General features: G+C 71.0%; 51 protein-coding genes, 2 tRNA genes and 2 pseudogenes (2 of these 55 only partly in view). 44 read left to right on the plus strand and 11 right to left on the minus strand.

All coding sequences use genetic code 11. From position 1 onward, the window contains the following. A protein-coding gene (locus tag CP968_RS21885) for a DUF4232 domain-containing protein (RefSeq protein ID WP_167536829.1) crosses the window boundary here: on the minus strand, positions 1 to 252 show its 5' portion. It extends 189 nt beyond the left edge of the window; only the first 252 of its 441 coding nucleotides appear in the window; it begins with the start codon at positions 250 to 252; its stop codon lies beyond the left edge, outside the window. A gap of 682 nt (positions 253 to 934) precedes the next feature. Between CP968_RS21885 and CP968_RS21890 the strand changes: the two are divergent. From CP968_RS21890 to CP968_RS21900, 3 genes and pseudogenes are all read left to right on the plus strand, one after another. Further along, positions 935 to 2,332: pseudogene (locus CP968_RS21890) on the plus strand (pyridoxal phosphate-dependent decarboxylase family protein). Then, complete coding sequence (locus tag CP968_RS21895; protein WP_150519619.1) at positions 2,329 to 2,784, plus strand: HD domain-containing protein; 456 nt, start codon at positions 2,329 to 2,331, stop codon at positions 2,782 to 2,784. The pseudogene CP968_RS21890 and the gene CP968_RS21895 overlap by 4 nt, the downstream one beginning before the upstream one ends. A 175-nt stretch (positions 2,785 to 2,959) precedes the next feature. Further along, positions 2,960 to 3,154: a hypothetical protein gene (locus tag CP968_RS21900; protein WP_150519620.1), complete on the plus strand. Its 195-nt coding sequence runs from the start codon at positions 2,960 to 2,962 to the stop codon at positions 3,152 to 3,154. Between the two features lie 579 nt (positions 3,155 to 3,733). Here CP968_RS21900 and CP968_RS21905 read toward each other — a convergent pair. Together CP968_RS21905 and CP968_RS21910 are read right to left on the minus strand one after the other, a co-directional pair. Continuing rightward, entirely contained in the window at positions 3,734 to 4,102 is a 369-nt protein-coding gene (locus tag CP968_RS21905; RefSeq protein ID WP_150519621.1) for a hypothetical protein, read from the minus strand. A 139-nt stretch (positions 4,103 to 4,241) separates the two neighbouring features. Beyond that, positions 4,242 to 4,997 carry a GntR family transcriptional regulator gene (locus tag CP968_RS21910; protein ID WP_150519622.1) on the minus strand — a complete coding sequence of 252 codons (756 nt, stop codon included), beginning with the start codon at positions 4,995 to 4,997 and terminating at the stop codon, positions 4,242 to 4,244. Between the two features lie 78 nt (positions 4,998 to 5,075). Here CP968_RS21910 and CP968_RS34965 point away from each other — a divergent pair, with 78 nt between their 5' ends. The 4 genes from CP968_RS34965 (at position 5,076) to CP968_RS34970 (ending at position 6,896) form a co-directional block, all read left to right on the plus strand. Beyond that, positions 5,076 to 5,354 carry a hypothetical protein gene (locus CP968_RS34965; protein ID WP_150519623.1) on the plus strand — a complete coding sequence of 93 codons (279 nt, stop codon included), beginning with the start codon at positions 5,076 to 5,078 and terminating at the stop codon, positions 5,352 to 5,354. 251 nt (positions 5,355 to 5,605) lie between these two features. Beyond that, positions 5,606 to 5,830, plus strand: a complete 225-nt coding sequence (locus CP968_RS21925; protein WP_150519624.1) for a hypothetical protein — start codon at positions 5,606 to 5,608, stop codon at positions 5,828 to 5,830. Then, positions 5,827 to 6,552, plus strand: a complete 726-nt coding sequence (locus CP968_RS21930; RefSeq protein ID WP_150519625.1) for a GntR family transcriptional regulator — start codon at positions 5,827 to 5,829, stop codon at positions 6,550 to 6,552. Before CP968_RS21925 ends, CP968_RS21930 begins: the two co-directional genes overlap by 4 nt. Beyond that, complete coding sequence (locus tag CP968_RS34970) at positions 6,549 to 6,896, plus strand: hypothetical protein (protein ID WP_167536830.1); 348 nt, start codon at positions 6,549 to 6,551, stop codon at positions 6,894 to 6,896. The genes CP968_RS21930 and CP968_RS34970 overlap by 4 nt, the downstream gene beginning before the upstream one ends. A gap of 115 nt (positions 6,897 to 7,011) precedes the next feature. On the opposite strand, the gene CP968_RS35720 is transcribed toward CP968_RS34970, so the two are convergent. The 3 genes and pseudogenes from CP968_RS35720 to CP968_RS21945 form a co-directional block, all read right to left on the minus strand. Next, on the minus strand, positions 7,012 to 7,665 hold the full coding sequence (locus CP968_RS35720) for an MAE_28990/MAE_18760 family HEPN-like nuclease (RefSeq protein WP_167536831.1): 654 nt from the start codon (positions 7,663 to 7,665) through the stop codon (positions 7,012 to 7,014). Then, positions 7,666 to 8,835, minus strand: a complete 1,170-nt coding sequence (locus tag CP968_RS21940) for a DUF262 domain-containing protein (RefSeq protein ID WP_167536832.1) — start codon at positions 8,833 to 8,835, stop codon at positions 7,666 to 7,668. A 469-nt stretch (positions 8,836 to 9,304) separates the two neighbouring features. Continuing rightward, positions 9,305 to 10,039 (minus strand): annotated as a pseudogene (locus CP968_RS21945) (IS630 family transposase); the annotation flags it as partial. Here CP968_RS21945 and CP968_RS21950 point away from each other — a divergent pair. The 10 genes from CP968_RS21950 (at position 10,030) to CP968_RS21995 (ending at position 16,076) form a co-directional block, all read left to right on the plus strand. Continuing rightward, the gene (locus CP968_RS21950) at positions 10,030 to 11,385 is read left to right on the plus strand and encodes an FtsK/SpoIIIE domain-containing protein (protein ID WP_229886566.1); all 1,356 of its coding nucleotides are present in this window, start codon (positions 10,030 to 10,032) and stop codon (positions 11,383 to 11,385) included. The pseudogene CP968_RS21945 and the gene CP968_RS21950 sit on opposite strands and share 10 nt — an antisense overlap. Positions 11,386 to 11,462: 77 nt before the next feature. Next, positions 11,463 to 12,110: a DUF2637 domain-containing protein gene (locus tag CP968_RS21955; RefSeq protein ID WP_150519627.1), complete on the plus strand. Its 648-nt coding sequence runs from the start codon at positions 11,463 to 11,465 to the stop codon at positions 12,108 to 12,110. Positions 12,111 to 12,119: 9 nt separating this feature from the next. Beyond that, positions 12,120 to 12,311, plus strand: a complete 192-nt coding sequence (locus tag CP968_RS21960; RefSeq protein WP_150519628.1) for a mobile element transfer protein — start codon at positions 12,120 to 12,122, stop codon at positions 12,309 to 12,311. 16 nt (positions 12,312 to 12,327) lie between these two features. Then, a complete protein-coding gene (locus tag CP968_RS21965) occupies positions 12,328 to 12,486 on the plus strand; it encodes a hypothetical protein (RefSeq protein ID WP_150519629.1) in 159 nt (52 codons plus the stop codon). 23 nt (positions 12,487 to 12,509) lie between these two features. Continuing rightward, positions 12,510 to 12,830 carry a SpdD protein gene (locus tag CP968_RS21970; protein WP_150519630.1) on the plus strand — a complete coding sequence of 107 codons (321 nt, stop codon included), beginning with the start codon at positions 12,510 to 12,512 and terminating at the stop codon, positions 12,828 to 12,830. Positions 12,831 to 12,919: 89 nt separating this feature from the next. Then, entirely contained in the window at positions 12,920 to 13,102 is a 183-nt protein-coding gene (locus CP968_RS21975; RefSeq protein WP_150519631.1) for a hypothetical protein, read from the plus strand. Then, the gene (locus CP968_RS21980; RefSeq protein WP_150519632.1) at positions 13,102 to 13,329 is read left to right on the plus strand and encodes a hypothetical protein; all 228 of its coding nucleotides are present in this window, start codon (positions 13,102 to 13,104) and stop codon (positions 13,327 to 13,329) included. Before CP968_RS21975 ends, CP968_RS21980 begins: the two co-directional genes overlap by 1 nt. Beyond that, on the plus strand, positions 13,326 to 14,702 hold the full coding sequence (gene repSA, locus CP968_RS21985; RefSeq protein WP_280116696.1) for a replication initiator protein RepSA: 1,377 nt from the start codon (positions 13,326 to 13,328) through the stop codon (positions 14,700 to 14,702). The genes CP968_RS21980 and repSA overlap by 4 nt, the downstream gene beginning before the upstream one ends. Beyond that, the gene (locus tag CP968_RS21990; protein ID WP_150519633.1) at positions 14,695 to 14,901 is read left to right on the plus strand and encodes an excisionase family DNA-binding protein; all 207 of its coding nucleotides are present in this window, start codon (positions 14,695 to 14,697) and stop codon (positions 14,899 to 14,901) included. Before repSA ends, CP968_RS21990 begins: the two co-directional genes overlap by 8 nt. Beyond that, positions 14,901 to 16,076, plus strand: a complete 1,176-nt coding sequence (locus CP968_RS21995) for a tyrosine-type recombinase/integrase (protein ID WP_150519634.1) — start codon at positions 14,901 to 14,903, stop codon at positions 16,074 to 16,076. The genes CP968_RS21990 and CP968_RS21995 overlap by 1 nt, the downstream gene beginning before the upstream one ends. Before the next feature lie 71 nt (positions 16,077 to 16,147). Here CP968_RS21995 and CP968_RS22000 read toward each other — a convergent pair. Further along, a tRNA-Gly gene (locus CP968_RS22000) sits at positions 16,148 to 16,218 on the minus strand. Between the two features lie 168 nt (positions 16,219 to 16,386). On the opposite strand from CP968_RS22000, the gene CP968_RS22005 reads away from it, so the two are divergent. The 5 genes from CP968_RS22005 (at position 16,387) to clpX (ending at position 21,113) form a co-directional block, all read left to right on the plus strand. Further along, a tRNA-Pro gene (locus tag CP968_RS22005) sits at positions 16,387 to 16,463 on the plus strand. Between the two features lie 199 nt (positions 16,464 to 16,662). Continuing rightward, positions 16,663 to 18,054, plus strand: coding sequence for a trigger factor (tig, locus tag CP968_RS22010; protein WP_150519635.1), 1,392 nt, complete (start codon positions 16,663 to 16,665; stop codon positions 18,052 to 18,054). Positions 18,055 to 18,327: 273 nt separating this feature from the next. Next, positions 18,328 to 18,945 carry an ATP-dependent Clp protease proteolytic subunit gene (locus tag CP968_RS22015; RefSeq protein WP_150519636.1) on the plus strand — a complete coding sequence of 206 codons (618 nt, stop codon included), beginning with the start codon at positions 18,328 to 18,330 and terminating at the stop codon, positions 18,943 to 18,945. Positions 18,946 to 19,001: 56 nt separating this feature from the next. After that, complete coding sequence (locus CP968_RS22020) at positions 19,002 to 19,673, plus strand: ATP-dependent Clp protease proteolytic subunit (RefSeq protein WP_150519637.1); 672 nt, start codon at positions 19,002 to 19,004, stop codon at positions 19,671 to 19,673. Positions 19,674 to 19,826: 153 nt separating this feature from the next. Next, positions 19,827 to 21,113: an ATP-dependent Clp protease ATP-binding subunit ClpX gene (clpX, locus tag CP968_RS22025; protein WP_150519638.1), complete on the plus strand. Its 1,287-nt coding sequence runs from the start codon at positions 19,827 to 19,829 to the stop codon at positions 21,111 to 21,113. Positions 21,114 to 21,192: 79 nt separating this feature from the next. On the opposite strand, the gene CP968_RS22030 is transcribed toward clpX, so the two are convergent. Continuing rightward, entirely contained in the window at positions 21,193 to 22,137 is a 945-nt protein-coding gene (locus CP968_RS22030) for a hypothetical protein (protein ID WP_150519639.1), read from the minus strand. Positions 22,138 to 22,263: 126 nt separating this feature from the next. Here CP968_RS22030 and CP968_RS22035 point away from each other — a divergent pair, with 126 nt between their 5' ends. Both CP968_RS22035 and CP968_RS22040 read left to right on the plus strand, forming a co-directional pair. Then, a complete protein-coding gene (locus CP968_RS22035) occupies positions 22,264 to 24,885 on the plus strand; it encodes a valine--tRNA ligase (RefSeq protein WP_150519640.1) in 2,622 nt (873 codons plus the stop codon). 305 nt (positions 24,886 to 25,190) lie between these two features. Beyond that, entirely contained in the window at positions 25,191 to 26,339 is a 1,149-nt protein-coding gene (locus CP968_RS22040; RefSeq protein ID WP_150519641.1) for a sensor histidine kinase, read from the plus strand. Positions 26,340 to 26,588: 249 nt separating this feature from the next. Here the strand turns inward: CP968_RS22040 and CP968_RS22045 are convergent, their stop codons facing one another. Beyond that, positions 26,589 to 27,638: a rod shape-determining protein gene (locus CP968_RS22045; RefSeq protein WP_150519642.1), complete on the minus strand. Its 1,050-nt coding sequence runs from the start codon at positions 27,636 to 27,638 to the stop codon at positions 26,589 to 26,591. A gap of 118 nt (positions 27,639 to 27,756) precedes the next feature. Between CP968_RS22045 and folC the strand changes: the two genes are divergently transcribed. The 17 genes from folC (at position 27,757) to galE (ending at position 50,992) form a co-directional block, all read left to right on the plus strand. Beyond that, on the plus strand, positions 27,757 to 29,286 hold the full coding sequence (folC, locus tag CP968_RS22050) for a bifunctional tetrahydrofolate synthase/dihydrofolate synthase (protein WP_150519643.1): 1,530 nt from the start codon (positions 27,757 to 27,759) through the stop codon (positions 29,284 to 29,286). A 2-nt stretch (positions 29,287 to 29,288) separates the two neighbouring features. Beyond that, positions 29,289 to 29,648, plus strand: a complete 360-nt coding sequence (locus CP968_RS22055; RefSeq protein ID WP_150519644.1) for a DUF4233 domain-containing protein — start codon at positions 29,289 to 29,291, stop codon at positions 29,646 to 29,648. 64 nt (positions 29,649 to 29,712) lie between these two features. Next, a complete protein-coding gene (ndk, locus tag CP968_RS22060; RefSeq protein ID WP_150519645.1) occupies positions 29,713 to 30,123 on the plus strand; it encodes a nucleoside-diphosphate kinase in 411 nt (136 codons plus the stop codon). Between the two features lie 296 nt (positions 30,124 to 30,419). Next, on the plus strand, positions 30,420 to 31,439 hold the full coding sequence (locus CP968_RS22065) for a rod shape-determining protein (RefSeq protein WP_008738981.1): 1,020 nt from the start codon (positions 30,420 to 30,422) through the stop codon (positions 31,437 to 31,439). A gap of 170 nt (positions 31,440 to 31,609) precedes the next feature. Continuing rightward, positions 31,610 to 32,557 (plus strand): rod shape-determining protein MreC, encoded by a 948-nt coding sequence (gene mreC, locus CP968_RS22070; RefSeq protein WP_150519646.1) that lies wholly within the window; start codon positions 31,610 to 31,612, stop codon positions 32,555 to 32,557. A 13-nt stretch (positions 32,558 to 32,570) separates the two neighbouring features. Beyond that, positions 32,571 to 33,275 (plus strand): rod shape-determining protein MreD, encoded by a 705-nt coding sequence (gene mreD, locus CP968_RS22075; protein ID WP_150519647.1) that lies wholly within the window; start codon positions 32,571 to 32,573, stop codon positions 33,273 to 33,275. A gap of 13 nt (positions 33,276 to 33,288) precedes the next feature. Continuing rightward, a complete protein-coding gene (mrdA, locus tag CP968_RS22080; RefSeq protein WP_150519648.1) occupies positions 33,289 to 35,466 on the plus strand; it encodes a penicillin-binding protein 2 in 2,178 nt (725 codons plus the stop codon). A 15-nt stretch (positions 35,467 to 35,481) separates the two neighbouring features. Further along, on the plus strand, positions 35,482 to 36,681 hold the full coding sequence (gene rodA / locus CP968_RS22085) for a rod shape-determining protein RodA (RefSeq protein ID WP_150519649.1): 1,200 nt from the start codon (positions 35,482 to 35,484) through the stop codon (positions 36,679 to 36,681). A gap of 49 nt (positions 36,682 to 36,730) precedes the next feature. Then, the gene (locus CP968_RS22090; RefSeq protein WP_150519650.1) at positions 36,731 to 38,251 is read left to right on the plus strand and encodes a CYTH and CHAD domain-containing protein; all 1,521 of its coding nucleotides are present in this window, start codon (positions 36,731 to 36,733) and stop codon (positions 38,249 to 38,251) included. Between the two features lie 72 nt (positions 38,252 to 38,323). Further along, on the plus strand, positions 38,324 to 40,249 hold the full coding sequence (locus tag CP968_RS22095) for a TIGR03960 family B12-binding radical SAM protein (RefSeq protein ID WP_189828944.1): 1,926 nt from the start codon (positions 38,324 to 38,326) through the stop codon (positions 40,247 to 40,249). Between the two features lie 311 nt (positions 40,250 to 40,560). Next, complete coding sequence (locus CP968_RS22100) at positions 40,561 to 41,340, plus strand: TIGR03936 family radical SAM-associated protein (protein ID WP_150519652.1); 780 nt, start codon at positions 40,561 to 40,563, stop codon at positions 41,338 to 41,340. Between the two features lie 238 nt (positions 41,341 to 41,578). Beyond that, a complete protein-coding gene (locus CP968_RS22105; RefSeq protein WP_150519653.1) occupies positions 41,579 to 45,634 on the plus strand; it encodes an Rne/Rng family ribonuclease in 4,056 nt (1,351 codons plus the stop codon). Between the two features lie 453 nt (positions 45,635 to 46,087). Further along, entirely contained in the window at positions 46,088 to 46,408 is a 321-nt protein-coding gene (gene rplU / locus CP968_RS22115) for a 50S ribosomal protein L21 (protein ID WP_030159347.1), read from the plus strand. A 13-nt stretch (positions 46,409 to 46,421) separates the two neighbouring features. After that, the gene (gene rpmA / locus CP968_RS22120; protein ID WP_054227552.1) at positions 46,422 to 46,676 is read left to right on the plus strand and encodes a 50S ribosomal protein L27; all 255 of its coding nucleotides are present in this window, start codon (positions 46,422 to 46,424) and stop codon (positions 46,674 to 46,676) included. 179 nt (positions 46,677 to 46,855) lie between these two features. Next, entirely contained in the window at positions 46,856 to 48,304 is a 1,449-nt protein-coding gene (gene obgE / locus CP968_RS22125) for a GTPase ObgE (RefSeq protein ID WP_150519655.1), read from the plus strand. Positions 48,305 to 48,370: 66 nt separating this feature from the next. After that, complete coding sequence (locus CP968_RS22130) at positions 48,371 to 49,987, plus strand: glycosyltransferase family 2 protein (protein WP_150519656.1); 1,617 nt, start codon at positions 48,371 to 48,373, stop codon at positions 49,985 to 49,987. 24 nt (positions 49,988 to 50,011) lie between these two features. Continuing rightward, positions 50,012 to 50,992 (plus strand): UDP-glucose 4-epimerase GalE, encoded by a 981-nt coding sequence (galE, locus tag CP968_RS22135; RefSeq protein ID WP_150519657.1) that lies wholly within the window; start codon positions 50,012 to 50,014, stop codon positions 50,990 to 50,992. A gap of 84 nt (positions 50,993 to 51,076) precedes the next feature. Here the strand turns inward: galE and CP968_RS22140 are convergent, their stop codons facing one another. Together CP968_RS22140 and CP968_RS22145 are read right to left on the minus strand one after the other, a co-directional pair. Then, a complete protein-coding gene (locus tag CP968_RS22140) occupies positions 51,077 to 52,249 on the minus strand; it encodes a glycosyltransferase (protein ID WP_150519658.1) in 1,173 nt (390 codons plus the stop codon). After that, positions 52,246 to 55,113, minus strand: a complete 2,868-nt coding sequence (locus tag CP968_RS22145) for a bifunctional glycosyltransferase/CDP-glycerol:glycerophosphate glycerophosphotransferase (protein ID WP_150519659.1) — start codon at positions 55,111 to 55,113, stop codon at positions 52,246 to 52,248. Before CP968_RS22145 ends, CP968_RS22140 begins: the two co-directional genes overlap by 4 nt. A gap of 154 nt (positions 55,114 to 55,267) precedes the next feature. Here CP968_RS22145 and CP968_RS22150 point away from each other — a divergent pair, with 154 nt between their 5' ends. The 3 genes from CP968_RS22150 to proB all read left to right on the plus strand — a co-directional run. Further along, entirely contained in the window at positions 55,268 to 56,320 is a 1,053-nt protein-coding gene (locus CP968_RS22150) for a glycosyltransferase family 2 protein (protein WP_150519660.1), read from the plus strand. Further along, a complete protein-coding gene (locus CP968_RS22155; RefSeq protein ID WP_150519661.1) occupies positions 56,317 to 56,754 on the plus strand; it encodes a GtrA family protein in 438 nt (145 codons plus the stop codon). The genes CP968_RS22150 and CP968_RS22155 overlap by 4 nt, the downstream gene beginning before the upstream one ends. 75 nt (positions 56,755 to 56,829) lie before the next feature. Then, positions 56,830 to 57,671, plus strand: the 5' portion of a protein-coding gene (proB, locus tag CP968_RS22160; protein ID WP_150519662.1) for a glutamate 5-kinase. The gene runs 286 nt beyond the window's last position; 842 of the gene's 1,128 nt are visible here — the first part of the coding sequence; the start codon lies at positions 56,830 to 56,832; its stop codon lies beyond the right edge, outside the window.

Here is a 57,671-nt window from a genome sequence, read left to right on the forward strand (position 1 = left end):
CTGCAGCAGCACCCGCTCGGGCAGCGCGTCCAGGGCCGGTACCTCCGAGGTCACGGGCGCCGATCCGTGCCCGACCGCCACCTCCACCGGCCGACGCCGCTCGTCCAGCAGCCGCACCTCCGGGTAGCCGTTCAGCTCGTACGGCTGCGCTCCGCAGTTCTGCAGCCGGTAGCCCTCCAGCCGCAGCCCCATCGCCGCGTCCCCGCCGTCCTCCCGGAGCCGTACCCCGCCCTCGGGGCACGGGGAGGACACGTCGGAGGGCGTCGGCGACACCGCCGGGGGAGTGCGTACCGCCCCGGGCGACGCCACCGGCCCCGGCGCCGCCGCAGGGGGCGGCGGCACGTCACACCCCGCGAGCACCGCCACCCCCACGGCCAACGCCACCGCGCCCCGACGGCCCCCGCCCCGCACCCACCGCATCCCGATCATCCCCAGACCCTACGACGCCCCGCACCCCCGCCCAGAGCCCCCGCCCACCCAGCCAACTCCGCCCGGAACAAAGCCTCCTGGCGCGCCACCCGCGCCTCCTTCCCCCGGCATGCCGAGGACCGCACGGCCGACCCCGCACACGGCGACGGCCCCGCCCCACCCGGCCAGGGTCCGCCCCACCCGCCCACCGAGCGCCGCCCGTCACCCCCGCAGCCGCGCACCCCGCACCGCCCCGTCCCACGCACGGCCACCCACAGCGGACACCCGGACGCCCGGACGCCCGGACACCCGGACGCCTAGACACCAGGACATCCGGACGCCCGGACGCCCGGACACCCGGCGGCCGGACGGTCGGAGGGCCAGAGGACCGGGCGCCCGGACGCCCGGACACCCAGCGGCCGGACGCCCGGACGCCCAACGCCCGGACGACCGCCCGGCCCCGCCACCGGCCACTCGCCCCCGATTGGCCCGTCCCACCCGCCCCGGACGCGCCTACCGTGCCCTCATGGACCGCACCCTCGCCGCCGACCTCGCCCGTCTCCCCGAACTCCTCGACGCCACCCGCCGCGCCGCCGTCCGCGCGCTGGAGACCCTGGAGGCGCGCCCCGTCGTACCGGCCGCCCCGGCCCCCGACTCCGTACCCGCCCCGCCGCCCCTCCCCGAGCACGGCGCCGGCGCCGAGGCCGCCCTCGCCGCGTTCCAGGAGCGGTGGGAGCCCCGGCTGTCGGCCTCGGCCGGCCCCCGCTACCTCGGCTTCGTCACCGGCGGGGCCACCCCCGCGGCCCTGGCCGGCGACTGGCTCACCGCCGTCCACGACCAGAACTCCAACTCCGCCCTCGACGGCGCGGGCTAGGACCTGGAACGCGAGACCGTCGGCTGGCTCCGCGAGCTCTTCGGCCTCTCCGGCGCCCACCGCGGCACCCTCGTCAGCGGCGCCACCATGTCCAACACCACCGGCCTCGCCATCGCCCGGGAATGGCTCGGCGAGCGGGCCGGCGTCTCCCCGGCCGAGGACGGCGCGGCGGCCCTCGGCCCGGTCCGCGTCCTGTCCGCCGCCCCGCACTCGTCCATCGCCAAGGCCCTGTCCGTCCTCGGCCTGGGCCGCCGCTCCCTCGTCGCCGTCCCCACCCTTCCCGGCCGCGAGGCCGTGGACCCGGCCGCCCTCGACCGGGCCCTCGCCGACACCCCCGGACCGGCCGTGGTCGTGGCCAACGCGGGCACCGTCAACACCGTCGACTTCGACGACCTGCGCGCCGTCGCCGCGCTCAAGGACCGCCACGACTTCTGGCTGCACACCGACGCCGCCTTCGGCGCCTTCGCGGCCCTCTCCCCGGACCACGCCCACCTCGTCGCGGGACTCGACGCCTCCGACTCCCTCTGCGTCGACCTGCACAAATGGCTCAACGTCCCGTACGACAGCGCCGTCCAGTTCACCCGCAGGCCCGACCTCCAGGCCCGCGTCTTCCGGAACGCCGCCGCCTACCTCGGCCCCCTCGGCGACCACCCCGACCTGGTCCACCTCACCCCCGAGAACTCCCACCGGCTGCGCGCACTGGCCGCCTGGTTCACGCTCCGCGCCTACGGCCGCCGCGGCCACCGCGAGATCGTCGAACGCGACATCGCCTGCGCCCGCGCCCTCGGCGCGGAACTGGACCGCGACCCCGCCTTCCGCCTGCTGTCCCCGGTCCGACTCAACGTCGTCTGCTTCACCCTCGCCGCCGATCCCACCCCGGCCCGCCTCGCCGCACTCCGCGAAGCCGCCGCCGCGGACGTCTTCGTCACCCCCACCCGCTACGCGGGAACCCCGGCCCTGCGCGCCGCGTTCTCCAACTGGCGTACGAATCAGGCGGATGTGCGCCGGGCCGCCGCGGCCCTCCGTACGGCAGCAAGGGACACCGCATGACGCAGCAGCCGCTCACCCTGATCGAGGTCGAGGCCCTCGCCCGCGCCGCCCACGAGGGCCAGAGCGACAAGGCGGGCCGGCCCTACGCCGAGCACCTCGCGGCGGTGGCCGAGGGCGTCCGGCTGCGCGGCGGCAGCCCCGAACAGCAGGCGGCGGCCTGGCTCCACGACGCGATCGAGGACGAGGCCCTCAGCCTCACCTGGCTGGACGGGGCCGCGCTCCCGCAGCACGTGAAGGAGATGGTCCTCGCCGTCACCAAGCGCCCCGGCGAACCGGTCGAGCGGTACGCGGCTCGCGTCCTCGCCACCCCCGGCGCCCTGCTGATCAAGGAATCGGACCTCGCGCACAACTCCGACCCCGTGCGCCTCTCCCTGCTCGACGACCCCACCCGCGAGCGGCTGTCCGCCAAGTACGCGTATGTCCGCTCGCTGCTCGGCCTGACCCAGCCGTGACCTGCCGGACGGTGCCCGAAATATGCCGAGTGCAGGTGTGGTTGGCGAAAACGGAACGACGGCGATTGGCCACGGGACGGATAGCCGGGGCCCGTTGGTGGGAGGATGTTCGGTGGGGGTGTGCGTGGCCGTGCGCCCCGGGCCGACCAGGGGACGACCGAAGGTGTGATCAGTAGTGGCCATTTCGCTGTCCGTGGTGGTTCTGTTGGCGGTCATCCTGGTGGTGCTGATCCGCGGCAACCACATCAAGGCGGGCCCGGCCATCGTCGCGGCCCTCTTCGGCTTCTTCCTCGCGTCCAGCTCCATCGCGGACGACGTGAACCGCTTCCTCAACTCACTGGCAACGATGATCGCGAACATCAAGCTCTAGCCCGCCCCGCCCCGCGAGCCGGAGCGCCGAAGGGCCGGCCCGAGCAAACCCTCGGGCCGGCCCTTCCGTCCGCAGGCCACGGCCGCCGCGACCTGTCTGCCGCGGGGCCGTCCGGCGTCGCGTGCACGAACCGTTCGAGATCCCGTTGGCGGTCCGTGCGGATCGGAAGTGCGCAGACGGGCTCCTCGGGAACGAAGCCCTGTTCGGCGACGCGGCGGGCAGCGCCGTACGCCCTCGTGCCGACCTCGCATCCCGAGAACTCCGACCGTGCGACCCGGGCCCGCGCCCCCGGGAACGACGAAGGGCCAGGTCGAGGAGACATCCTCTGACCTGGCCCTTTTCGCTTCAGAGCGGGTGACGGGAATCGAACCCGCGTAGCTAGTTTGGAAGATCGCGTACGCGCCCGGCCCCTCACCAGCCAAGCCCCTGACCTGCACGTCCCCACCCACCTGCCCGGCATTCCCCGAGGCTCTCCACAGAAGTCCGCCGGTACGGGCACGTGGGGGACACGGTCCGACGGGCCTTTGGGGAGGCGGTGACGATGGGCCGGGGGAGGCCGCGGTGTGCTTCCCCAGACGCTCAGGCTGCGGCTTGGCTGGGTCCTTCGTCCTCATCCTCGTCATCCGAGGAGCCGCCCCGCTCGTAACCCGCAATGGGAACGACGCGCCCGTCAGCAAGGGTCCTCGTGTGCCCGACCACAGGGTGCTTGACGGGGGACTTCCGTCGCTCGTCCTCGGCCGCAAGGTCGGCGACCGATCCGGTGTCCTCAGCGTCCTCAGTGGTGCTCTGTTCCTTGGCCTGCCTGGCGACCACGACGAGGACGGCCAAGGCGATGCCGCCCAAGGCGGTGCCGGCGGCGATGACCTTCCCCCTGTGCTTCCCGTACAGATTCTTCGTCTTCTCGACCAGGGAGGTGGGTTCGCCATCCTCGGACGTGGAGTCATTCATGCGCACACATCTACCGGACCCATGCCTCACCTGTCAGGCAATCACCCGACCTCGCCGGATCGAGTTCAATAGCTCGGCTTTGCGGGCCGTTCGCTCCACGTTCCCAGCGGATAACCTCGGCGCGCCTCCGCCCGCCGCTCTAGCGACCGACAGGGATCTCGTAGACGATCTCGCACAGTGCGGCGGGGATGACGATGTCCGCAGTCTCCACGGGCTGCCCCTGGTCGCTGTAGTACGTCCGCCGGATGTGCGTCACTAGGGCCGCTTTCTGAATCCCGAGGAGTGACGCCTCCTCGGCGGTCGCTTGCCGCGGCTCCGGCTGCTCCACGGCGTGGCTGACGGTGATCCCGATCGTGGCCATCCGGTTTACGACGCCAACGCCGGCATGCGGTCCACCCTCGGGCAGGACTACCAGCGTGCCGGCGGTGAGCCCGTACGGCTCCCAACTCGTCGACAGCTGCACCGGTCGGCCATCGGCGAGGAACTCGTACACCGTGCGCACGCACAGCTCCTCAACGGCGATGCCGAGACGTGCCGCGATATCGGCCGGTGCGGGCACCTTCGCCTCGGTCCGGCTCTCCCAGTTCCCCTGCCTGCCCAAGGCCTGCATGTCCGCACGGAACGGAGAACCGCCCGGCTGCTCACGCGCCGACGACCGAACGACCCGCACGCGCTGCCGTGGCTCCGCGACGTATGTTCCCGAGCCCGCGCGACCTTCCAACACGCCCTGGGAGATCAGGAGCTCCTGTGCCCGGCGGACGACGTTCTCGCCAACCCCGCACTCCTCGGCGATCTGCGCTCGCGAAGGGAGCCGGTCACCCGCGTTCCAGTCGTGCTCCGCGATCCGCTGCCGCAGGACGTCGGCGATGCGGAGATAAGGCGGCTGCTCAGGCATGTAGAAAATCTAGTCCACTAGCTCTAATCTAGTTAACTAGCTTCACTCAACGTGTTCACTCGGCGACGGAGGCCCTCTGTGCCCGCTTCGAAAGCCAGGGCCGAGGACATCGCCTCCCGACTGTCCGCCCTGGGGCTGACCACGAGAGTGGAACAGCACGCCCGCTACACGTCGATCGAATCGGAGGTACCGGAATCGCTGCCCGCCGACTCATGGCGGGAGGTCCTGGAAGTAGTCGCGGAGGCTGACCGATTCGGTCTCCTCGCCAGCAGCCTGACCGGTCGCACTCTCTGGGCCGCTGTACGCAGAACGGTCCCCGCGACGGGCGACGTCCGGGCACCTGGCCATCAGCAATAGGAGCTGATCAGCATGTCGAGCCGTACGATCCCCACCACCGCCCGCACCAGTGGGCACCCCCTTCGGCCGGAATTACCACTCGGTGCGAATGCCACCCCCTACCGGTCGAGCTCGTGCGCGATCGGTACTCACCGCGATTGCGCGCAGTCGTCCCCGGCCACGGCCCCGATCGGTGTGCCTGTGACCTACGAGGCCTGCGATTGCCTCTGCCACGACACGGACAACGGATCCCAGCTGCGGCGGGTGGCTCCGTGAAGAGATGGAAACCCAGCGGCGCCGTCGCCACGAACGTCGAGGTCACCTCGGCCACCGTCCAGCGCGGCGACGTCATCCAGATCGGCGGGCAACCGTGCCGCGTCATCGACCTGATCCAACTCCCCGCCAGCGCCAAGCGGCTCTGCTTCGAGTCGGGCGAGCTGCTCACGATGCACGCCCGAACCCGCTTTATCGCCCTCCGGATGCGGAGGAACTGGTGACCCAACCCGCACCGTCCCGCCGACACGCCATCGCGGACGACCTCCGGAATCAGATCTCGACGGGCCGCTTGAAGGCCGGCGAACGACTCCCCTCCGAAGCCCAACTAGCCGCCCGCTACGAGGTCAGCACGCCTACCCTGCGGAACGCCCTCGCGCTCCTCCAGGCCGAAGGCCTCGTAGAGAAGATCCACGGCACCGGCAACTTCGTCCGCCACCCGCTCCGCAGGACCACGTACGTCGGCGGCGGATACGCACCCAGCGCGTTGACCGCGGCTGAGGGGGCCCTCCACACCACCATCCGAACCACCAACCTCGGAGCGCACGGCCGTCTGACCGCCCTCCTCAAGGTCTCGCCCCGAAGTTCCCTGACGGAATTCCTCTGCCTCACCCACGAGGGGAAAACGCCGCACAGCCTGGCGCGCATCTACATACCCCGAGACCTAGCACCGGCCGACGTCCCGGATGGACTGCTAGCGGCACGACTGTCAGACCAGCGCCCACCGCTGGCCGTGATCCAGGAAACGGTGAGCATCCGCCTCCCCACTCCAGACGAAACGACGACCCTTCGCATCGGCTCAACCCTGGCCATCCTCTCGATCACCCGCGTGGCAACCGACACCGCGGTCCGCGTGGTCGAGGTGGCTCTCCTGGTCCTCCCCGGCGACCGAGCCGATGCAGTCTTTACCACGCATCACAGGACCGAAGGTAGGAGGGCGGAATGACTACACCCCACGACGAGCTACGCCTCTTGCCCTGGTCGGGCCCAGACGGCAAGCCCTGCTTCTTGAGCGCCGATGACAACACCGGCTACCTGTCCCGTCTCGCCGATAACACCGAGTCGCTGCAACTCAGCCTGGCTTCAAAACTCCTGGACCACGCTCCTGAAGTCCTCGCGGACGAGGAGGCGGACCCTGATGAACTCCGCCTCCTGGCAGCGGACCTGACTGGAGCCCTGAGGGACGCGGTACGCGTAGCAAGCAGCCGCGGCCACCGCCTAGCGATACCAGCCCCCTTTGCCGGCGAAGAGCGCACCGAAGCTCCTCGTCAGCCTGTGGCCCCGGACTAGTGCCACCGCGCCCCAGCGACAGTGAGGCCCCCAGCCGATCGCTGGGGGCCTCACTGTTCGTGTCTCCCTGAGCTGGCGCACGGCGCCGGAGGCAGGTCTCAGTAGCCGACTTGTCTTACAGGATCCCTGTGGAACGCCTATATGCCTGATTCTCGGCTGCTGCGCTCACGGTATTGCGCACGAAATCCATGATCCAGAGCACCTCCGCATGCAGCTCCTCATATGAGTTCGCACCGACACTCAGGTATTGACCATGCGCTATCTCGTTTCTCACTCTCAAGAGTTGATAGTCAATCAATCTTGCCTTGGTGTGAAGAGGGGAGGCGTCGAGGCCTAGAGATTCAAACAGGTCGAAACATCTGACGCTGTTCAAATTCGACTGGGTGTCAATTCCGCGACGCCATGGAATGGTTGCCCTGACGCCATCCCCTGAGAGGAGTGCTTGGGCCCTGCGCACGATCTTCCGAGTGGCAGACATTCCCTCCTCTGAGTCGAGAGAAGACTCGTGGCCTAGAGCCACGAAAGCAGGGTGGAGTTCACCATAGGTGAGGCGGCGTCGTCCAACGTATTTTAGGTACGCCGAGAGGCAGTGCTTTGCGTAACCTTCCCAATGTGCATACAGGAGGGGTATGCCGGCGCGGCAAAGGGTTCGTTGGGCGGTACTCTCGGAGTGAGCCCGTCGGACCGTACTCAAATAGCTGTGAAGCTCACTTCGACGCCACGCGAAATCCTCGTCGAGTGTGTCCTGGAGTTCATCGAGAGTGCGCAACTACTCTCCCAGTGAAAATACTCTTTGCCCGACCTCGAACATGTGCGGGATGCGTAGGTCTGCGGACTTTCCGGCACCCGTTCGGCTTTGGAAAGTGGAATTTTTCCATACGGCTTGCACTCTTTGGCTGAGCATTTTCGGTCGGAGGCCGCTATCCAGGCGCTTCCATTGATCGTAGTTGAGTGCCAGACCGACGGTCACCGCTTCGAACGCCGAAACGGTAAATCGGCCGCTGTGCTTCGACTTGGTGAGATCGTAACGCTTGAAGGATGACTCTCCCAGGGCTTCGGTGAGCCAAGAAAAGATATCCGTGAAGCGCATGTACTCGAAGTCTCGATCGAAATGCGGAGATTCGATGAAGCCTCGCATGCGCGACGTCAAAAATTCACCCACGTCGGCAAGGCCGGCGAGGTCGGATCGCTCGGCTGTAGCGATGGCGAGGTAGCGAAGTGCGAGTTCCACGCCGTAGGCTTCTTCTTCTTGCCGCTCGCTGATGCTGACGGTTTCCTTAAAAGTCGAACTGGCGGCAAGCTGCTGAAGCCACCTGAAGAACGTCGGGTCCAGCATGACTGCCAGACAGTTCCGTGCCTCCTGCTCGGAAAGGTGTGCGCCGCTGTTCAATCGTTGGAACAAGTCAAACTTTGCTTGCTCGTCGCTTGTGTGTTCCACGATTTGGAAGTCGAGTCGGGCACGTTTAAAGAACCGCTGCTGTGCTTCTGATAGAGCCGTTACTTCAACCCGGCTCGAAGGGGTTGTGGAGTCGCTCCAAACAACCCCCTTTAGGCTCTTCAGGTAGTCCCCAGCTGTCAACGGATCCGGCTCGTCGATGGCGTCACCCTCTTTCCGGAGGACGCCCATGAAGCGAAACAAGGTAGATAGCCGCTGAACGCCGTCCACAACGTCCCACACCCCGTCCTTGCGAGCCGCAACAAAGATGGGGGGGATGGGAATTCCGAGGAATACGCTCTCGATCAAACGAGATTGTTGCTGGATCCCCCACCTGAAGATTCTCTGAAACTCTGGGTGAATTTCAAGGTCGGAATTTTCATACATGGAGAGAGCCTCATTAATCGCCATGCTGTAGCGATCGGTGTGAATCTCGCGAGAGCGCTGTTCGATCTCGTCCTGCAACGTCACTTGATCCTCCTGGAATGCCATCTGATCTGGCATGATCCCCCCTCCGGCTCGGCCCTCCGCTGACTCAGTATGGACCGCCTCCCGCCTGGTGGGAGCTGTTTTGGCCGAACCGCTGCTAGTTCGTCTCGGTCGACGGAGCGGCTTTTGTCGGTGCTCTCCACGCCTTAGGGGCGAGCGCGGCAGCGGACGGGGAGCTCCTAGAGGATGACTGGACGGCACACTCATCAGCCACAACGAGACCAGGATCGACGCGGGGCGACCGCATCGGTCGCCGCCAGCTCGTGGCGGCAGCTGCGCCCCGCCAGCCCCTTCCCGTAGTGCGGTTACCTCACGCACCCGCCGTCCATGACGGCAGGGGTGCGGTGCCCATTCCAACTCGGTCTCGGCAGATGGATGACCGTATGCCAGAGGCCGCCACTCCGCGTCGTGCGGGAGATCCTTGGGCACAGCCAGATCGGCGTCACCAGGCACGTGTATGTGTAGATGATCCGAAGGAAACGACCTAGTGACCTGAGTCAGAGATTCGGTGGCAGTAGGCGTCGACTTTGTCGAGGATTTCGTCGGCTGTCTTCGTCCAGACGAAGGGCCTGGGCTGGTCGTTCCAGTCGCTCAGCCAGGCCCGGATGTCGCGTTCGAGGGCCTGGACGGAGCGGTGGACTCCCCGCTTGAGCTTCTTTTGTGTGAGCTCGGCGAACCACCGCTCGACCAGGTTGAGCCAGGACGCGCTGGTGGGTGTGAAGTGCAGGTGGAACCGCGGGTGGGCCAGCAGCCACTTCTTGATGTCCGGGGTCTTGTGGGTCGCGTAGTTGTCGAGGATCAGATGGACCTGAAGATCCGCCGGGACCTCTTTGTCGACCTTGGTCAGGAACTTCTTGAACTCGGCGGCCCGGTGGCGGCGGTGGAGTGATCCGATGACCTTGCCGGTGGCGACTTCCAGGGCCGCGAAGAGGGTGGTGGTGCCGGCGCGGATGTAGTCGTGACTACGGCGCTCGGGAACGCCGGGCATCATGGGCAGGACCGGCTGGGACCGGTCCAGGGCCTGGATCTGCGACTTCTCGTCCACGCAGAGGACCAAAGCCTTCTCCGGCGGGTCGAGGTAGAGACCGACCACGTCACGGACCTTGTCGATGAACAGCGGGTCCGTCGACAGTTTGAACGTTTGGGACCGGTGCGGGGCCAGCGCGAACGCCCGCCAGATCCTCGAGACCGTCGACTGGGACATCCCGGTTGCCGCGGACGGTCACGCTGCTGGTGGTCCTGGCCGTGGCGCTCGTCCTGCGCTGGCTGCGGCCCACCTGGTACTGGTTGACCTTCGGGGTCACCTTCGCGACGATCCGCGTCCTCATCCGCTACCGCTCGGTGATGGACGCCTGCGGGCTCACCGTCCCGCCCGCCCGCTGGCGGCTGACGCTCGCCCGGGTCACCAACCGCCCCGCCCCCGAAGACCGTTCGCCGCGGATTCTGCGGCTGCGGCCCACGTCGACCGGCCTGGTCCTGCGGCTGAAACTCAGGCCCGGACAGGACGCGTTCGACTTCTCCGCCTCCTCCGACCGGCTACGGCACTCCTTCGCCCTCCACAACGTCGTCTCGCGAGAGATCCGCTCCGGCGTCGTAGAGCTGCGGATGACCGGCTACGACGTACTCAAGCGGGTGCGCATGCCGGCCGCCGTCCCCGATGGCGTGCTCCGGGTGCCGGTGGCCCTGCGGGAGAACGGGGAGGTTCACCACCGCGACTACCGGCAGGTCCCGCACGCTCTGAACGTCGGCGGGACCCAGTCCGGGAAGTCCGTCTACCAGCGCACGCTTGTCGCCGGGCTTGCCCCGCGGAACGCCGCCTTGGTCGGCATCGACTGCAAGAACGGCGTAGAACTCTCGCCGCTTGCTGCCCGGTTCACCGCCCTGGCCGACAACCCCGTGGAAGCGGCTGAGCTGCTGGCCGCACTCGTCCAGTACATGGGCCGCGTCTACGAAGTCATCCGGGCCGAACAACGGATCAGCGTCGGCCTGCCCGATGCGGAGATCACTGCCGACATCTGGGACCTTCCCGCACACCTTCGTCCCGTACCCGTCGTGCTCCTCGTGGACGAAGTCGCGGAGCTCGCCCTCGCCGCGGTCAAGGCAGATGAAGCCCGGCGCGACCAGATCATCACCGACCTCGTCCGCCTCGCCCAGCTCGGCCGCGCCGCCGGCATCTACCTGGAGATCTGCGGCCAGCGCTTCGGCTCCGAACTCGGCAAGGGCATCACCATGCTCCGCGCCCAGCTCACCGGCCGCACCGCCCACCGCGTCAACGACGAGACCTCGGCGAACATGGCCTTCGGGGACATCTCCCCGGACGCCGTCCTCGCCGCCGTCCAGATCGGCAAGGACCGCCCCGGCACGGCGGTGGCCGGTGACTCCTCCGGCGGCTGGTCCCGCATCCGGGCCCCGCACACCACGCTCCGCCAGGCCGTCGACACCTGCAACGCCCACGCGCACCGGACCCCGAGCATCCCGGAGCTGGAGCGCTTCCGGCCCGCGCTCCCGGTACGCGTCCTCGTCGGCAAGGTCCAGCCGAAGAGCGCTACAGCAGGTGCCTTCTAAGCACATGCTCCACCCGGTGGGCGCGACCTCTCGCGCCACGTCCCTACCCCACCCATGCCTGAAACGAGGTGAAGACCATGACCCGCCTGGTCCGCCCGGACGCCGTCCTCGTCCAGGCCGTCATCGCCGGAGCCCTCTCCTTCGCCCACCTCCACGACCTCGCCGAAGCCGCAGGACAGCACGGCTGGAAGGCCTGGGCCTACCCGATCAGCGTGGACCTGCTCCTCGTCGCCTCCTGGCACCGCCTGCGCACCCTGCGGGAAGCGGGGGAGCCCTCACGCTCGGCCTGGTCCTGGTTCGCCGTCGCCCTGGCGGCCTCGCTCGGCGCGAACGTCGCGACCGCCGGCCTCCTCGACCTGGGCGACGTCCCGGACTGGCTCCGCATCCTCGTCGCCGGATGGCCAGCGCTCGCCTTCCTCGGCGGCACCCTCCTGGTCCATCGGCCTACGCCGCCCAACGACCCGGAGCCCGCCCCGGCGCCCCGGCCCGTGGTCGAGCGGGAGACAGAACCCGGCGCACAAGCCGCCCCGGCTCCTGCCCTCCCCGCTCCGGCACCAATACCCGCACCCGTGGTGACCGCTCCGCCCGCCCTCGTCGCCCACGCCCAGAAGATCGCCGCCGATCACCGCACCCGTACCGGCTCGGACATCGACACCGAGACCCTGCGCGCCCGGCTCGGCGTCCCGTCCTCGATGGCTGAGGCCATCGCCGCCCAGCTCGCCTGAGGAGACCCGATGCCCGCCCGGATCAACTTCCGCTCACTGATGAAGATCGGCCCCGTCCAGATCGGCACCTACCGCGACCGGCGCGGCCGCACGAAGGACTCCGCCGTGTGCACCGCCGACGCCTGCGGCTGGTCCTCCGACTACAGCTCCTCGACCGCCGCCCAGCTCGCCGCCCGCTCCCACCGCTGCCGCGTCAGCTGAACCGAAAGGCCACGTCATGGACGTACCGCTCTGGTTCGCCCTCCTCGCCGTCGGAGCCCTCGGCGTGAAGCTCATCCGCCCGCCCTGGTGGCTCGTCGCCGTGATCCTCCTCGGCGGCTTCCTCCTCGCGGACAGCTTCCTAGCCCCCGCCATCGACACCGCGATCAACAAGTAACCCGCCCCGGAAGGAGAACAGCCGTGTTCAAGCCCAAGTACCCCAGCCCCGACACGTACACCCCGGCAACCATCCGCCCCGCCCCGGCGCCCACCGAGTACGTGGTGCCCGCCCCGGCCCCGGTCCCCGCCAAGGCTCCGACTGTCCTCGGCGGCCTGGTCCAGAACTCGCCCGGAACCGCGCTCGCCCTCGCCGCCGGCGGAGTCGCCGGAGTCCTCGCCCTTGCCTCCGTAGCGGTCTCGCTGCTCCTGGCCGTCGCCGTCACCGCGGTCGCCCTGTCCGTCAGCGCCGTTGTCCTGCTCTTCCTCGTCCGCGCCCTGCGCCAGGAGTTCAAGAGCCGTTGACCGGCCCCGGGACGGCCTCAACCGCCAAGTTTCCGCCGTCCCGGCGCCGCGCTCCCACCCGATCCGAAGAACCGGAAGGAAGCACCATCATGGCCCAGCACACCGTCAGGCCCGTCAAGGTCTGCCCGGACTGCATCGGCTTCGCCGCCGTCGCCATCACCCTCGGCGGCCACGACCGCGCCGGCGCCCGGCGCACCATCACCGCGCACTGCTACGCCTGCCAGGGCACCGGCACGGTCACCGGTACCAAGCGCGCGGGGGTGACCGCGTAGTGGGGATCTTCACGCGCCGGACCTACGGGGACGACCCGTACGACCGCGACATGGACCAGGTGTACGACCGCCTCACCGGCGAAGCCCGCCACCAGGAGCGGGTCACCGAGGCCCACGCGGTGCACGACTCCCGGCGCTCCTCCAGCTCGCGCAACAGCCGCAGTCAGCCCGCCTCCGGACCCACGTCCAGCGATGCCAACACCCCGAAGCGGGGGCGACGCTCGTGACCCAGTCCGCGACCGTGGCGGACCTGGCCCCCGGCCTCCTCGGCGACATGCTGAGGGTGGCCGGGGCTCCCGGTTACGCCCGCTGGGAAGACCAGATCCGCCGCACCGGCGGCTGCTCCGACCCGATCCACATCACCGGCTGGACCGTTGCCAGGGACAAGACCACCGGCGAGATCATGCACCGGTACTCCACCGCGGACGAACCCGGTGCCCGCCTCCGCATCGCCTGCGGGAACCGCCGGGCCTCTCGCTGCCCGGCCTGCGCCTGGACGTACGCGGGCGACACGTACCACCTGATCCGGGCCGGACTGGCCGGCGACGACCGCCGAGACATCCCCGCCAGGGTCCGCGAACACCCCCGCGTCTTCGCCACCCTCACCGCCCCGTCCTTCGGCCCGGTCCACAACCGCCCCGCTGGCCGTCCCTGCCGCTGCGCCCAGCACCACCAGGAGGACGCCGCCGAACTCGGAACCGCCCTCGACCCCGCCACCTACGACTACGCCGCCGCCGTCCTCTTCAACAACCACGCCGGACAGCTCTGGCAGCGCTTCACGACCCGCCTGCGCCGCGAGATCGCCGCGTACGCCGGACTGACCCAACGCGAGCTGAAGGAGGAAGCCCGGATCTCCTACGGCAAGGTCGCCGAATTCCAGAAGCGCGGCGCCATCCACTTCCACGCCGTGATCCGCATCGACGGACCCGCCGGGCCGACCAGCCCGCCGCCCTCCTGGGCCAGCACGGGACTCCTCGACCGCTCGATCCGGGCAGCAGTCGCCCACGCCTACACCTCGGTGTCCGTCCCGGCCGCCGCCGACCAGCCCGCCCGTACGTTCCGCTGGGGCACGCAGCTCGACGTACGCCCCATCAAGGCCTTCGGAGACGGCTCCGACATCACAGAGCAGGCGGTCGCCTCGTACGTCGCCAAGTACGCCACCAAGGCCGCCGAGAACACCGGCACCCTCGACCGCCGCATCGGCAACCGCGAAGCCCTGGTGCTCCTCGACGTCCCCGACCACACCGCCCGCCTGATCGGGGCCTGCCTCGACCTGGACCCGCTGTACCCGGACCGCCGCCTCACCGCCTGGTCGCACATGCTCGGCTTCCGCGGCCACTTCTCCACCAAGTCCCGCCAGTACTCCACCACCCTCGGCGCTCTCCGCAAGACCCGCGCCGACTACCGCGCCGCCCAGGAGCGCGATGCCCGAGGCCTGGACGATGTCGAGCCGGACACGGTGCTCGTCCTCGCCTCCTGGCAGTACGCCGGCCACGGACACAGCCCGGGGGAGTCGGTACTCGCCGCCAGCATCGCCCGGGACATTCACCTGAACCGTCAGACCGCCCGCGAAGCCCTGCAAGGAGAGCAGCATGAATGAGCGTTTCCTCAGCGTCGTCCAGGTTGCCGAACTGCTCGGCACCACCGTGCGATTCCCCCGGCGCCTCGTCGAGGAGCGGCGGATCACGTACGTGAAAGTCGGTCGCCACGTGCGCATCCCGGAAAGCGCCGTCCAGGCGTACATCACCGCGAACACCGTCGAGCCGCGTCGCCGTCGCCGTCTGGGGGTGGCTGCCTGATGGCCGGGAAGCGCCGCCAGTTCGGCCGGGTCCGCAAGCTGCCCTCCGGCCGGTACCAGGCCCGCTACCTCGGACCGGACGGGGAGCTCCGTCCCGCGCCCGAGACGTTCCGCACGAAGAAGGACGCGGACGACTGGCTCGCCGACACGCAGACCGAGATGCGCCGGGGCGACTGGCGCGACCCGGACGCCGGGAAGGTCGCCTTCGGGCCGTACGCCGTCGCCTGGATCAAAGAACGCGAGCTGACCAGCACCACGCGGCAGCTGTACGCCTCTCTCCTCAAGCACCACCTGGAGCCGGCCCTCGGTGCCGTCAACCTGGCGGAGATCACGCCGCCCCTCGTCCGCAGCCGGCGTGCCGACAAGCTCGCCGCCGGCACCGGCGCGACCACGGTCGCCAAGTCCTACGCCTTGCTCCGGGCCATTTTGGGGACGGCGCTGTCGGATGAGCTGATCCGGCGGAACCCCTGCCAGGTCAAGGGCGCCAGCTCCGTGGACACCCCGGAGCGGCCGACCGCGACGGTCAAAGAGGTCTACGCCCTGGCCGAGGCGATTGAGCCGCGCTACCGGGCCCTCGTACTCATGGCCGGATTCCTCGGGCTGCGCTGGGGCGAGCTGATCGGGCTCAGCCGGCGGGACGTGGACCTGGAGCACCGGACCGTGCGGGTCCGCCGGTCCGTCGCAGAGCTGAGCAACGGACAGCGGGAGATCAAGGCGCCGAAGAGTGCCGCGGGAAAGAGGACGGTCTCCATTCCCGGCGTGATCCTCCCCGACCTCCACGAGCACCTGAAGCGATACGCCGAGGCCGGTGTCGACGGCCGCGTGTTCATCGGGGCCAAGGGGGCGACCCCGCGCCGGAATCACTTCAATCTGTTGTGGCACAAGGCGTGTCGAGAAGCGGGGATCAAAGGGCTTCACTTCCATGATGTTCGGCACACGGGCAACACGCTCGCCGCGTCCACGGGGGCCAGCACGCGCGAGTTGATGACGCGCATGGGCCACAGCACCGCCCGCGCCGCGCTGATCTATCAACATGCGAGTGCCGATCGGGACCGGCTGATCGCCGACGCCTTGAGCGGGCTCGTGAAGAAGAACCGCAAGAACAAGAAGAAGGATGTGCCTGGCACGAAGGAAGATCCACAGCGGGAGGGGCACGCAGGGGGCACGCGGACCTGATCAGGGCCCCCGGGAACGACTAAGGGCCAGGCGGAGGAAACGTCCTCTGACCTGGCCCTTAAGTACTTCTGAGCGGGTGACGGGAATCGAACCCGCGTAGCTAGTTTGGAAGACTAGTGCTCTACCATTGAGCTACACCCGCAGCGCGCGCGCCGCAGGTCCGAAGGCCGCGGCACGGACAGCATCCTAGCGGGTCGTGACGGGGGAGTGCACACCGCGTTTCCGAGGGCCCGGCTGGTCGGGGCGGGGCGGTGTAGGGAATCGGGCACATCAGAGGGTCTCCGGGCATGTACCCTACGTGTCGCACCGACGGGGTGTGGCGCAGCTTGGTAGCGCGTCCGCTTTGGGAGCGGAAGGTCGTCGGTTCGAATCCGGCCACCCCGACCACCGGTGGCATCTCCCCAGAGGTCTTCCAGGCCTCCCGGAGAGGTCCGCCGCAAGATCGCGTTGTGGGCTGATTGCCGCTTGCGGTTACTATGCAAGCTGCGTGCCCGTGTGTCTGATGTACCGGGCCGAAGTCCGCTGAACCGCTGCATCGCAGCGTGACGGCAGAACCCCCAGCAGTCAGCCACAAGGAGACCGAACCGTGAAGAGCGCCGTGGAGACCCTGAACCCGACTCGGGTTCGGCTCACTGTTGAGGTGCCCTTCGAGGAGCTCAAGGACAGCCTCGACGCGGCGTACAAGAAGATCAACCAGCAGGTCACGGTGAAGGGCTTCCGCAAGGGCAAGATCCCGGCCCGGGTCATCGACCAGCGCTTCGGCCGCGGTGCGGTGCTGGAGGAGGCCGTCAACGACGCCCTCCCGAAGTTCTACACCGAGGCGGTCAACGAGGCCGACCTGAACCCGCTGGGCCAGCCCGAGGTCGACATCACGGAGCTGAAGGACGGCGAGCTGCTGTCCTTCACCGCCGAGGTCGACGTGCGCCCCGAGATCGAGATCCCGGACTACTCCGGCATCGAGGTCGAGGTGGACGCCATCGAGGTCTCCGACGAGGACGTCGAGAAGTCCGTCGAGCAGCTGCGCGGCCGCTTCGCGTCCACCAAGGACGTCGAGCGCGCCGCCGAGGACGGTGACGTCGTCACCCTCGACCTGGAGGCCAAGGTCGACGGCGAGGTGCTGGAGGACGGCGTCGCGAGCGACGTGTCCTACACCATCGGCTCCGGCGAGCTCCTCGAGGGCATCGACGAGGCCGTCAAGGGCCTGGAGGCCGGTGGCGAGGCCACCTTCACCTCCCAGCTGAAGGGCGGCTCCGCCGAGGGCAAGGATGCCGAGGTCACCGTCAAGGTCACCAAGGTCTCCGCCCGCGAGCTCCCCGAGCTGGACGACGAGTTCGCGCAGATGGCGAGCGAGTTCGACACCCTCGACGAGCTGAAGGCCGACAGCCGCAAGCGCCTTGAGAACATGAAGCAGTACGACCAGGCCACGCAGGCCCAGGAGCGCGTCCTGGAGAAGCTGCTGGAGCTCGTCGAGGTCCCGATCCCCGAGAAGCTCCTCGCGGACGAGGTCCAGACCCGCAAGCACAACCTGGAGCACCACCAGCTCGGCCAGATGGGCCTGGACCTGGAGAAGTACCTGGAGTTCCAGGGCAAGACGGTCGAGGAGTTCGACGCCGAGACCTCCGACCAGGCCGTCAAGGGCATCAAGACCCAGTTCGTCCTCGACGCGCTGGTCAACAAGGAGAAGCTGGGCGTCAACCAGGAGGAGCTCACCGAGCACCTCATGCGGCGTGCGCAGTCCTCCGGCATGTCCCCCGACCAGTTCGCCCAGGCCGTCGTCGAAGGCGGCCAGGTCCCGATGCTGGTCGGCGAGGTCGCCCGCGGCAAGGCCCTCGCGGTCGTCGTCGAGGCCGCCAAGGTCGTCGACACGAAGGGCGAGGTCATCGACCTCTCCGACGAGGACGAGGACGAGGCCGCCGCCCCGGCCGCCGAGGCCGCGGCCGAGGGCGACGACGAGGCGAAGGCCGACGAGGCCAAGTAACACCCCGGGCCACGCCCGCCGAGCAGCACCCGAAGGGCCCGGACGCCGTCGCGTCCGGGCCCTTCGGCGCGGGCCCGGCGGGGGCGCGTACCTTGCGCTCCGAGCGAACAGTTCGGGAAGCGGGATGGCGTTGTCCTACCTGCGCGTTAGGGTCCATGAATACGAGGGCACGGGACTACCCGGAGCCGGCGGACACGTCCGCACCGGCCGGGCCGCGCCCCAGAACGAGACGCTGAGACGGCACATGGCCGTCGGAGACGAGCAGGTGGATACGTGACGAATCTGAAGCCTTACGCCGCGGGTGAGCCGTCCATCGGTGGCGGCCTCGGCGACCATGTCTACAACCGGCTGCTCGGCGAGCGGATCATCTTCCTCGGCCAGCAGGTCGACGACGACATCGCCAACAAGATCACCGCACAGCTCCTCCTCCTGGCCGCCGAGCCGGAGAAGGACATCTTCCTGTACATCAACAGCCCCGGCGGCTCCGTGACGGCGGGCATGGCGGTCTACGACACCATGCAGTACATCCCGAACGACGTCGTCACCATCGGCATGGGCATGGCGGCCTCGATGGGCCAGTTCCTGCTGACCGGTGGCGCCAAGGGCAAGCGCTTCGCCCTGCCGAACACCGACATCCTGATGCACCAGGGTTCCGCCGGCATCGGCGGCACCGCCTCGGACATCAAGATCCAGGCCCAGTACCTGCTGCGCACCAAGCAGCGCATGGCCGAGATCACCGCGTTCCACTCGGGCCAGACGGTCGAGGCGATCATCCGCGACGGTGACCGCGACCGCTGGTTCACCTCCGAGGAGGCCAAGGACTACGGCCTGATCGACGAGATCATCTCGGCCGCGTCCAACGTTCCGGGCGGCGGCGGCACCGGGGCCTGACCTCCGGCACCACCGTCAGTACCCCAGCAGCCGACAGCCCGCAGAACGCCACCAGGATGGTGAACACCTCGATGTACATGAACAACCTCTCTCCCGCGAGCGGCCTCCACACCGGCGCGTCGGTGGACAACCGCTACGTCATCCCGCGCTTCGTCGAGCGCACCTCGCAGGGCGTGCGCGAGTACGACCCGTACGCGAAGCTCTTCGAGGAGCGCGTGATCTTCCTCGGCGTGCAGATCGACGACGCCTCCGCCAACGACGTCATGGCGCAGCTGCTGTGCCTGGAGTCGATGGACCCGGACCGCGACATCTCGATCTACATCAACAGCCCCGGCGGCTCCTTCACCGCGCTGACGGCGATCTACGACACCATGCAGTTCGTGAAGCCGGACATCCAGACGGTCTGCATGGGCCAGGCGGCCTCCGCCGCCGCGGTCCTGCTCGCCGCCGGCACCCCCGGCAAGCGCATGGCCCTGCCGAACGCCCGCGTGCTGATCCACCAGCCCTCCGGCGGCACCGGTCGCGAGCAGCTCTCCGACCTGGAGATCGCGGCCAACGAGATCCTGCGCATGCGCGACCAGCTGGAGTCGATGCTGGCCAAGCACTCGACCACCCCGCTGGAGAAGATCCGCGAGGACATCGAGCGCGACAAGATCCTCACGGCCGAGGACGCCCTCGCGTACGGCCTGATCGACCAGATCATCTCCACCCGCAAGAGCTCCAACTGATCCTTGCCGCCACTGGACGTGGTCGCGTCACCGGATTCGGGGACGTGAACCACGCCAAGGGGGCCCCGCACGGGGCCCCCGGCAAGGTACCGTCGGATATGAGGCACCAGGAGCGCTGAACCAGGCGTCTCCCAGGCGAAGGGGAAGCACCTCGTGGCACGCATCGGTGACGGCGGCGACCTGCTCAAGTGCTCGTTCTGCGGAAAGAGCCAGAAGCAGGTGAAGAAGCTCATCGCAGGACCCGGTGTGTACATCTGCGACGAGTGCATCGACCTCTGCAACGAGATCATCGAAGAGGAGCTCGCGGAGACCTCGGAGGTCCGGTGGGAGGAACTTCCCAAGCCCCGTGAGATCTACGAGTTCCTGGAGAGCTACGTCGTCGGCCAGGAGCCGGCGAAGAAGGCGCTCTCCGTGGCGGTCTACAACCACTACAAGCGCGTCCAGGCCGGCGAGAACGGCGGCGCGCAGGGCCGTGACGACGCGATCGAGCTCGCGAAGTCCAACATCCTGCTGCTGGGTCCGACCGGTTCGGGCAAGACCCTGCTGGCGCAGACGCTCGCCCGCATGCTGAACGTCCCGTTCGCCATCGCCGACGCGACGGCGCTGACGGAGGCCGGGTACGTGGGCGAGGACGTCGAGAACATCCTGCTCAAGCTGATCCAGGCGGCGGACTACGACGTCAAGAAGGCCGAGACCGGGATCATCTACATCGACGAGATCGACAAGGTGGCCCGCAAGAGCGAGAACCCGTCGATCACGCGCGACGTGAGCGGTGAGGGCGTGCAGCAGGCCCTCCTGAAGATCCTGGAGGGCACGACCGCCTCCGTCCCGCCGCAGGGCGGCCGCAAGCACCCGCACCAGGAGTTCATCCAGATCGACACGACGAACGTGCTCTTCATCGTGGGCGGCGCCTTCGCCGGCCTGGAGAAGATCATCGAGTCGCGTGCGGGCGCCAAGGGCATCGGTTTCGGGGCGACGATCCGCTCGAAGCGCGAGATCGAGGCCAGTGACCAGTTCCACGAGGTCATGCCGGAGGACCTGGTGAAGTTCGGGATGATCCCCGAGTTCATCGGCCGTCTCCCCGTCCTGACGTCGGTGCACAACCTGGACCGCGAGGCCCTGCTCCAGATCCTGATCGAGCCGCGCAACGCCCTGGTGAAGCAGTACCAGCGGCTGTTCGAACTCGACGGTGTCGAGCTGGACTTCGAGCGCGAGGCGCTCGAAGCCATCGCGGACCAGGCGATCCTCCGCCAGACCGGCGCGCGCGGCCTGCGCGCCATCATGGAGGAGGTCCTGATGTCGGTGATGTACGAGGTGCCGTCCCGCAAGGACGTGGCCCGCGTGGTCATCACCGCGGACGTCGTCCGCTCCAACGTCAACCCGACGCTGGTGCCGCGGATCGTCCCGAAGGACCAGGGCCCGCAGGAGAAGTCGGCCTAGCCGACGCGCACACGACGAGGGGCGCCCCGGACATCCGGGGCGCCCCTCGTGCGTGCGCGGACCGTGCCGGCGCGCGGTGCTACTTCTTGACGCGGGCGGTGTTGTAGAGCTTCGCGGCCAACTCCGAGGCCTGCTCCAGCGTGTAGCCCGGCTTGCCGGCGAGGACCGAGGCCAGGTCGGTGGCGCTGACCATGCTCAGGGTGCTGTAGTCACCCCAGATGCAGAACGGCAGCGTGACCTCCTTGGGCCCCTTGGCCGCCGTGTCCTTCGAGGTGAACTTGAAGTTCTGGCACTTGAGCACGGCGCCCTTGAACCCGGCCGGGTTCATCGTCTTCGGGGTGCCGATGAGCTCGATCTCCGACTTGCTGTCCTGCTTGGCCGCGTTCAGCCGGGCCAGGGCGAAGTACCCGTCCACGGCCTTCTCCGGGTCGGCTATCTCGCCGTACACGCCCTGGAAGTTGAGGCCCTTGGCCGACAGCGGGTTCTTCGGGTCGCCGGCCTGGTAGTTCATGCCCACCTGGGTGGGGTTCTTCACGCCCGCCGACTCGGCTTCCTTGCGGTCGGTGGCGGAGAACTCGTCCTGCTTGTACTTCGGGTCCTTCTTGAACTCGTCCACCGCGTCCGGGGCGACCAGCTTGTAGCCCTTGGTGTCGGCGGCCACGGCGCCGCCGGAGCCGCCGCCCCGGAGGAAGTACCACCCGCCGCCCGCGATCACCGCGACCGCGACGACCACCGCGACGACCGCGCCGGTCTTCGACTTCTTCGGGGGCTGCTGCGGGGGCATCCCGCCGTACGGGGGCTGCTGCGGGTAGCCGTACCCCGGCTGCGGGGGCTGCTGGGGGTAGCCCTGCGGCGGGACGCCGGGCTGCTGCGGGTAGCCGTAGCCGGGCTGCGGCGCGCCCTGGCCGTAGGGGCCGGGCTGCGGGGGCTGCTGCCCGTACGGGCCGGGCTGCGGGGGCTGCTGCCCGTAGGGTCCCGGCTGCTGCGGCTGCTGTCCGTACGGTCCTGGCTGGTTGTAGCTCATCCCGCGTCCCCCATGAGGTTGCTTATACGTTCCACACATCCTGGCGGAAGCCGGGGGCCGGCAGGGCGGCGGGTCCCCGGATTACCGGTTTCATGACTGGACTGTTACGGCTCTAAACTGTGCCCCGTGACCGAGAACACGCAGACACCCAGCGCCCCCGACTCCGAACTGCCGACCCAGTACGCGCCGGCCGAGGTAGAGGGGAAGCTCTACGAGCGCTGGGTGGAGCGTGGGTACTTCACGGCCGACCCCGCGAGCGAGAAGCCGCCGTACACCATCGTCATCCCCCCGCCGAACGTCACCGGCTCCCTGCACCTGGGGCACGCCTTCCAGCACACCCTCATGGACGCCCTGACCCGCCGCAAGCGCATGCAGGGCTACGAGGCGCTGTGGCTGCCCGGCATGGACCACGCCGGCATCGCCACCCAGAACAAGGTCGAGCAGCAGCTCGCCGAGGAGGGCAAGTCCCGTCACGACCTGGGCCGCGAGGAGTTCGTCGAGCGGGTCTGGCAGTGGAAGGAGGAGTACGGCGGCAAGATCCTCGGGCAGATGCGCCGCCTCGGCGACGGCGTGGACTGGTCGCGCGAGCGGTTCACCATGGACGAGGGCCTGTCCAAGGCCGTCCAGACGATCTTCAAGAAGCTGTACGACGACGGGCTGATCTACCGCGCCGAGCGCATCATCAACTGGTGCCCGCGCTGTCTGACGGCCATCTCCGACATCGAGGTGGAGTACCAGGACGACGCCGGCGAGCTCGTCTCGATCAGGTACGGCGAGGGCGAGGACAGCCTGGTCGTCGCCACCACGCGCGCCGAGACGATGCTGGGTGACACCGCCGTCGCCGTCCACCCCGACGACGAGCGCTACGCGCACCTGGTCGGCCGGCAGATCAAGCTGCCGCTGACCGACCGGACCATCCCGGTCGTCGCCGACACGCACGTGGACCCGGAATTCGGCACCGGCGCCGTCAAGGTGACCCCGGCGCACGACCCGAACGACTTCGCGATCGGGCAGCGCCACGGCCTGCCCAACCTGGCCGTCATGGACGAGCACGGCGTCATCACCGTCCACGGCCCCTTCCTCGGCCTGGACCGTTTCGAGGCGCGTTCGGCGATCGTCGGCGCCCTGCGCGAGCAGGGCCGCATCGTCGCGGAGAAGCGCCCGTACCAGCACTCCGTGGGCCACTGCTCGCGCTGCCGCACGACCATCGAGCCCCGCCTGTCGCTCCAGTGGTGGGTCAAGGTCGAGACCCTCGCGCAGGCCGCCGGTGACGCGGTCCGCGACGGCCGGGTCGCGATCCACCCGCAGGAGATGGAGAAGCGCTACTTCGACTGGGTCGACAACCTCAACGACTGGTGCATCTCGCGCCAGCTGTGGTGGGGCCACCGGATCCCGGTCTGGTACGGCCCGGACGGCGAGGTCGTCTGCGTCGGCCCCGACGACGTGGCGCCCACCGGTGAGGGCTGGACCCAGGACACGGACGTCCTGGACACCTGGTTCTCCTCCGGCCTGTGGCCCTTCTCGACCCTCGGCTGGCCGGAGAAGACCCCGGACCTGGAGAAGTTCTACTCCACGGACGTCCTGGTCACCGGCCACGACATCATCTTCTTCTGGGTCGCCCGGATGATGATGTTCGGCCTGTACGCCATGGACGGCGAGGCGCCGTTCAAGACGATCGCGCTGACCGGCCTGGTCCGTGACGAGCGCGGCAAGAAGATGTCGAAGTCCTTCGGCAACGTCGTCGACCCGCTCGACTGGATGGACAAGTACGGCTCCGACGCCGTCCGCTTCACCCTCGCCAAGGGCGCCAACCCCGGCACCGACGTCCCGATCGGCGAGGACTGGGTCCAGGCGTCCCGCAACTTCGCCAACAAGATCTGGAACGCCACCCGCTTCGCGCTGATGAACGGCGCGACGATCGAGGGCGAACTGCCGCCGGTCGAGAAGATGTCCGCGACCGACCGCTGGATCCTGTCCCGGCTGAACAAGACGGTCGCGCAGGTCGACGCGTACTACGAGGACTTCCAGTTCTCCAAGCTCAGCGAGGCGCTCTACCACTTCGCGTGGGACGAGGTCTTCGACTGGTACGTCGAGCTCTCGAAGACCACCTTCTTCGCGGGCGGCGAGGGCGCGCAGGTCTCCGGCCGGGTCCTCGGCGAGGTCCTGGACACCACGTTGCGCCTGCTGCACCCGGTGGTGCCCTTCGTCACCGAGACCCTGTGGACCACGCTGACCGGCGGCGAGTCCCTCGTCATCGCGAACTGGCCGAAGGACAGCGGCTTCCGCGACGAGGCCGCCGAGACCGAGATCGAGAACCTCCAGGCCGTGGTCACCGAGGTCCGCCGGTTCCGCGCCGACCAGGGCCTGCAGCCGGGCCAGAAGGTCCCGGCCCGCCTCGACCTGGCCGGCACCGCGCTGGCCGCGCACGAAGGCGCCATCCGCCAGCTGCTGCGCCTCCAGCCGGAGGGCGAGGACTTCAGCGCCACCGCGACCCTTCCGGTCGGCGGCGCGACGGTCGCCCTCGACCTGTCGGGCACCATCGACGTGGCCGCCGAGCGCAAGCGGCTCTCCAAGGACCTCGGCGCGGCCGAGAAGGAGAAGCAGCAGGCCGAGGCGAAGCTCGGGAACGAGGCCTTCCTGGCCAAGGCCCCCGACAACGTCGTGGACAAGATCAAGGGCCGCCTCGCCAAGGCCGAGGCGGACATCGCCCGCATCCGGACCCAGCTCGACGGGCTGCCGGCCGCCTAGGCCGTCCCCCGGCGGGCGAGCCGGGTACGCGGGAGGCCCCCATGCCGCCGGTCGGCGCGGGGGCCTCTCCCATGGGCGCCCAGCCCGGAGGCGGCCGCCGGACCCCGCCGGACCCCGCCGGACCCCGCCGGACCCCGCCGGACCCCGCCGGACCCCGCCGGGTCCGTCCGGCGACGGCGGAGCGGAAGGGCCCGGACACGCAGGGTCGACGGGCCCCGCCCCGCCATGTCCGAAGTGCCCCAGATCACTCCGTACGGGCTTCCGGCGGCCCCGATCCGCTGCGGCGACCACGGATGATGGAAGGCATGCACGTCAAGCCCGTCGCCCCGGCGCTCCACCGGGCCGAGGCCGCCGGCCGCCGGCTCGCCCGGAGCTGGTCCGACTCGCCGAGGGCGCTGGACGTGCTCACCGCGCTCAGCTGCCTCGGCCTGATGGCCCTGGACCTGCCGGGCCTGGCCGCCGCCGACAACTCCCTCAACGGACCGCTCGCCGCAGCCGTGCTCGCCCTGGGGTGCGCGACCCTGCTGCTGCGCCGCCGGGCGCCCTGGGCCTCGTTCGTGGCGGCCCTGCTGTTCATCGGCTGGCTGCACGAGCTGACCCTGATCCAGTTCGCGCTGTACTCGGTGGGCCGCTACCGGGGGCGCCGGGCCGGGATCCTCGCCACGCTCGCGTACGTGGCCTTCGCGTTGATGCTCTTCAGCGTGCCCGGGTGGCCCGAGCCCCGGGTCGAGACCCTCAGTTCCTTCCTCAGCCTGGTCGTGCCCATCGGGGTGCTGGCCTCGGCCGTGGGCATCGCCGCCTACCGGCACGACCTGGTCGCGGAGCTGAACGGCCGGCGGGCCGAGGCCGCGGTGCTCCAGGCGGTCCAGCAGGAGCGGACCGCCGTCGCCCGCGACGTGCACGACTTCGTCGGACGGGAGCTGACCCTGCTGACCGTGCGCTCCGAGGTGCTGTCGGTGCGGGCCCGCGAGACGGCGTACGCGAAGGACTTCGAAGAGCTGGCGGACACCGCGCGCCGCGCCCATCTCGTGCTCAACGACATCATCGTGCAGCGCGGGGAGCGGGCCTCGACGCCCGGCGTGGACGGACTGGCGGCGCTCGCGGAGGAGAGCGAGCGGGCCGGGTCGCCGGTGCGGCTGGACCTGGACCCGGAGGCGCACGCGCTGTCGCCGCTGCGGCAGGCGGCGGTCTACCGGGTGGTTCAGGAGTGCCTGACCAACGCGGCGAAGCACGCGCGCGGGGAGACCATCGAGGTGGCGGTGGCGGTGGAGGGCCGGCAGGTGCGGATCGCGGTGGGCAACGCGCTGCCCGAGAGGACGCCGGGCCGGGCGCCCGTCTCGGCCGGCTCGGGCACGGCGAGCATGGCCGAGCGCGTGCGCAGCCTGGGCGGCACCCTGACGGCGACGCGCTCGCAGGACGCGTACCTGGTGGTGGCGACCCTGCCGCACGGCTAGGCCGTCTCTTTAGGATCGTGCCGGGCCCGCGACGCCTGGCACCGTGCCTGGCCGCACTGCCGAGGCGACCACGTACGTCCAGTACGCGAGCGCCCCGGCAGCACGCCCAGGCACGGCACCAGACGCCGCGGGCTCGGCCGACAAGATCCGAAAGAGACGACCTAGTCGCCGCGCCCAGGCCCCCGGTCCGGCCCCGCCGCCGCCCGGGCCCGCCCGCGGCGCGCCAGTGGCCCGGCCCCGCCGCCCCGGTCAGGCCTTCGCCGGTGCCAGCAGGCGGCCCAGGGTGTCGAGGTCCTCGACGCACTTGCCCGAGCCCAGCGCCACGCAGTCCAGCGGCGCGTCCGCCACGAAGACCGGGATGCCCGTCGCGGAGGCGATCCGCAGGTCCAGGCCCGGCAGCAGCGCGCCGCCGCCGGTCAGGACGATGCCGTGCTCCATGACGTCGCCGGACAGTTCCGGCGGGCACTCCTCCAGGGTGGTGCGCACGGCGGCGATGATGGCCTCGACCGGCTCGTCGAGGGCCGCGCGCACGTCCGCGGCGGTGAGCACGAGCGACTGCGGCATGCCGCCGACCCGCTCTCGGCCGCGCACCGTGAACGTGGCGCTCTCCAGCTCGGGCCGGCCGGGCACCGGCCAGGCGGAGCCGACGGCGACCTTGACGTCCTCGGCGGTGCGCTCGCCGATGAGCAGCGAGTACTCCTTGCGGACGTGGTCGGTGATCGCGGCGTCGAGCCGGTCGCCGCCGACGCGCAACGACTGCGAGGTGACGATGCCGCCGAGGGAGATGACGGCGACCTCGGACGTGCCGCCGCCGATGTCGACGACCATCGAGCCGCGCGCTTCCTCGACGGGCAGTCCGGCGCCGATGGCGGCCGCCATCGGCTCCTCGATCAGGTGCACGCTGCGGGCGCCGGCCCGGGTGGAGGCCTGGACGATGGCGCGGCGCTCGACCGGGGTGACCCCGGAGGGCACGCAGATCACCATCCGGGTGCGGGTCCGCCGGCCGGGGACCGCCTTGCGGACGAAGTGCCGGATCATCTCCTCGGCCGCCTCGTAGTCGCAGATCACGCCGCCCTTCAGGGGCCGGATCGCGGTGATGGAGCCGGGGGTGCGGCCGATGGTCTCCTTGGCCTCGGTCCCGACGGCCAGGGCGGTGGTGGTGCCCGCCCGCACGGCGACCACGGACGGCTCATTGAGGACGATCCCGTGCCCCCGGGCGTAGACGAGGGTGTTGGCGGTGCCCAGGTCCATCCCTATGTCGCGGCTGGAAGCGGTCTTGTTCTTGCTTGCCTGCGGCATTTGTTCCCCAATCTCCTGCCCGCAAGGCTTGCATAACGATCTGGTCGCTCCGGCCGCCGAAGGTCCCGAAACGCCCGGGCCGAAGGTCCCGCCGGTCGCCGTCCGTAGACTGGGGTCCGTGAGTGAGCAGCAGCCCGAGAGCCACGGCCCCGACGATCTTGACCACCGTCTCGACGAGTTCGACCAGATCGTGGCGGAGGAGTCCGAGCGCGACCCCGACCTGGCGGTGATCGAAGCCGGGAGCCGCACCCTGCGCGCCCTGGCCGGCCCGCCGCAGGGGGACGCCGTACCCGCGCACCCCACCGACCCGGAGGTCGCCCGGGCGCTCCTGGAGGTGGAGCAGGAGCTCGCCACCCGCTGGGGCGAGACGAAGCTGGAGCCGTCGGTGTCGCGCATCGCGGCGCTGATGGACGTCCTGGGGGAGCCGCAGCGCGCGTACCCCTCCGTCCACGTCACCGGCACGAACGGCAAGACCAGCACGGCCCGCATGATCGAGTGCCTGCTGAACGCCTTCGAGCTGCGCACCGGCCGCTACACGAGCCCGCACGTCCAGTCGGTCACCGAGCGGATCAGCCTCGACGGTGCGCCGATCAGCGCCGAGCGGTTCGTGGAGACATACCACGACATCAAGCCGTACGTGGAGATGGTCGACGCCGCCGAGGAGTACCGGCTGTCGTTCTTCGAGGTGCTGACCGGGATGGCGTACGCCGCCTTCGCGGACGCTCCGGTCGACGCGGCCGTGGTCGAGGTCGGCATGGGCGGCACCTGGGACGCGACCAACGTGATCGACGGCTCGGTCGCGGTGGTCACCCCGATCAGCCTGGACCACACCGACCGGCTCGGCTCCACCCCCGGTGAGATCGCCGGGGAGAAGGGCGGGGTCATCAAGCAGGGCGCCACCGTGATCCTCGCGCAGCAGCCGGTGGACGCGGCGCAGGTGCTGCTGAAGAAGGCCGTCGAGGTCGACGCGACCGTGGCCCGCGAGGGCATGGAGTTCGGCGTCGTCTCGCGCGAGGTCGCGGTCGGCGGCCAGCAGCTGACGCTGCGCGGCGTGGGCGGCGAGTACGACGGGATCTTCCTGCCGCTGTACGGGGCGCACATGGCGCGCAACGCGGCGGTGGCGCTGGCCGCGGTCGAGGCCTTCTTCGGCATCGGCCAGGAGCACGCACGGGCGCTGGACGTGGAGACCGTGCGGAAGGCCTTCGCCTCGGTGACCTCGCCGGGCCGCATGGAGGTCGTGCGGCGCAGCCCGACGGTGGTCCTGGACGCGGCGCACAACCCGGCGGGCGCGGCGGCCACCGCGGAGGCGGTCACGGAGTCGTTCGGCTTCAGCCGCCTGGTCGGGGTCGTCGCCGCGAGCGAGGGCAAGGACGTGCGCGGGGTGCTGGAGGCCTTCGAGCCCATCTTCGCCGAGGTGGTGGTGACGGAGAACTCCAGCCACCGGTCGATGGGCGCGGACGAGCTGGCGGGCGTCGCCGTCGAGGTGTTCGGTGCGGACCGGGTGCAGGTGGAGCCGCGGCTGGACGACGCCCTGGAGGCGGCGATCACCCTGGCGGAGGAAGAGGCCGAGTACGGAGGGGCCGGGGTCCTGGTGACCGGTTCCGTGATCACGGTGGGCGAGGCCCGCCTGCTGATGAAGAGGGGCTGAGGATGCGCACGCTGTGTGCGAGCACGCTGATCGGCGAGTTCTTCGTGATCGGCTTCGCCGGTCTGGTGGCCATGAAGAACCCGGACCTGACGCAGACGCAGGTCTGGACGGTCTGCGGCGTCACGATGCTGCTGTCCGTGCTGCTGTGCGGGATGCTGTCGCGCCCCGGGGCGGTCCAGCTGGGCTGGGCCCTGCAGATCGGGCTGATCGCGAGCGGGTTCGTGGTGCCGACGATGTTCTTCCTGGGCGCGGTCTTCGCGGGGCTGTGGTGGTGCTCGGTGCACTACGGCCGGAAGATCGACGCGATCAAGGCCCGCTGGGCGGCGGCGCAGGAGGCCCCCGCGGCGGCTGACGCTGTGTGACGGTTCACCGCAACGGCCCTGTAGATTCGTCCCACCGCACCCGTATGCCGCAAGGAGCAGCAACATGACCCAGCGCACCCTCGTCCTGCTCAAGCCCGATGCCGTCCGCCGGGGTCTGATCGGCGAGATCATCGGCCGCATCGAGCGGAAGGCCGGCTGGACCATTCCCGCGCTGGAGCTGCGCACCCTGGAGCAGGACACCCTTGAGGCGCACTACGGCGAGCACAAGGGCAAGCCGTTCTACGAGCCGCTCATGGGCTTCATGGCCGGCGGTCCGGTCGTCGCGCTGGTGGTGGAAGGGGAACGCGCCATCGAGGGTGTCCGCCAGCTGGCCGGACCCACCGACCCGATCGCCGCCGCGCCCGGGTCCATCCGGGGGGACTTCGGCAGCATCGTGCGGGAGAACCTGATCCACGCCTCGGATTCCGAGGAGTCCGCCGCGCGCGAGCTGAAGCTGTTCTTCCCCTCTTTGTGAGCACTCCTCACTGACGTGACATCAGCCAAACAGCGCTCATGACCTGGGGCGACCGAAGTAATTTCGGTCGCCCTTCGGTATTTCCGGCCCGGACCGGGAACGCCTGTGCAGGACGCGACGTCACCACTAAGGGGGCGGGTATCCGATCCGGCGGGATTGCCGGAGTCCCGTCGCGCGGTCTTCGTACTCGCGGCACTACGATGGGGCCTCCACCCACACACCCACCTCGCCGACCTGACAGCAGCCGCTATCAACTGGAAGGCCAGACGCTCCTCATGGGGAACAAGGGGAACAACATGTCGTTCATCGGCCGTGACATGGCGATCGACCTCGGGACCGCCAACACGCTGGTGTACGTGAGGGGCCGGGGAATCGTCCTGAACGAGCCGTCCGTGGTCGCCATCAACACGAACACCGGCGGCATCCTGGCGGTCGGCTCCGAAGCGAAGAAGATGATCGGGCGCACGCCCGGCAACATCGTCGCCGTACGCCCCCTCAAGGACGGCGTGATCGCCGACTTCGAGATCACCGAGCGTATGCTCCGGTACTTCATCCTCAAGATCCACAAGCGCCGCTACCTGGCCCGCCCGCGCGTCGTGGTCTGCGTGCCCTCCGGCATCACCGGAGTGGAGCGACGCGCCGTCATCGAGGCGTCCACGCAGGCCGGCGCCCGTCAGGTGCACATCATCGAAGAGCCCATGGCCGCCGCCATCGGCTCGGGCCTGCCCGTCCACGAGGCCACCGGCAACATGGTCGTGGACATCGGCGGCGGCACCACCGAGGTGGCCGTCATCTCCCTCGGCGGAATCGTCACGGCGCAGTCCATCCGGGTGGCCGGCGACGAGCTCGACAACGCGATCATCCAGCACATCAAGAAGGAGTACTCGCTCCTCCTCGGTGAGCGCACCGCCGAGCAGATCAAGATCACCATCGGGTCGGCCTACGACCTCGACAAGGACGAGCACACCGAGATCCGCGGCCGCGACCTGGTCTCGGGCCTGCCCAAGACCGTGGTCATCTCGGCCGCCGAGGTGCGCAAGGCCATCGAGGAGCCCGTCAACGCCATCGTCGACGCGGTCAAGACCACCCTCGACAAGTGCCCTCCGGAGCTCTCCGGCGACATCATGGACCGCGGCATCGTGCTCACCGGCGGCGGCGCCCTGCTGCGCGGCCTGGACGAGCGGCTGCGCCGTGAGACGGGGATGCCCATCCACATCGCCGAGGACCCCCTGGACTCCGTCGCGCTCGGCTCCGGCAAGTGCGTCGAGGAGTTCGAGGCGCTCCAGCAGGTTCTGGACGCCCAGCCCCGCCGCTGATGCTGCCGCCCGTGGCCTCCGGTCATGCGGAACACAAGAATCCGCCGTACGGGTGCTACCGCGTCCGTGCGGCGGATCGTTGATATACAGGCAAAAGACCTGTGCGAGCTCCGGCTCCACCGGCGCGGCTCCGCCGCGAATATCTCTACGAGGAAGGCACGCCGCCGCACGTGAGGGACACACGAGAGAGCCGGCTGCTCCTGGTGCTTCTGATCGCCATCGCGTTCGCACTGATCACGGTGGACATCAGGGCGGGCGAGGAGTCTCCGGTCGACGGTGCCCGGCAAGCCGCCGCCACGGTCTTCGGCCCGGTCGAGAAGGGCGTCGCGACCGCCGTCGACCCGGTCGGCAACGCCATAGGGGCCGTACGGGACTCCGGCAAGCGCCACAACCGCATCGCCACGCTGGAACGCGAGAACGCCGGGCTGAAGGCCAGGCTCGGCAGCGAGGACCAGACCCGCAGCCGCGTCCGCGAGCTCGACGAGATGCTCAAGCGGGCCGGCGCCGGGCAGTACGGGATCAAGGGCGCCGAGGTCATCGCCATAGGAGCGGCCCAGGGCTTCTCCTGGACCGTGACCATCGACGCCGGCAGCAAGGACGGCATCGAGCGCGACATGACCGTCCTCAACGGGGACGGCCTCGTCGGCCGCGTCTCCACCGTCGGACCCGACACCGCCACGGTCGTCCTCGCCAACGACCCCGACTTCACCGTCGGGACGCGCCTGGAGAAGACCGGCGAGCTCGGCTTCGCCACCGGCCAGGGCGACCGCGCCCTGTCGGTCCAGATGCTCAACGGCAAGGCCAAGGTCAACCCCGGCGACCGGCTCGTCACCTTCGGCTCGCGCGGCAACAAGCCCTTCGTGCCCGGCGTGCCGATCGGCGAGGTGGTCAAGGTCGAGCCCTCCCGCGGCGACCTGACCCGGACCGTCTGGGTGAAGCCGTTCGTCACCTTCTCCCGGCTGGACATCGTCGGCGTCGTGGTGACGCCGCCGCGCGAGGACCCGCGCGACGCCGTCCTGCCGCCCAAGCCCGAGGCCCCCAAGCCCACCCCGACCGTCACCGTGACGGTCACCCCGTCCGCGACGGCCGGTGTGGCCGGCAAGCCGGCCGACGAGTAGGAGCAGACCGCCCATGCGCTTGAACCGGATCCTGCTCTCGGCGACCCTCGTGGTCGTCGCCCTCGTCGTCCAGGTCACCGTCCTGGGACGGCTCCAGCTGCCCGGAGCCGTCCCCGACCTGGTCCTGCTGACCGTCGTCGCCCTCGCGCTCGTCTACGGGCCGGTCGGCGGCGCCCTCGTCGGCTTCACCGCGGGCCTCCTCGCCGACCTGGCCCCGCCCGCCGACCACGCCGCCGGGCGCTACGCCCTGGTGCTGTGCGTCATGGGGTACGCGGCCGGGCTGGTCCGCCCCGACAACGGGCGGTCCCGCTCCGCCTGGGGCCCGATGCTCACCGTCGTCGGTGCCGCGATCGCCTCCACCCTGCTCTACGCGGGCGTCGGCGCCCTCGTCGGCGACACGGCGGCCCGTCACGTGGGCCTGCTGGGCCTGCTGTTCACGGCCACCCTCTACGACCTGCTGCTCGCGCCGTTCACCGTGCCGCTCATCATGGCCCTCGCCCGGCGCGCCGAGAACGACCCGATGGCCGTCGAGGCCGGGGGCGGGCCGGCCCAGAGCGCGGACGTCTCCTCCGGCTGGCTGGCCGGGGGCACCGGCCTGCGGATCGGCAGCCAGCGCGGCGGCCTGCGGATGAAGACGGCGCGCGGCCGGGCCAACCGGGCCGGCCGCATAAAGGGCATCAAGGTCGTCAAGGGTGTGAAGAGCGTCAAGAAGCTGTGAGGGAGGAGCACACGTGACCAACGTTCCGGAGACCGGCCGCACCTCCCGGGTGCGGATCCGGCTCGTCATGATCCAGGTCCTCGTCTTCTCCCTGCTGCTCACGCTCGGCGGGCGCCTGTGGTACCTCCAGATCCGCAACGGCGCCGAATACTCCGACGAGGCGAAGAACAACCACGTCCAGCAGGTGGTCCAGCCCGCCGTGCGCGGCTCGATCCTCGACGCCCGCGGCGTCCCGCTCGCCGACAACGAGACCCGTCTGGTCGTCTCCGCCAGCCGGACCGACCTGATGAAGATGAAGGACAAGGGCAAGGGCGTCCTCACCCGCCTCGCCGGCGTCCTCGACATGAAGCCGCGCGAGGCCATGGACAAGGTGCGGCTCTGCGACTCCCAGACCCCGCAGCCCTGCTGGAACGGCTCCCCGTACCAGCCCATCCCGGTCACGCTGAAGGCCACCACCCAGCAGGCCCTCCAGATCCGCGAACGCCCCGAGGACTTCCCCGGCATCACCGCGGAGCCCACGGCCGTACGCCGCTACCCGGCGCCCGGCGGCGCCAACACCGGCCAGGTGCTCGGCTACCTCTCCCCGGTCACCGACGCGGAGATCGTCAAGGCCAAGGACACCAACTCGCCCTTCCTCCGCTCCGACCAGGTCGGCCGCTTCGGACTGGAGCGCACCTACGACAAGGAGCTGCGCGGCAAGGCCGGCGTCACCCGCTACGAGGTGGACAACCTCGGCCGGGTCATCGGCGAGGCCGCCAACGACCCCACCGTCCCCGGCGCCCACCTGGTGACGAGCATCGACGCCCGCGTCCAGGGCGTCGCCGAGTACGAGCTGAACGCCGCCATGGTCGAGGCCCGCAAGCAGAACGACCGCAACACCGGCGTGAACTACAAGGCGGACGCCGGCGCCGTGGTGGTCCTGGAGTCCAAGACCGGCCGCGTCGTGGCGATGGCCTCCAACCCCAGCTACGACCCGAACGTGTGGGTCGGCGGCATCTCCGCCAAGGAATACGCCAGGCTCACCGCCAAGGCCTCCAACGTCCCCCTGATGAACCGGGCGATCCAGGGCCAGGCGGCCCCGGGCTCGATCTTCAAGGTCATCCCGACCGCGGCGGCCGTCAACGCCGGGTACAAGTTCGACGGCGAGTACCCCTGCCCGAGCTCGTACTCCATCGGAGGCCAGGTCTTCAAGAACTTCGAGTCCCAGGGCCACGGGTCGATCACCCTCGGCCAGGCCCTCGAAGTCTCCTGCGACACCGTCTTCTACGCGCTCGGCCACCAGCAGTGGCTCAAGGACGGCGGGCTCAAGCCGAAGCGGCACCCGGCGGAGATCTTCTACAAGACCGCCCACGAGTTCGGCCTCGGCGCCGAGACCCACGTGGACCTGCCGGGCGAGGAGAAGGGCCGGGTGCCCGACCGCCGGTGGAAGCAGCGGTTCTGGGAGGCCAACAAGAACATGTGGTGCAAGAGCGGCAAGAAGGGCGGCACCTACGTCGAGCTGCTGTCCTACGAGAACTGCCTCGAAGGCAACCTCATGCGCGCCGGTGACGCCGTCAACTACTCCATCGGCCAGGGCGACACGCTCGTCACCCCCATCCAGATGGCCACCATCTACGCCGCCATCTCCAACGGCGGCACCCTGTGGAACCCGACCATCGGCAAGGCCATCGTCAGCGCCGACGGCAAGCACGTCGAGGAGATCAAGCCGCAGGCCCACGGCCGGCTCCCGATGACCGAGACCACCCGGCAGAAGATGAACGGCGCGCTCGAAGGCGTCGCCACCCGCGGCACCGCCGCCTGGCGCTTCGGCGGCTGGCCGCAGAAGCAGATCCCCATGCACGCCAAGACCGGCACCGCCGAGGTCTACGGCAAGCAGACCACCTCGTGGTTCGCCACGTACACCGAGGACTACACGATCGTGATGACGATCTCCCAGGGCGGCACCGGCTCGGGCGCCTCCGGCCCCGCCGTGCGCAACCTCTACAACGCCATCTACGGTCTGGACATGGCCGGCAAGCAGGACCCGGCCAAGGCCCTGCTCCCCAAGCCGGAGGCCGGGCTGCCCCGGATCCAGCCCGACGGCTCCATCGACGCCCCCGAGATCAGGCCGTACGTGCCGCCGTCCCCGGAGGAGCTGGCCCCGGCCGCGCTCGCCGGGCCTCCCGCCCCGCCCGTGGCACGCCAGGACTGAGGACCGAGTACCGACATGCAGACCGCCAACAAGTTCTCCGTCTCCCGGTACGCGCCCGAGCGCGGGGCGATGGCCAAGCTCACCGCCCGCGACTCGGTGGTGCGCCGGCTCGACTGGCCGATACTCCTGTCCGCCCTCGCCCTGTCCCTCATCGGCTGCCTGCTGGTGTGGTCGGCGACCCGCAACCGGACCTCGCTGAACCAGGGCGACCCGTACTACTTCCTCTTCCGGCACGCCCTCAACACCGGCATCGGCGTCGTGCTGATGATCGGCACGGTCTGGCTCGGCCACCGCACCCTGCGCGGCGCGGTGCCCGTGCTCTACGGGCTCTCGCTCGTCCTCATCCTCGCCGTGCTCACCCCGCTCGGCGCCACCATCAACGGCGCCCACGCGTGGATCGTGATCGGCGGCGGGTTCTCGATCCAGCCGTCCGAGTTCGTGAAGATCACGATCATCCTGGTCATGGCGATGCTGCTGGCCACCCGGGTGGACGCGGGCGACCTCGCCCACCCGGACCACCGCACGGTCGTCAAGGCGCTGTGCCTGGCGGCCGCACCGATGGGCATCGTCATGCTGATGCCCGACCTCGGCTCCGTCATGGTCATGGTCGTCATCGTGCTCGGCGTGCTGCTCGCCTCGGGCGCGTCCAACCGCTGGGTCCTCGGCCTGATCGGCTCGGGCGCGGCCGGCGCCATCCTGATCTGGCAGCTCGGCGTCCTCGACGAGTACCAGATCAACCGCTTCGCCGCCTTCGCCAACCCCGAGCTCGACCCGGCGGGCGTCGGCTACAACACCAACCAGGCCCGCATCGCCATCGGCTCGGGCGGCCTCAGCGGATCCGGCCTCTTCAAGGGTTCGCAGACCACCGGCCAGTTCGTGCCGGAGCAGCAGACCGACTTCGTGTTCACGGTGGCCGGCGAGGAGCTCGGCTTCATCGGGGCCGGCCTGATCCTGGTCCTGCTGGGCATCATCCTGTGGCGCGCCTGCATGATCGCCCGGGAGACCACCGAGCTCTACGGGACGATCGTGTGCGCCGGGATCATCGCCTGGTTCGCCTTCCAGTCCTTCGAGAACATCGGCATGACGCTCGGCATCATGCCGGTCGCCGGCCTGCCGCTGCCCTTCGTCTCGTACGGAGGATCATCGATGTTCGCCGTCTGGATCGCCGTGGGACTGCTCCAGTCGATCAAGGTGCAGCGGCCGTTGTCGGCCTGATGGGCCATGCCCCCTGGAGCCGTGATCCGTTCGGGACTAAATTCGTCCCATGGCGGACACGAAGCGCGAAATCGAGCGGAAATTCGAGTTCACTAAGGCGTCGGCGGCCCGGCGCGGGGTCCCGGACCTGACGGGCACGGCCGGGATCGCGGCCGTCACCGACCAGGGCACCGTGGACCTCGACGCCGTCTACTACGACACCCCCGACCAGCGGCTCGCCGCAGACGGCCTCACGCTGCGCCGCAGGACCGGCGGCGCGGACGCCGGCTGGCACCTCAAGCTCCCCGTCTCCCCGGGGGTCCGCGACGAGGTCGGGGCCGAGCTCGGCGACACCGTCCCGCGCTCCCTCGCCGCCCTGCTCCGCTCGCGCGTCCGCGGCACCGGGCTCCGCCCCCAGGTCAGACTGCTGTCCTCGCGCCGGGTCAGCCACCTGCTCGACGCGGACGGAGCCCTCCTGGCGGAGCTGTCCACCGACACCGTCCTGGCCGAACGCGGCGAGGCCACCGCCGCCTGGACCGAGGTCGAGGTGGAACTCGCCGACGGAGTGGACCCGGGCCTGCTCGACGCGGTCGAGAAGGCCTTCCGCAAGGCGGGCCTCAAGGTTTCCGAAGCCCCCTCCAAACTCGCCCGCGCCCTCGCCGAGACCGGCAGCGCGCCCCCGGTCCGGCCCGGCCGCGAGGCCGCCGACCCCACGGCCGGCGCACACGTCCTGGCGTACCTGCGCACCCAGCGCGACGCCCTGGTCGCCCAGGACCCGGCCGTCCGGCGGAACCTGCCCGACTCCGTCCACCGGATGCGCGTCGCCACCCGCCGGCTGCGCAGCGCCTTCACGACCTACCGCAAGGTGCTGGACCGCACCGTCACCGACCCCCTCGGCGAGGAACTGCGCTGGCTGGCCGGGGAACTCGGCGCCGACCGCGACCAGGAGGTGCTGCTGGAGCGGCTCCGGGCCCACATCGGCGAACTGCCCCGCACCCTGCTGATGGGGCCCGTCCGCAACCGTCTGCGCCTGTGGCACACCACCCGCCGCTCCGGCACGCGCCGCCGGGCCCTCGCCGCGCTCGACGGTGCGCGCTACCTCGCCCTGCTGGACTCCCTCGACGCCCTGCTCGACGCGCCGCCGCTGCTCGGCCCCGCGGCCGACCCCGCCGACGAGGTCCTGCCCCAGGCGGTGCTCCGCGACTTCGCGCGGCTGGCCGGGCGCGTCGACACCGCCCTCGCCCTGGAGCCGGGCGGGGAGCGCGACCTCGCCCTGCACGACGCCCGCAAGGCCGCCAAGCGCGCCCGCTACGCGGCGGAAGCGGCCGTCCCGGCCCTCGGCAAACCGGCGAAGCGCCTGGCCAAGGCCGTGAAGTCGGTCCAATCGCTGCTCGGCGACCACCAGGACGGCGTGGTGGCCCGCGACGCCCTGCGCGGGCTCGCCGCCCAGGCCCAGGGATCGGGGGAGCCGAGCTTCACCTGGGGCGTGCTCCACGCCCGCGAGGAAGCCCTGGCCGAGCGGCGCGAACGGGAGCTCCCGGAGGTCTGGGCGACGGCCTGCGCCCCGGAGTTGCGGGCCGCCCTGGCATGATCACGCGGACGGGGGCGGCCGGGCCCCGGGGTACGCTTGAGAGTCGCCCCCTGCCCGCTTCACGAAAGTCGCGTGATGTCCGAGTCGGTCTTCCCACAGCTCGAAGCTCTGCTCCCGCATGTGCAGAAGCCCATCCAGTACGTCGGTGGTGAGCTCAACTCCACCGTCAAGGAGTGGGACTCGTGCGACGTCCGCTGGGCGCTGATGTACCCGGACGCGTACGAGGTCGGGCTGCCCAACCAGGGCGTCATGATCCTCTACGAGGTGCTCAACGAGCGCGAGGGCGTGCTCGCCGAGCGCACCTACAGCGTCTGGCCCGACCTCGAAGAGCTGATGCGCGAGCACAAGGTGCCGCAGTTCACCGTGGACAGCCACCGCCCGGTCTCCGCCTTCGACGTGTTCGGCCTCAGCTTCTCCACGGAGCTGGGCTACACGAACATGCTCACGGCCCTGGACCTCGCGGGCATCCCGCTGGAGGCCCGCGACCGCACCGTCGACCACCCGATCGTCCTCGCGGGCGGCCACGCGGCCTTCAACCCCGAGCCGATCGCGGAGTTCATCGACGCGGCGGTCATCGGCGACGGCGAGCAGGCCGTCCTCGACATGACCGAGATCATCCGGACCTGGAAGGCCGAGGGCCGCCCCGGCGGCCGCGACGAGGTGCTGCTGCGCCTCGCCAAGACCGGCAACATCTACGTCCCGCGCTTCTACGACGTGGAGTACCTCCCGGACGGCCGCATCGGCCGCGTCGTCCCGAACCGCTCCGGCGTGCCGTGGCGCGTGTCCAAGCACACCGTCATGGACCTCGACGAGTGGCCCTACCCCAAGCAGCCGCTGGTCCCGCTCGCCGAGACCGTGCACGAGCGGATGTCGGTGGAGATCTTCCGCGGCTGCACCCGCGGCTGCCGCTTCTGCCAGGCCGGCATGATCACGCGCCCCGTGCGGGAGCGAAGCATCACCGGCATCGGCGAGATGGTCGAGCGCGGCCTGAAGGCCACGGGCTTCGAGGAGGTCGGCCTGCTCTCCCTCTCCTCGGCCGACCACACCGAGATCGCCGAGATCGCCAAGGGCCTCGCGGACCGCTACACGGACGACAAGGTCGGCCTGTCCCTGCCGTCGACCCGCGTCGACGCCTTCAACGTGGACCTGGCCAACGAGCTGACCCGCAACGGGCGCCGCTCCGGCCTGACCTTCGCGCCCGAGGGCGGCTCCGAGCGCATGCGCAAGGTCATCAACAAGATGGTCTCCGAAGAGGACCTGATCCGGACCGTCTCGACCGCGTACGGCAACGGCTGGCGCCAGGTGAAGCTGTACTTCATGTGCGGCCTGCCCACCGAGACCGACGAGGACGTCCTGCAGATCGGCGACATGGCGGTCAACGTCATCGCCAAGGGCCGCGAGGTCTCCGGCCAGAACGACATCCGCTGCACGGTGTCCATCGGCGGGTTCGTCCCGAAGCCGCACACCCCCTTCCAGTGGGCGCCGCAGCTCTCGGCCGAGGAGACCGACGCCCGCCTCGGCAAGCTCCGCGACAAGATCCGCGGCGACAAGAAGTACGGCCGCTCCATCGGTTTCCGCTACCACGACGGCAAGCCGGGCATCGTCGAGGGCCTGCTCTCCCGCGGCGACCGCCGCGTCGGCGACGTCATCCGCGCCGTGTACGAGTCCGGCGGCCGCTTCGACGGCTGGCGCGAGCACTTCAGCTACGACCGCTGGATGGAGGCGGCCGAGAAGACGCTGCCCGCGCACGGCGTGGACGTCGCCTGGTACACGACGCGCGAGCGCACCTACGAGGAGGTCCTGCCCTGGGACCACCTGGACTCCGGCCTCGACAAGGACTGGCTCTGGGAGGACTGGCAGGACGCGCTCGACGAGACGGAGGTCGACGACTGCCGCTGGACGCCGTGCTTCGACTGCGGCGTCTGCCCCCAGATGCAGACCGAGATCCAGATCGGCCCGACGGGCAAGAAGCTGCTGCCGCTGTCGGTCGTGAAGTGACCCGGACCGCGTAACGGCTCCGACGGGAGGCCCCCGCCACGACGGCGGGGGCCTCCCGCGCGTCGCCGGCCCGGCCCGGTGCTCCTTTCCGGGAACCGGCGAGGTCACGGGCGCGTACTCTGGGTAGGAGAAAGCCGCAGGCAACACGCCCGGCCCCGAGATCTCCCTCCGCGAACGGCAGGGGTGAGCCGGAGGCGGGGCGGGGCCCGCAGGCCCCGGACCTCAGGGCGACGCGCGAGCCGCGGAGCCCCGCACAAGGAGAAGAACCACTGGGCAAGCGACAGCCCGAAGGCCCGCCTCCCGCACCGGTGGTGCAGCGCATCCGACTGCGCTACACCAAACGCGGGCGCCTCCGGTTCACCAGCCACCGCGACTTCCAGCGCGCGTTCGAGCGGGCCCTGCGCCGCGCCGCCGTGCCGATGGCGTACTCGGCCGGCTTCACCCCGCACCCCCGCGTCTCGTACGCGAACGCCGCTCCGACCGGGACCGGCAGCGAGGCCGAGTACCTGGAGATCGGGCTCGCCGAGGCCCGCGACCCGGAGAAGCTCCGCGCCCTGCTCGACGAGTCGATGCCCACCGGCCTCGACATCGTCGACGCCGTCGAGGCCCGCACCTCCGGCCTCGCCGACCGCCTGACCGCCTCCGTCTGGGAGCTGCGCCTGGACGGCGTGGAGCCGGCCGAGGCCGAGCGGGCCGTGGCCGCCTTCCTCGCGGCCGAGACCGTGGAGGTCCAGCGCCGCACCAAGAACGGCATGCGGACCTTCGACACGCGCGGCGCCGTGGTGAGTCTGGCGGCCCTGTCCGACCCGGCTGATAGGTCCGCGGACCGTGCCTGTGCGATACTGCGGCTGGTTGTTCGGCATTTGACACCTGCCGTGCGACCCGACGACGTCCTGTCCGGTCTCCGAGCTGTGGCCGACCTGGCGCCGCCGGTCCCCTCAGCGGTGACCAGGCTGGCGCAGGGGCTCTTCGACGAGGAGTCCGGCACGGTGACCGACCCGCTCGCGCCCGACCGCGAGGCTGATACGGCCGCTCCACCCACGGCCGCCGTAACAGCCGACGCGAAGGCGCCGGAAGGTCCCGCCGCGTAGGGATCGTCGCCGTCGCGCAGCCCTGGGACTCGGGAGCCACCTGGGTCGGGCAGCGCACTGACCTGAAGACTTCCGCCAGGCCGTACGGACAAAGACGTACGGAACCGGCGGCCATGGACTAGAGCTCCCGTGTGGCGAACGCGCCCCGGAGGCCGGTGTCCGCGCTCATTACGCGGACACCGTGCCGGACCGGACGTCAGCCGCGGCGCCCGGGAGCGTGACGGGAGAACCGCCCGCAATGCTCAACAACGAAATCGACTCCACCACCGCAGGCAACGCCGACAGCGGCAGCCCCAGCGACAACCTGCCCCCGCGCAGGCGTCGCCGCGCCGCCTCCCGGCCCGCCGGCCCGCCCGGCGCCAGCCCCGCGGAGACGGCCCCCGTGGCCGAGGCCGCCCCGGCCGCCCCCGTCGAGGAGGCCGCCCCGGCCGCCGCCCCCGCCCGTACCCGCCGCCGCGCGACCCGCGCCGTGGCCGCCCCCGAGACGCCGGCCGCCGAGGCCGCGGCTCCCGCCGTCGCCGAGGCGCCCGCCGCACCCGCGCCGGTGGCCGAGGAGACCGCGGCTGCCGCCCCGCGTGCCCGCCGCCGCGCCACCCGCGCGGTGACCGCCCCGGAGGCTCCGGCCGCCGAGGCCCCTGCCCAGGCGCCCGCCGCCGCCCCCGCCGAGCCGCAGGCCGAGGAGTCCGCGGCCCCCGCGCCGCGTGCCCGTCGCCGCGCCACCCGCGCGGTCGCCGCTCCGGTGGCCGAGGCCCCGGCCGCCGTGGAGGCCCAGGCGCCCGCCGCCGCTCCGGTCGAGCCGGTGGCCGAGGAGTCCGCGGCCCCGGCGCCGCGTGCCCGTCGCCGCGCCACCCGCGCCGTCGCCGCCCCGGCCGCCGAGACCGCCGCTCCGGTGGCCGAGGCCCCGGCCGCCGTGGAGGCCCAGGCGCCCGCCGCCGCTCCGGTCGAGCCGGTGGCCGAGGAGTCCGCGGCCCCGGCGCCGCGTGCCCGTCGCCGCGCCACCCGCGCCGTCGCCGCCCCGGCCGCCGTCGCTTCCCCGGCGCCCGTCGCGGACGAGGCCCCCGCCGCCGTGGAGGAGGCCGAGGCCCCCAAGGCCCCCGCCACCCGCTCGGTGACCGTCGCCGACGCCGTGGACTCGCCGAAGCGCGGCGGCCGCCGCCGCGCCACCCGCTCCACCGGCACCGCCGCGCCGGCGCAGCCCGTACAGCCCGCCGCCGAGGCCGAGGCGGCCCCGGCGCGCGGCCGCCGCGCCGCACGGCCCGCCGTGGCCGTCTTCCAGGCCCCGGTCTTCGCCGAGCCGATGTTCCAGACCCCCGAGACCGCGGCCATGGCCGCCGCGGCCGCCCGCGCCGCCGCCCCGGCCGACGAGGTCGAGGACGAGGAGGAGGTCGAGCTGGAGGCCGAGGTCGTCGAGACCCCCGCCCCGCAGCCGGCCGGCCGTCGCCGTCGCCGCGGTCGCGGCGCCGCCGAGGCCGCCCCCGTCGCCGAGAGCGCCCCGGTCTCGCTGCCCGAGGTGCTCGCCGAGGAGGAGCCGGAGGCCGAGGCCGCCGAGCTCGACGAGGAGTCCGCCGACTTCGAGGACGGCGACGAGTCGGGCGAGCGCCCCTCCCGCCGCCGCCGTCGCGGTGGCCGCCGCCGTCGCCGCGGCGAGTCCGCCGACCTCGACGAGGCCGCCGACGAGGACACCGAGGCCCCGGCCGCCGAGCAGGAGGCCGAGGACGAGCAGGACGACGACGAGGACGAGGACAACGGCGCCGCGGGCTCCAGCTCCAGCCGTCGCCGCCGTCGCCGTCGCCGTCGCAGCGGTGACTCCGCCGACTCCGCCGACTCGGGCGACGACGACGGCGTACGGACCGTCGTCAAGGTCCGCGAGCCGCGCCCGGCCCGCGAGCGCAGCGAGTCCACCTCCTCCGACGAGGTCCAGTCCATCAAGGGCTCGACCCGCCTGGAGGCGAAGAAGCAGCGCCGCCGCGAAGGCCGCGAGCAGGGCCGCCGCCGCGTCCCGATCATCACCGAGGCCGAGTTCCTGGCCCGCCGCGAGGCCGTCGAGCGCGTGATGGTCGTCCGACAGGCCGGCGAGCGCACCCAGATCGGCGTCCTGGAAGACAACGTGCTCGTCGAGCACTACGTCAACAAGGAAGAGGCCACCTCGTACGTCGGCAACGTCTACCTGGGCAAGGTCCAGAACGTGCTGCCGTCCATGGAGGCCGCCTTCATCGACATCGGCAAGGGCCGCAACGCCGTCCTGTACGCCGGCGAGGTCAACTTCGAGGCGCTCGGCATGGCCAACGGGCCCCGCCGCATCGAATCCGCCCTCAAGTCCGGCCAGTCGGTCCTGGTGCAGGTCACCAAGGACCCCATCGGCCACAAGGGCGCCCGCCTGACCAGCCAGGTCTCGCTGCCCGGCCGCTACCTGGTCTACGTGCCCGAGGGCTCGATGACCGGCATCAGCCGCAAGCTGCCCGACACCGAGCGCGCGCGCCTGAAGACCATCCTCAAGAAGATCGTCCCCGAGGACGCGGGCGTCATCGTGCGCACCGCCGCCGAGGGCGCGAGCGAGGACGAGCTGCGCCGCGACGTCGAGCGGCTGCAGGCCCAGTGGGAGGACATCCAGAAGAAGTCGAAGCAGATCTCGACCTCTTCGCCGAGCCTGCTGTACGGCGAGCCGGACATGACCGTGCGCGTCGTGCGCGACATCTTCAACGAGGACTTCTCGAAGGTCATCGTCAGCGGTGACAGCGCCTGGGAGACCATCCACGGCTACGTGAACCACGTGGCCCCGGACCTGGCCGACCGGCTGTCGCGCTGGACCTCCGAGGTCGACGTCTTCGCGACGTACCGGATCGACGAGCAACTCGCCAAGGCGCTCGACCGCAAGGTGTGGCTGCCCTCCGGCGGCTCGCTTGTGATCGACAAGACCGAGGCGATGATCGTCATCGACGTCAACACCGGCAAGTTCACCGGTCAGGGCGGCAACCTCGAAGAGACCGTCACCAGGAACAACCTGGAGGCGGCCGAGGAGATCGTGCGCCAGCTGCGGCTGCGCGACCTGGGCGGCATCGTCGTCATCGACTTCATCGACATGGTCCTGGAGTCCAACCGCGACCTGGTCCTGCGGCGCATGCTGGAGTGCCTGGGCCGCGACCGTACGAAGCACCAGGTGGCCGAGGTCACCTCGCTGGGCCTGGTCCAGATGACCCGCAAGCGGGTGGGCCAGGGCCTGCTGGAGTCGTTCTCCGAGACCTGTGTCCACTGCAACGGCCGCGGTGTCATCGTGCACATGGAGATCCCGACCGCGGTCGGCGGCGGCGGCAACGGCAAGCGTTCCAAGCGCCGCGGCAAGGGCGAGTCGGACCACCACGACCACGAGCACGAGCACGAGGCCGTCGAGTTCGAGGCCGAGACCGAGGCCGAGGTGGCCGCCGAGGCCGCCGCGCCGCGGGCGCTGCCCGAGCCGGAGTTCGTCGCGGACGAGGAGCTGTACAGCAGCGCGGCCGAGGCCGAGGCCGCGGCGGGCCTGAGCGGCCGCCGCAACCGCCGCCGGGCCACCCGCAAGGCCACCGCTCCGGCGGGCGCGCCGCGTACGGCGGCCCCGGCCGCCGAGGCACCGGCCGAGCCGGTCGCGGCCCCGGTCGTCACCGCCCCGGAGCCGGTCCGCGAGGCCGTCGCCGAGCCGGTCGCCGAGCCCGTGGTGGAGCCCGTGGCGGAGGAGGCCCCCAAGGGCCGCACCCGTCGCCGGGCGACCCGCAAGGCCACCGCACCGGCCGGCGCCCCGGCGTCCGCTGCCGAGGCGGCCCCGGAGCCGGTCGCGGTCGCCGCGGCGGAGCCCGTCGCCGTACCGGAGCCGGAGCAGTCGCAGCCCGAGCCGGTCGCGGAGGCGGCCGAGGCCCCGCAGGCCGTGGAGGACCCGGTCGTGGAGGCCGCCCCGGCCCGGCCGCGCCGGCGTGCCACCCGCAAGGCCACCGCACCCGCCGGGTCCCCGGCCGGCGCGGCGGAGGCGGCCGTGGTCGTCGTCGAGGCGCCGGTGAACGAGCCGGCCGCCGAGCCGGCGGCCGAGGAGGCCGCTCCCGCCGACGAGGCCGCCCCGGCGAAGAAGGCCGCCAAGAAGGCTCCGGCCAAGAAGGCGACCGCGGCGAAGAAGACGGTGGCCAAGAAGGCGACGGCGGCGAAGAAGGCCACCACCGCCAAGAAGGCCGCCACGACGACGAAGAAGACCGCGACCAAGCGGGCCACGAAGAAGACCGCGGCGGCGGAGCAGCAGTCGCTCCCGTCCGTCACGGCCCCCACCGAGGCCTGACCCGCGGCTCCCGCGTCACCGGCCCCGCCCGGCACCTCCTGGTGCCGGGCGGGGCCTTTCGCCGCCCCGGCGTCCGGATGAGGCAGGCCGCGGCCGCAGGCGTCCGTGCAGGGGGTCGGGAGGCCCTCCGCGGCGGGGCCGGCGCCGGGGCGCGCAGCCGCGGGCGAGGGGCCCTTCCGGGGCGGCGGAGCGTCCGTCGACGGGGCCCCGGACCGTGGCACCGGCCTCGCGGACCGCGGTCGTGATCGTGCGGATCGTGCCCGTCCGGGCCCCGGTTTGACCCCCCAGACCCGGCCCCGTAACCTAGGGCGCTGGCGTGTCTATGTGCCCGCCGTCCACTGAGCACCTCACCTCCCGTACCGCCTCGCGGCTCGGGGGAGGCCGGCCTGCGGCGTCTGTCCGCGGGGCCGGCTGGCTTCAGGGGTTCCCGAATCGAGCGAGAGAGAGATCCGCGTGTACGCCATCGTGCGCAGCGGTGGTCGCCAGCACAAGGTTGCTGTTGGTGACATCGTTGAGGTTGACAAGATTTCCACTGCCAAGGTCGGCGACACGGTCGAGCTCTCGACCCTGCTCGTTGTCGACGGCGACGCCGTGACCAGCGACCCGTGGGTGCTGGCCGGGATCAAGGTCCAGGCCGAGATCGTGGACCACCACAAGGGCGCCAAGATCGACATCCTGCGCTACAAGAACAAGACCGGCTACCGCCGTCGCCAGGGTCACCGTCAGCAGTACACGGCGATCAAGGTCACCGGTATCCCCACGGCTGCGAAGTAAGAGGGACTGAGACATGGCACACAAGAAGGGCGCATCGTCCACCCGGAACGGGCGCGACTCCAATGCCCAGCGGCTCGGCGTGAAGCGCTTCGGCGGTCAGGTCGTTTCCGCTGGTGAGATCCTCGTCCGCCAGCGCGGCACCCACTTCCACCCCGGTGCGGGTGTGGGCCGTGGCGGCGACGACACGCTGTTCGCGCTGCAGGCCGGTTCGGTCGAGTTCGGCACGCACCGTGGCCGCAAGGTCGTCAACATCGTTCCGGCCGCCTGATCCAGCTCTGCTGATCACGGCGTACCGAACTTTCCCGAGGGCGGATCTCAGCTCTTCCCGGCTCAGGCCGGGAAGAGAGGTCCGCCCTCGGCGCGTTGTCACACAGACACGTTTAATGGGTAGCAAGGCCTACCCCCCGGACTTTCCGGGATATTCCCGCTGTATCTGGAGGAACAACCATGACCACCTTCGTGGACCGCGTCGAGCTGCACGTCGCCGCGGGTAACGGGGGCCACGGCTGCGCCTCCGTTCACCGGGAGAAGTTCAAGCCGCTCGGCGGCCCCGACGGCGGCAACGGCGGCCGTGGCGGCGACGTGATCCTGGTGGTGGAGCAGGCGGTCACCACGCTGCTCGACTACCACCACAGCCCCCACCGCAAGGCCACCAACGGCAAGCCCGGCGAGGGCGGCAACCGCTCCGGCAAGGACGGCCAGGACCTGGTCCTGCCCGTGCCGGACGGCACCGTCGTCCTCGACAAGGAGGGCAACGTCCTCGCCGACCTCGTCGGCCAGGGCACCACCTACGTGGCGGCCGACGGCGGCCGTGGCGGCCTCGGCAACGCGGCCCTGTCCTCCGCCCGCCGCAAGGCGCCCGGCTTCGCGCTCCTCGGCGTCCCCGGCACCACCGGCGACATCGTCCTGGAGCTCAAGACCGTCGCCGACGTGGCGCTGGTCGGGTTCCCGAGCGCCGGCAAGTCCTCGCTGATCTCGGTGCTCTCCGCGGCCAAGCCGAAGATCGCGGACTACCCCTTCACCACCCTCGTCCCGAACCTGGGCGTCGTCACCGCCGGCTCGACCGTCTACACCATCGCCGACGTCCCGGGCCTGATCCCCGGCGCCAGCCAGGGCAAGGGCCTCGGCCTGGAGTTCCTGCGCCACGTGGAGCGCTGCTCGGTGCTGGTGCACGTGCTGGACACCGCGACCCTGGAGTCCGACCGCGACCCGGTGGCCGACCTCGACGTCATCGAGGAAGAGCTCAAGATCTACGGCGGCGGTCTGGAGAAGCGCCCCCGCCTCGTCGTCCTGAACAAGGTCGACATCCCCGACGGCCAGGAGCTCGCGGACATGGTCCGCCCGGACCTGGAGGCCCGCGGCTACAAGGTCTTCGAGGTCTCCGCGGTCGCCCGTACGGGCCTCAAGGAGCTCTCGTACTTCCTCGCCGAGGTCGTCGCCAAGGCGCGCGCCCGCAAGCCGAAGGAGGAGGCGACCCGCATCGTCATCCGTCCGAAGGCCGTGGACGACGCCGGCTTCACCGTCGCCTACGACGAGGTCGAGGACGTCTACAACGTGCGCGGCGAGAAGCCGGAGCGCTGGGTCCGCCAGACCGACTTCAACAACGACGAGGCCGTCGGCTACCTCGCCGACCGCCTCAACCGCCTCGGCGTCGAGGAGGCGCTCAGGAAGGCCGGCGCGCGCGCCGGCGACGGCGTGGCCATCGGTTCCGACGAGAACGCGGTCGTCTTCGACTGGGAGCCGACCATGATGGCCGGCGCCGAGATGCTGGGCCGCCGCGGCGAGGACCACCGTCTGGAGGCGCCCCGCCCGGCCACCCAGCGCCGCAAGGACAAGGACGCCTCGCGCGTCGACCCCGCGCAGCAGGAGTACGACGAGTTCCGGCCGTTCTCCTAGCCGCTCAGGACGGAGGCCGGCAGGCAATTGAGGGCGCTTTTACTTCGTTCGCCTAGGATCCACCGGGTGAACAGCAGCAACCTCCCCACGGTCTCCGTGGTGGTCATCGCGTACAACGACGCCGGGCTCGTGGGCGAGGCCGTCTCCTCGGCCCTCGCCCAGGGCCCGGTCGTCGCCGAGGTCATCGCCGTCGACGACGCCTCGTCCGACTCCACGGGCCGGGTCCTGGACGAGCTGGCCGCCGCCCACCCGCGCCTGAAGGTCGTGCACCGGGCCGACAACAGCGGGGGGTGCGGCACGCCGCGCAACGACGGCATCGCCGTCGCCACCTCCCCGTACGTGCTCTTCCTGGACAGCGACGACGTCCTGCCGCCGGGAGCGGCCGAGGCCCTGGTGCGCACCGCCGTGCTGCACGGGGCGCCGGTCACCGTCGGCGCGGCCGTGCGCCGCGAGCTGCCCCAGCACCACGACGTGCCGTGGATGCCCGGCCTGCACACCCCGGGCGAGGTGGTCGAGCGCCCCGCCGACCGGCCCGAACTCGTCCGCGACACCCTCTGCGTCAACAAGCTGTACGAGCGCGACTTCCTGGAGAAGCACCAACTGCGCTTCCCCGACGGCCGGTTCACCTACGAGGACTTCGTCTTCACCGCCGGCGTCCTGGCCGCCGCCCCCCGGATCGCCGTCACCGGCGAGCTCGTCTACGTCTGGCACGTGCGACGGGACGCCGCCCGGGTGTCGATCTCCCTGGACCGCAAGGACGTCGGCAACTGGCGCTCCCGGATCGAGGCCCACCGCACGGCCTCGGGCATCCTCGCCGACGCCTCGCCGGAGCTCGGCCGGGCCTGCCAGGTGAAGTTCCTGGAGTACGACCTGCCGATGTACCTGCGCGAGCTCGGCAAGGACCCCGAGTACCAGCGCGCCTGGTGGACGCTGACCCGCGCCTACCTCGACACCTTCGACGAGGCCGACGTCGCGTCCGCCGCGCCGCACGCCCGCTGGATCGTCCGGGTGCTGCGCGCCGCCGAGACCCCGCCCGCCGACGTCGAGCGGCTCACCCGCCTCGCCGCCGACCCGCCCCGCCTGCTGCCCCCGTACGCCTCCGGGCCCGACGGCGGCCCGGTCTGGAGCGCGGAGCTCCCCGTCGAGCTCGACGGGCTGCTCGCCCTGCCGACCGGGGACCTGCCCGTCACCATGGACGCGGAGCCCGCGGGCCGGACGGCGGTGCGCATCCGCCTGCACGACCTCTACGGGCGGCTCGCCGCCGCCGCCCCGCAGAGCGCGCAGCTGCACTTCCTGCCCCGGGCCGGCGGCGCGCCGGTGCTCGCCAAGCCGGTCCCGCTCGCCCCGGACCCGGACGGCGGCTGGAGCGCCGTGCTGCCCTTCCGCCCCGGCGACCTGGCGGCCACCGGCCGCGCCCAGGGCCTGCGCAGGCTCCAGACGTGGAACGTCGCCGTGGGCGTGCGGTGCGCCGACGGGAGCTCCCTGATCACCTCCCTGCGCCCCCGGGCCGGACTGCTGCGCCGCCGGGCCCTGCCCAGCGGCCGGTACGGTGTCCTGCTGACGCAGCCGTTCCGCACGGGCTCCGGCTCGCTGGCCCTGCGCCTGGCGCCCGGCGCGGCGGGCGCGATGTACCTCGTACGCAACCGACTCCACCGGGCCAGGGCGGCCCGCGAGTCGGTCTGAACCACACGAAAACAGGAGACGCACATGACCTTTCTGATCACCGGTGGCGCCGGGTACATCGGCTCGCACGTGGTCCGCGCGATGCGGCTCGCGGGGGAGGAGGTCGTCGTCCTGGACGACCTCTCCACGGGCGACGCGGCCCGTGTGCCCGAGGGCGTCCCGCTGGTGGTCGGCTCGGTCCTCGACCGGCTCGTCCTCGACCGGACCATCGCCGAGCACCGGATCACGGGCGTGGTGCACCTCGCGGGCAAGAAGCAGGTCGGAGAGTCCGTCGAGAAGCCGATGTACTACTACCACGAGAACGTGGGCGGTCTCACGGTGCTGCTGGAGGCCGTGGCCGCCGCGGGCGTCCGCAACGTCCTGTTCTCCTCCTCCGCCTCCGTCTACGGCATGCCGGACGTGGACCTGGTCACCGAGGACACGCCCTGCGCCCCGCTGAGCCCGTACGGGGAGACCAAGCTGGCCGGCGAGTGGCTGATCCGGGCCGCGGGCCGGACCCACGGCATCGCCACCGCCTGCCTGCGCTACTTCAACGTGGCGGGCGCCGCGACCCCCGAGCTCGCCGACACCGGTGTCTTCAACCTGGTCCCGATGGTCTTCGAGCGGTTCGACGCCGGCGAGGGCGCCAAGATCTTCGGCGACGACTACCCGACCCCCGACGGCACCTGCGTCCGTGACTACATCCACGTCGAGGACCTCGCGGAGGCCCACGTGGCGGCGGCGCGCAAGCTCGCCGAGTGGGCCGCCGCGGGGGAGTACAAGGACCTCACCGTCAACATCGGCCGCGGCGAGGGGGTTTCGGTCCGGGAGATGACCGAGCTGCTGAACGCGGGCACCGGGCACGACGTCCCGCCGGTCGTCGTCCCGCGCCGCCCCGGCGACCCGGCGAAGGTCGTGGCCTCCGCCGAGCGCATCGCCGCCGAGCTGGGCTGGAAGGCCCGCCACGACGTCCGCGAGATGGTCGTCTCCGCCTGGGCCGGCTGGCAGGCCCACCGCAAGGCCTGAGCGCCGCGCGGTACGAAGCCGCCCGCCCCGGAGACGTCTCCGGGGCGGGCGGCTTTCGTACGGGGCGGGCGGCGGCGCGGCCGCTCAGCGCTCCAGGAAGGAGAACAGCTCCTCCCAGCGGTCGGTGATCTCCGCGCTGGAGTAGCGCCGTACCGAGCGGAACGCCGTGTCGCCGAGCCGGTCGCGCAGCCCGCGGTCCGACATCAGCGCGTCCAGGTGCCCGGCCAGCTCCATCGTGTTGCCCAGCCGGGCCAGCAGCCCGTCCGTGCCGTGCTCGACGATCTCGCGCACGCCGGGCGCGCAGTCGAAGGCCGCCACCGGCACGCCCGCGGCCATCGCCTCCAGCAGGGTGATCGGGAAGCCCTCGGCCCGCGAGGCCTGCGCGAAGACCGAGGCCCCGCGCAGCGCGCCCAGCACGTCGTCGGTGCTGCCCATCCACTGCACGGAGTCGTCCAGGCCCAGCGAGGTGCAGTGTGCCCGCAGCGTCGGCTCCTCCACGCCCGCCCCGTAGATCCGCAGCACCCAGTCGGGGTGGCGCGGGGCGGCGTCCGCCCAGGCGTCGAGCAGCAGGTCGACGCCCTTCTCGAAGGCGAGCCGGCCGACGCTCGCCACGACCTTCCCGGTGCGCGGAGCGGGCTGCTCCGGCATGAAGGGCAGCGGGTTCGGCATGCTCCCGACGTTCTCCATGCCCGACCGGATCCACAGGTCCGCGTCCTCGGCGGTCAGCACCAGCAGCCGGTCCACCTCGCGGTAGTGCCGGCGGACCCGCTCGCCGCGGCTGGACTTCTTGCTGGCCTCGAACGACTCGTGGCTCATGCCGATGACGCCGAGCCCCTTGGTGTCGGCGAGGGCCACCCACTCCATCGCCCAGACCTGCGTGACGATGACGACCGCGCCCGGGGCGGCCGCGCGGAACAGCTCGCTCAGCCGTTCCGCCTTGGCCCGCATCTGCGCGCGCCGGGCCGCCTGGCGGCGCCGCTCGGGCGCGTTCAGCCGGCCCTTGAGACCGTGCAGCCGGCGGGCCGCCGGCGGGTGGGTCTCGTACAGCGTGGTGGTGCGGTAGGGCAGGTCCTGCGGGAGCTTCTGGCGGATCTCGTCGGCGACCGGGGCGATGCCGACGATGTGTACCCGGTGGCCGCGCTCGACGAGGAGCCGGGCCATCTGGTGCGACCAGGTGGTCACCCCGCCGAGCTCGTCGACGCTGTTGGAGACGAGGAAGATGTCACGGCCGCCCGCGGTGGCGGTCTGCTGGCTCACTTGCCGCTCCTGGTGAAGAACTTCTCGACGATCTGGCGTGCGGCGTCCCCGCGGTCGTACTCGCCGAACTCGGCGAGGAACCGCTGGCGCGCCTCCGCGTACTTGGCGTCGGCCTCCTCGAAGGCGGAAACGGCCTGCAGCAGCTCCTCCGCCGTGGCCACCACCGGGCCGGGAGCCTTCTCCTTCAGGTCGAAGTACGTCCCGCGGATGTCGGTGGCGTACTTCTCGTAGTCGTACGCGAAGAACAGCATCGGCCGGTCCAGGACGGCGTAGTCGAACATCACCGACGAGTAGTCGGTGATCAGACCGTCGGCGAGGGCCAGCAGCGGGGTGACGTCGTGGTGCCGGGAGACGTCGAGGACACGGCCGGCGACCGACGGCGGCAGGCTCACGCTGTTGAGGTAGTGGGTCCGCACCAGCAGCGTGAAGCGGTCCCCGAGCCGGTCCGCGAACTCCTCCACGTCGAAGGGGAACTCGAAGCCCTCGACCGCGCCCTCCGCGTTCGCCCGGAAGGTCGGCGCGTACAGCAGCACCTTCTTGTCCGGATCGAGGCCGAGCTCGGCCGCGAGCGGGCCGCGGACCCGCTCACCGCTCTGCGCCTCGGCCCGCTGTGCCTCGACCAGCGCGTCGTTGCGCGGGTAGCCGGTGCGCAGCAGCACCTCGTCGCGCAGCCGGAAGCCCTTGGCGAGGGTGCGCGTGTCGTGCTCGGAGCGGATCAGGAAGTGGTCGAAGCGGTCGACGGCGGCCTGGAAGCGGTTCTGGCCGTCGCGGCCCTGCGCCTTGGTGCGCGGTTCGTGGAAGCCCATCCGCTTGAGCGCGGAGCCGTGCCAGGTCTGGATGTACGTGGTCCCGGGGCGCTTGGCGAGGGCCAGCGGGAAGCCCTGGTTGTCGACCCAGTACTCGGCCTGGGCCAGCGCCCGCAGGTACGCCCAGCTCCAGCGCCGGACCAGGGTGGCCTCCTTGGGGAAGCCGGCGGGCTTGCCCGCGTACGACCAGATGGCCTCGAAGGGGGCGCCCTGGCGCACCAGCTCCTCGTAGATCGCCTTGGGGCTGTCGCTGTACTGCTTGCCCATGTGGCTCTCGAAGACGACCGTGCCCTTCTTGACCGGCAGCTTCGAGAAGACCTCGTGGTAGAGCTTCACCTTCTGCTCGCCCGAGCCCATGTTGCGGCGGGTCCGCAGGGCCTTGCGCAGGCCCCGTTTGACCACGCTCGCGGCCTTGCCGTGTATGGCGTTGTTGATCAGAGCCTGGGTGCGGACCGCGGCGGGGCCCTCGGCGGTCAGGACGTAGGACAGGTTGCCCTTCTTGGTGACCTCCGGCTCGAAGCGGTCGGAGACCAGCCGGGTGAGCCGGGGCCGCACCCGCAGGCGGGCCGCCGACTCCAGGTCGACGCCGCCGACCGACACCCGGGTGGTGACGCGGTCGCGCCCGGCGTTCAGGTGCAGCCGCACGTCCCAGACGGCGTCGATGATGCCCAGCGGCCGGACGGTGCCGCCGACGTCGGCGCTGCCGCTCCACTCGATCGTGTCACCGGCGTGCCGCACGGTGTCCACCGGGAAGCTGAAGGAGCGCACGCCGATCTGCCGGCGGGCCCGGAACTCCAGCGAGGCCGAGAGGTCCACGTCGGGCCGGATGCGGCCCAGCGGGTTGACGACGGCTCCGGAGAGGGTGACGGTGCCGCGCCCGTCGTCCGCGTAGGAGGTGAGGCGGTTGCCCAGCTGGAGGGAGGAGAGCGGGGCGGTGTGGAAGCCCTGGTCGGTCACGTCCAGTATCCGGCGGGCCTCGGCGTCGTCGAGGTGCGGGGCGCACCAGTAGACGCGGCCGTCGCGCTCGGCCAGGGGGGAGGAGAGCCGGCCCTTGTTGGTCATGGCGTCGGCGGCCGGGAGCAGGTTGTCCCAGTCCTCCTTGCCCAGGAGGTAGGCGCAGATCGCCTGGAGGTGCGTGACGTTGTCGTACGCGGCCGGGTCGATGCCGGCGAGGTAGCCGTTGGCCAGCCGGGCGAACTCCTGGCGGTACGCGTCGCCCAGCAGGGGCAGGTCGCGCAGGTGCAGCACGAGGTCGTGCTTGAGGAACTTGGCGTCCTTCGCGGTCTTGATGTCGGTGTGGCCGTGGGCGGCCAGCAGCTCGTCGACGCGGCGGTGGATCTCCATCCGGTGGACGAAGTTCGCGATCTCGTGGCGCCGGTTGCTGATCGACTTGGCCGCCGCCTTCTCGACCACGTTCCAGAAGTAGACGTGGTTCGGGATGAGCGTGATGCGGCGGGCGGCCACGTAGGCCTGCGCGGAGAACAGCAGGTCCTCGTAGTGGATGCCGACCGGGAACTCCAGGCCCCGCTCCAGCAGGAACGCGCGCCGGTAGCACTTGTTCGTGGAGAGGGTGTCGTAGACCAGCAGGTCCGGGAATTCGGTGATCGATTCCAGGGTGCGCGTGTGCGCGTAGATCCACGGGTACCACTCGGTGGTCTTGCCCCACCGGCTGTCGAGGTGCACGCGCACGCACATGCCCGAGACCAGGTCGGAGCCGGTCCGCTCGGCGGCGGCCAGCATGTTCCGGCAGGCGTTGCGCTCCAGCACGTCGTCGCTGTCCAGGAACATGACGTAGGTGCCGGTCGCCTGCCGGATGCCGTGATTGCGCGGCGCGCCGCAGCCGCCGCTGTTCTCGGGCAGCCGGAAGGCGCGCACTCTGCCCGGATGCGCCGCTTCCAGTTCCTTCGCGACCGAGTACGACCGGTCCTTGCTGCAGTCGTCGACGATCACGACTTCGACCCCGTGAAGGGTTTGGTCCAAAACCGACTGGACGGCTGTCGGCAGACGCTCTGCGTCGTTGTAGACGATGACGACCACGGAGACGTCAGGCACGTGCACCTCGATCCCTTTGTTCCGTTCCGCTTATCCCGTCAAAGCTACCGCGTGCCGCGCCCGACTCCGGCAGGCCGACGCTCGCCGCGCACACTTCCGAGGAAGGGGCGGGCGCCGGGTCCGGTCGCCGACAATCACCCGTTCGGACCAGGAAGTATTCATGACGAAGCTGTCCGTAGTTGTCCCTTGCTACAACGAAGAGGCCGTCATCGACAGCTTCGACGTGGAGATCCGCAAGGTGCTCGATGCCCTCCCCGTCGAGTACGAGGTCTGCTACGTCGACGACGGCAGCCGGGACGGCACCCTCGGGAAGCTCCGCAGGATCACCGCCGAGCACGGCGAGCGGACCCGGTACGTCTCCTTCAGCCGCAACTTCGGCAAGGAGGCCGGCATGCTCGCCGGCCTGCGCGAGGCCACCGGCGACGCTGTCGTGATCATGGACGCCGACCTCCAGCACCCGCCGGAGCTCATCGCCACGATGCTCGACCACTACCGGCAGGGCCACGACCAGATCATCGCCCGCCGCACCCGCGAGGGCGACAAGAAGCTCCGGTCGGCGCTCAGCCGCGTCTACTACCGGGGCGTCAACCGCTGGGTCGACGTGGAACTCGCCGACGGCGTCGGGGACTTCCGGATGCTCTCGCGGCCGGCCGTCGACGCCCTGCTGTCCCTGCCGGAGTGCAACCGCTTCTCCAAGGGCCTCTTCTCGTGGATCGGCTTCGACACCGTCCACTTCGACTACCGCAACGCGCTGCGCGAGGCCGGCGAGACGAAGTGGAAGTTCGGGTCGCTGCTGAACTACGGCATGGACGGCCTGATCTCCTTCAACAACCGCCCGCTGCGCATCGGGATCTGGCTCGGCGTGTCCCTGGTCGGGCTCACCGCCCTGTACGCGCTGTGGATCACGGCCATGGCCGTCACCCACGGCGTCGAGTCGCCCGGCTACGTCACCCTGGTGGCGATCATCGTCGGCCTCGGCGGGGTCCAGATGATCATGCTCGGGCTGATCGGCGAGTACATCGGCCGCATCTACTACGAGACCAAGCGCCGCCCCCACTTCCTGGTGAAGGAGGCCCACGGGGCGGACGCCCTCCCGCGCGACCCGGCAGCGGCGCCGCCCGCGCCCGCGCCCGCGGCCGCGTCCGCCTCCGCTTCCGCCGCGGCCGCCGAGGCGGCCGTCGTCGAGCGAAGCTCGCAGCGCAGCGCCCGGTGAGCCGGCGGGAACAGCTCGGCCAGGTCGTCCGCTTCGGCCTCGTCGGAGGCGTCAACACGGCCACCTTCTTCGGCGTCTACCTCCTCCTGCACCCGTGGATGCCGTACTTCGCCGCCTACTCCCTCGCCTTCCTGCTGGCGATGGTCGGCTCGTTCTTCATGAACACCTACTTCACCTACCGCACCCGGCCGACCTGGAAGAAGTTCCTCCTCTTCCCGCTCACCAACATCACGAACTACGTCGTCCAGTCGGCCGGCCTGTACGCCCTGGTGCGCTGGGCCGGCCTGGACACCCGCATCGCCCCGCTCGTCGCCGCCGTCGCCGCCATCCCCTTCACCTTCCTGCTCTCGCGCCGGATCCTCGTCCCGCGCTCCGCCCGGGCGGGGCGGCCCGGGCCCGGGGAGCCCGGCGAACCGGGGGCGTCCAGGGTCTGAAACCCGCGAGCAGCCGCTCCCGCCCACCCCGTAGATTGAGCCGGCAGGCATTCGGCAAGGGGCAAGGGGACAGACGTGTCAGCGGCTAGGCAAGGTGTCGTGGACGCCCGCAGGATCGTGGTCAAGGTCGGCTCCTCCTCCTTGACCACCGCGGAGGGCGGACTCGACGCCGACCGGGTCGACGCACTCGTGGACGTCCTGGCCAAGGCGCGCAGCGGCGGCGAGAAGGAGATCGTCCTCGTCTCCAGCGGGGCCATCGCCGCCGGACTCTCCCCGCTCGGCCTGCGCCGCCGTCCCAAGGACCTGGCCCGTCAGCAGGCCGCGGCCAGCGTCGGGCAGGGCCTCCTCGTCGCCCGCTACACCGCCTCCTTCGCCCGCTACGGCGTCCGCGTCGGCCAAGTGCTGCTCACCACCGACGACACCAGCCGGCGCGCGCACTACCGCAACGCCTACCGGACCCTGGACCAGCTGCTCGCCATGGGCGCGCTGCCCGTCGTCAACGAGAACGACACCGTCGCCACCGACGAGATCCGCTTCGGCGACAACGACCGCCTCGCCGCCCTCGTCGCCCACCTGGTCCGCGCCGACCTGCTGGTGCTCCTGTCCGACGTGGACGGCCTCTACGACGGCGACCCCTCCCTGCCCGGCACCACCCGCGTCGAGGAGGTGCGCGGCCCCGCGGACATCGCCCACGTCACCATCGGCAGCGCCGGCAGGGCGGGCGTGGGCACCGGCGGCATGGTCACCAAGGTCGAGGCCGCCCGGATCGCCGCCGCCGCGGGCATCCCCGTCGTCCTGACCTCCGCCAGTCAGGCCGCCGACGCGCTGTCCGGCGGGGCCACCGGCACCCACTTCCACGCCACCGGCCGCCGCTCGGCCGACCGGCTGCTGTGGCTCCAGCACGCCTCCACCCCGCA

It is taken from the genome of Streptomyces subrutilus (assembly GCF_008704535.1).
GTDB classification, from domain to species: Bacteria; Actinomycetota; Actinomycetes; order Streptomycetales; family Streptomycetaceae; genus Streptomyces; species Streptomyces subrutilus.

Bases quoted from the DNA above. Each gene is read 5' to 3' on its own strand.
- CP968_RS21975 (WP_150519631.1), top strand. From the start codon at position 12,920: ATGGCCCAGCACACCGTCAGGCCCGTCAAGGTCTGCCCGGACTGCATC.
- CP968_RS22065 (WP_008738981.1), top strand. From the start codon at position 30,420: ATGTCGTTCATCGGCCGTGACATGGCGATCGACCTCGGGACCGCCAAC.
- CP968_RS21995 (WP_150519634.1), top strand. From the start codon at position 14,901: ATGGCCGGGAAGCGCCGCCAGTTCGGCCGGGTCCGCAAGCTGCCCTCC.
- CP968_RS21955 (WP_150519627.1), top strand. From the start codon at position 11,463: ATGACCCGCCTGGTCCGCCCGGACGCCGTCCTCGTCCAGGCCGTCATC.
- obgE (WP_150519655.1), top strand. From the start codon at position 46,856: ATGACCACCTTCGTGGACCGCGTCGAGCTGCACGTCGCCGCGGGTAAC.
- CP968_RS22105 (WP_150519653.1), top strand. From the start codon at position 41,579: ATGCTCAACAACGAAATCGACTCCACCACCGCAGGCAACGCCGACAGC.
- CP968_RS21990 (WP_150519633.1), top strand. From the start codon at position 14,695: ATGAATGAGCGTTTCCTCAGCGTCGTCCAGGTTGCCGAACTGCTCGGC.
- ndk (WP_150519645.1), top strand. From the start codon at position 29,713: ATGACCCAGCGCACCCTCGTCCTGCTCAAGCCCGATGCCGTCCGCCGG.
- CP968_RS22090 (WP_150519650.1), top strand. From the start codon at position 36,731: ATGGCGGACACGAAGCGCGAAATCGAGCGGAAATTCGAGTTCACTAAG.
- CP968_RS21910 (WP_150519622.1), bottom strand. From the start codon at position 4,997: ATGCCTGAGCAGCCGCCTTATCTCCGCATCGCCGACGTCCTGCGGCAG.
- CP968_RS21940 (WP_167536832.1), bottom strand. From the start codon at position 8,835: ATGCCAGATCAGATGGCATTCCAGGAGGATCAAGTGACGTTGCAGGAC.
- CP968_RS22150 (WP_150519660.1), top strand. From the start codon at position 55,268: ATGACGAAGCTGTCCGTAGTTGTCCCTTGCTACAACGAAGAGGCCGTC.
- CP968_RS34970 (WP_167536830.1), top strand. From the start codon at position 6,549: ATGACTACACCCCACGACGAGCTACGCCTCTTGCCCTGGTCGGGCCCA.
- rpmA (WP_054227552.1), top strand. From the start codon at position 46,422: ATGGCACACAAGAAGGGCGCATCGTCCACCCGGAACGGGCGCGACTCC.
- mreD (WP_150519647.1), top strand. From the start codon at position 32,571: ATGCGCTTGAACCGGATCCTGCTCTCGGCGACCCTCGTGGTCGTCGCC.
- CP968_RS21895 (WP_150519619.1), top strand. From the start codon at position 2,329: ATGACGCAGCAGCCGCTCACCCTGATCGAGGTCGAGGCCCTCGCCCGC.
- CP968_RS21905 (WP_150519621.1), bottom strand. From the start codon at position 4,102: ATGAATGACTCCACGTCCGAGGATGGCGAACCCACCTCCCTGGTCGAG.
- CP968_RS21965 (WP_150519629.1), top strand. From the start codon at position 12,328: ATGGACGTACCGCTCTGGTTCGCCCTCCTCGCCGTCGGAGCCCTCGGC.
- CP968_RS22055 (WP_150519644.1), top strand. From the start codon at position 29,289: ATGCGCACGCTGTGTGCGAGCACGCTGATCGGCGAGTTCTTCGTGATC.
- CP968_RS22045 (WP_150519642.1), bottom strand. From the start codon at position 27,638: ATGCCGCAGGCAAGCAAGAACAAGACCGCTTCCAGCCGCGACATAGGG.
- CP968_RS22020 (WP_150519637.1), top strand. From the start codon at position 19,002: ATGGTGAACACCTCGATGTACATGAACAACCTCTCTCCCGCGAGCGGC.
- CP968_RS22030 (WP_150519639.1), bottom strand. From the start codon at position 22,137: ATGAGCTACAACCAGCCAGGACCGTACGGACAGCAGCCGCAGCAGCCG.
- CP968_RS22040 (WP_150519641.1), top strand. From the start codon at position 25,191: ATGCACGTCAAGCCCGTCGCCCCGGCGCTCCACCGGGCCGAGGCCGCC.
- galE (WP_150519657.1), top strand. From the start codon at position 50,012: ATGACCTTTCTGATCACCGGTGGCGCCGGGTACATCGGCTCGCACGTG.
- CP968_RS21960 (WP_150519628.1), top strand. From the start codon at position 12,120: ATGCCCGCCCGGATCAACTTCCGCTCACTGATGAAGATCGGCCCCGTC.
- rodA (WP_150519649.1), top strand. From the start codon at position 35,482: ATGCAGACCGCCAACAAGTTCTCCGTCTCCCGGTACGCGCCCGAGCGC.